This is a genomic window from Pseudomonas sp. R25(2017), assembly GCF_002112565.1.
GTDB classification, from domain to species: Bacteria; Pseudomonadota; Gammaproteobacteria; order Pseudomonadales; family Pseudomonadaceae; genus Aquipseudomonas; species Aquipseudomonas ekonensis.
This window is the reverse complement of the sequence record NZ_NEHZ01000008.1, coordinates 1-56,445: the sequence shown is the minus strand read 5'-3', so window position 1 is coordinate 56,445 and position 56,445 is coordinate 1. Positions and strand designations below refer to the sequence as shown.

At 65.2% G+C, this 56,445-nt stretch carries 53 protein-coding genes and 1 pseudogene; 17 read left to right on the top strand and 37 right to left on the bottom strand.

All coding sequences use genetic code 11. The features are described from left to right. Window positions 1–6 precede the first annotated feature (6 nt). Window positions 7–795, top strand: a complete 789-nt coding sequence (locus tag CAG31_RS12175; RefSeq protein WP_085581312.1) for an OmpA family protein — start codon at window positions 7–9, stop codon at window positions 793–795. A 143-nt stretch (window positions 796–938) separates the two neighbouring features. Here the strand turns inward: CAG31_RS12175 and CAG31_RS12170 are convergent, their stop codons facing one another. The 14 genes and pseudogenes from CAG31_RS12170 to CAG31_RS12105 all read right to left on the bottom strand — a co-directional run bounded on the left by CAG31_RS12170 (window position 939) and on the right by CAG31_RS12105 (window position 16,947). Further along, window positions 939–1,268, bottom strand: coding sequence for a hypothetical protein (locus tag CAG31_RS12170; protein WP_085581310.1), 330 nt, complete (start codon window positions 1,266–1,268; stop codon window positions 939–941). Beyond that, complete coding sequence (locus CAG31_RS12165; RefSeq protein ID WP_085581308.1) at window positions 1,265–2,179, bottom strand: alpha/beta hydrolase; 915 nt, start codon at window positions 2,177–2,179, stop codon at window positions 1,265–1,267. Before CAG31_RS12165 ends, CAG31_RS12170 begins: the two co-directional genes overlap by 4 nt. A 176-nt stretch (window positions 2,180–2,355) precedes the next feature. Beyond that, window positions 2,356–3,633, bottom strand: a complete 1,278-nt coding sequence (locus CAG31_RS12160; RefSeq protein WP_085581306.1) for a flavohemoglobin expression-modulating QEGLA motif protein — start codon at window positions 3,631–3,633, stop codon at window positions 2,356–2,358. Window positions 3,634–3,757: 124 nt separating this feature from the next. Next, window positions 3,758–4,462, bottom strand: coding sequence for a TetR/AcrR family transcriptional regulator (locus tag CAG31_RS12155; protein ID WP_085581304.1), 705 nt, complete (start codon window positions 4,460–4,462; stop codon window positions 3,758–3,760). 118 nt (window positions 4,463–4,580) lie between these two features. Further along, window positions 4,581–6,083 carry a lysine--tRNA ligase gene (gene lysS, locus CAG31_RS12150; protein WP_085581302.1) on the bottom strand — a complete coding sequence of 501 codons (1,503 nt, stop codon included), beginning with the start codon at window positions 6,081–6,083 and terminating at the stop codon, window positions 4,581–4,583. A gap of 118 nt (window positions 6,084–6,201) precedes the next feature. Continuing rightward, window positions 6,202–7,297, bottom strand: a protein-coding gene (prfB, locus tag CAG31_RS12145) for a peptide chain release factor 2 (protein ID WP_139831342.1) whose coding sequence is annotated in 2 segments (ribosomal slippage) — window positions 6,202–7,224 and window positions 7,226–7,297 — 1,095 coding nt in all. Because the reading frame shifts where the segments join, the coding sequence is not laid out codon by codon here. A gap of 240 nt (window positions 7,298–7,537) precedes the next feature. Further along, window positions 7,538–8,567, bottom strand: a pseudogene (locus CAG31_RS12140) (diguanylate cyclase domain-containing protein); the annotation flags it as partial. Window positions 8,568–8,615: 48 nt separating this feature from the next. Then, window positions 8,616–9,626 carry a chemotaxis response regulator protein-glutamate methylesterase gene (locus CAG31_RS12135; RefSeq protein ID WP_085581298.1) on the bottom strand — a complete coding sequence of 337 codons (1,011 nt, stop codon included), beginning with the start codon at window positions 9,624–9,626 and terminating at the stop codon, window positions 8,616–8,618. Then, the gene (locus CAG31_RS12130; RefSeq protein ID WP_085581296.1) at window positions 9,623–11,926 is read right to left on the bottom strand and encodes a hybrid sensor histidine kinase/response regulator; all 2,304 of its coding nucleotides are present in this window, start codon (window positions 11,924–11,926) and stop codon (window positions 9,623–9,625) included. The genes CAG31_RS12135 and CAG31_RS12130 overlap by 4 nt, the downstream gene beginning before the upstream one ends. Continuing rightward, window positions 11,923–12,606, bottom strand: a complete 684-nt coding sequence (locus tag CAG31_RS12125; RefSeq protein ID WP_085581294.1) for a chemotaxis protein CheW — start codon at window positions 12,604–12,606, stop codon at window positions 11,923–11,925. Before CAG31_RS12125 ends, CAG31_RS12130 begins: the two co-directional genes overlap by 4 nt. Further along, a complete protein-coding gene (locus CAG31_RS12120; RefSeq protein WP_085581292.1) occupies window positions 12,603–13,886 on the bottom strand; it encodes a CheR family methyltransferase in 1,284 nt (427 codons plus the stop codon). The genes CAG31_RS12125 and CAG31_RS12120 overlap by 4 nt, the downstream gene beginning before the upstream one ends. Then, window positions 13,883–14,419 carry a chemotaxis protein CheW gene (locus tag CAG31_RS12115; protein WP_085581290.1) on the bottom strand — a complete coding sequence of 179 codons (537 nt, stop codon included), beginning with the start codon at window positions 14,417–14,419 and terminating at the stop codon, window positions 13,883–13,885. Before CAG31_RS12115 ends, CAG31_RS12120 begins: the two co-directional genes overlap by 4 nt. After that, on the bottom strand, window positions 14,419–16,041 hold the full coding sequence (locus CAG31_RS12110; RefSeq protein WP_085581288.1) for a methyl-accepting chemotaxis protein: 1,623 nt from the start codon (window positions 16,039–16,041) through the stop codon (window positions 14,419–14,421). Before CAG31_RS12110 ends, CAG31_RS12115 begins: the two co-directional genes overlap by 1 nt. A 222-nt stretch (window positions 16,042–16,263) precedes the next feature. After that, window positions 16,264–16,947 carry a tellurite resistance TerB family protein gene (locus CAG31_RS12105; RefSeq protein ID WP_085581286.1) on the bottom strand — a complete coding sequence of 228 codons (684 nt, stop codon included), beginning with the start codon at window positions 16,945–16,947 and terminating at the stop codon, window positions 16,264–16,266. Between the two features lie 176 nt (window positions 16,948–17,123). Here CAG31_RS12105 and CAG31_RS12100 point away from each other — a divergent pair, with 176 nt between their 5' ends. The 8 genes from CAG31_RS12100 (at window position 17,124) to CAG31_RS12065 (ending at window position 27,088) form a co-directional block, all read left to right on the top strand. Next, window positions 17,124–18,038, top strand: a complete 915-nt coding sequence (locus CAG31_RS12100; protein ID WP_085581284.1) for a LysR family transcriptional regulator — start codon at window positions 17,124–17,126, stop codon at window positions 18,036–18,038. 100 nt (window positions 18,039–18,138) lie between these two features. Then, on the top strand, window positions 18,139–19,626 hold the full coding sequence (locus CAG31_RS12095) for a gamma-aminobutyraldehyde dehydrogenase (protein ID WP_085581282.1): 1,488 nt from the start codon (window positions 18,139–18,141) through the stop codon (window positions 19,624–19,626). Between the two features lie 82 nt (window positions 19,627–19,708). Then, a complete protein-coding gene (gene ydcS, locus CAG31_RS12090) occupies window positions 19,709–20,860 on the top strand; it encodes a putative ABC transporter substrate-binding protein YdcS (RefSeq protein WP_085581280.1) in 1,152 nt (383 codons plus the stop codon). 147 nt (window positions 20,861–21,007) lie between these two features. Next, on the top strand, window positions 21,008–22,045 hold the full coding sequence (locus CAG31_RS12085) for an ABC transporter ATP-binding protein (RefSeq protein ID WP_085581278.1): 1,038 nt from the start codon (window positions 21,008–21,010) through the stop codon (window positions 22,043–22,045). Window position 22,046: 1 nt separating this feature from the next. Beyond that, window positions 22,047–22,982, top strand: coding sequence for an ABC transporter permease (locus CAG31_RS12080; protein WP_085581277.1), 936 nt, complete (start codon window positions 22,047–22,049; stop codon window positions 22,980–22,982). Further along, a complete protein-coding gene (locus tag CAG31_RS12075) occupies window positions 22,972–23,781 on the top strand; it encodes an ABC transporter permease (RefSeq protein WP_085581276.1) in 810 nt (269 codons plus the stop codon). Before CAG31_RS12080 ends, CAG31_RS12075 begins: the two co-directional genes overlap by 11 nt. A gap of 79 nt (window positions 23,782–23,860) precedes the next feature. Beyond that, window positions 23,861–25,285 carry a gamma-aminobutyraldehyde dehydrogenase gene (locus CAG31_RS12070; RefSeq protein ID WP_085581753.1) on the top strand — a complete coding sequence of 475 codons (1,425 nt, stop codon included), beginning with the start codon at window positions 23,861–23,863 and terminating at the stop codon, window positions 25,283–25,285. A 318-nt stretch (window positions 25,286–25,603) separates the two neighbouring features. Next, window positions 25,604–27,088: an APC family permease gene (locus CAG31_RS12065; protein WP_085581275.1), complete on the top strand. Its 1,485-nt coding sequence runs from the start codon at window positions 25,604–25,606 to the stop codon at window positions 27,086–27,088. Between the two features lie 67 nt (window positions 27,089–27,155). Here CAG31_RS12065 and CAG31_RS12060 read toward each other — a convergent pair whose 3' ends face one another. Next, a complete protein-coding gene (locus CAG31_RS12060) occupies window positions 27,156–27,338 on the bottom strand; it encodes a hypothetical protein (RefSeq protein WP_085581272.1) in 183 nt (60 codons plus the stop codon). Window positions 27,339–27,745: 407 nt separating this feature from the next. Between CAG31_RS12060 and CAG31_RS12055 the strand changes: the two genes are divergently transcribed. Then, a complete protein-coding gene (locus tag CAG31_RS12055) occupies window positions 27,746–29,377 on the top strand; it encodes a glucan biosynthesis protein D (protein WP_085581270.1) in 1,632 nt (543 codons plus the stop codon). A 153-nt stretch (window positions 29,378–29,530) separates the two neighbouring features. On the opposite strand, the gene CAG31_RS12050 is transcribed toward CAG31_RS12055, so the two are convergent. The 4 genes from CAG31_RS12050 to CAG31_RS12035 form a co-directional block, all read right to left on the bottom strand. Continuing rightward, entirely contained in the window at window positions 29,531–30,064 is a 534-nt protein-coding gene (locus CAG31_RS12050) for a GNAT family N-acetyltransferase (protein ID WP_085581268.1), read from the bottom strand. Window positions 30,065–30,157: 93 nt separating this feature from the next. Further along, window positions 30,158–31,264, bottom strand: coding sequence for an NADH:flavin oxidoreductase/NADH oxidase (locus CAG31_RS12045; RefSeq protein WP_085581266.1), 1,107 nt, complete (start codon window positions 31,262–31,264; stop codon window positions 30,158–30,160). Window positions 31,265–31,527: 263 nt separating this feature from the next. Further along, window positions 31,528–33,237 carry a single-stranded-DNA-specific exonuclease RecJ gene (gene recJ, locus CAG31_RS12040; RefSeq protein ID WP_085581264.1) on the bottom strand — a complete coding sequence of 570 codons (1,710 nt, stop codon included), beginning with the start codon at window positions 33,235–33,237 and terminating at the stop codon, window positions 31,528–31,530. Between the two features lie 53 nt (window positions 33,238–33,290). Then, window positions 33,291–33,833 (bottom strand): YaeQ family protein, encoded by a 543-nt coding sequence (locus tag CAG31_RS12035; RefSeq protein ID WP_085581262.1) that lies wholly within the window; start codon window positions 33,831–33,833, stop codon window positions 33,291–33,293. Window positions 33,834–33,979: 146 nt separating this feature from the next. Between CAG31_RS12035 and CAG31_RS12030 the strand changes: the two genes are divergently transcribed. Together CAG31_RS12030 and CAG31_RS12025 are read left to right on the top strand one after the other, a co-directional pair. Continuing rightward, window positions 33,980–35,179 carry a CaiB/BaiF CoA-transferase family protein gene (locus tag CAG31_RS12030; protein WP_085581260.1) on the top strand — a complete coding sequence of 400 codons (1,200 nt, stop codon included), beginning with the start codon at window positions 33,980–33,982 and terminating at the stop codon, window positions 35,177–35,179. A gap of 13 nt (window positions 35,180–35,192) precedes the next feature. Beyond that, the gene (locus tag CAG31_RS12025) at window positions 35,193–36,086 is read left to right on the top strand and encodes a TIGR02285 family protein (protein WP_085581258.1); all 894 of its coding nucleotides are present in this window, start codon (window positions 35,193–35,195) and stop codon (window positions 36,084–36,086) included. Between the two features lie 174 nt (window positions 36,087–36,260). On the opposite strand, the gene CAG31_RS12020 is transcribed toward CAG31_RS12025, so the two are convergent. The 13 genes from CAG31_RS12020 to ffh form a co-directional block, all read right to left on the bottom strand. Beyond that, complete coding sequence (locus CAG31_RS12020) at window positions 36,261–36,542, bottom strand: DUF3509 domain-containing protein (RefSeq protein ID WP_085581256.1); 282 nt, start codon at window positions 36,540–36,542, stop codon at window positions 36,261–36,263. A gap of 163 nt (window positions 36,543–36,705) precedes the next feature. Beyond that, the gene (locus tag CAG31_RS12015; protein ID WP_085581254.1) at window positions 36,706–37,113 is read right to left on the bottom strand and encodes a response regulator; all 408 of its coding nucleotides are present in this window, start codon (window positions 37,111–37,113) and stop codon (window positions 36,706–36,708) included. Between the two features lie 119 nt (window positions 37,114–37,232). Beyond that, entirely contained in the window at window positions 37,233–38,600 is a 1,368-nt protein-coding gene (locus CAG31_RS12010; protein ID WP_085581252.1) for a transporter substrate-binding domain-containing protein, read from the bottom strand. A 122-nt stretch (window positions 38,601–38,722) separates the two neighbouring features. Beyond that, window positions 38,723–40,132 (bottom strand): threonine synthase, encoded by a 1,410-nt coding sequence (gene thrC, locus CAG31_RS12005; protein ID WP_085581249.1) that lies wholly within the window; start codon window positions 40,130–40,132, stop codon window positions 38,723–38,725. Window positions 40,133–40,237: 105 nt separating this feature from the next. Further along, window positions 40,238–41,542: a homoserine dehydrogenase gene (locus CAG31_RS12000; RefSeq protein ID WP_085581247.1), complete on the bottom strand. Its 1,305-nt coding sequence runs from the start codon at window positions 41,540–41,542 to the stop codon at window positions 40,238–40,240. 132 nt (window positions 41,543–41,674) lie between these two features. After that, window positions 41,675–42,406, bottom strand: a complete 732-nt coding sequence (dsbC, locus tag CAG31_RS11995; RefSeq protein WP_085581245.1) for a bifunctional protein-disulfide isomerase/oxidoreductase DsbC — start codon at window positions 42,404–42,406, stop codon at window positions 41,675–41,677. Between the two features lie 280 nt (window positions 42,407–42,686). Further along, window positions 42,687–43,583: a site-specific tyrosine recombinase XerD gene (xerD, locus tag CAG31_RS11990; protein WP_085581243.1), complete on the bottom strand. Its 897-nt coding sequence runs from the start codon at window positions 43,581–43,583 to the stop codon at window positions 42,687–42,689. Between the two features lie 121 nt (window positions 43,584–43,704). Further along, a complete protein-coding gene (locus CAG31_RS11985) occupies window positions 43,705–44,118 on the bottom strand; it encodes an acyl-CoA thioesterase (RefSeq protein ID WP_085581241.1) in 414 nt (137 codons plus the stop codon). Window positions 44,119–44,208: 90 nt separating this feature from the next. After that, window positions 44,209–44,559, bottom strand: a complete 351-nt coding sequence (gene rplS / locus CAG31_RS11980) for a 50S ribosomal protein L19 (protein ID WP_063322826.1) — start codon at window positions 44,557–44,559, stop codon at window positions 44,209–44,211. A 45-nt stretch (window positions 44,560–44,604) separates the two neighbouring features. Then, complete coding sequence (gene trmD, locus CAG31_RS11975) at window positions 44,605–45,357, bottom strand: tRNA (guanosine(37)-N1)-methyltransferase TrmD (protein ID WP_085581239.1); 753 nt, start codon at window positions 45,355–45,357, stop codon at window positions 44,605–44,607. 3 nt (window positions 45,358–45,360) lie between these two features. Next, entirely contained in the window at window positions 45,361–45,897 is a 537-nt protein-coding gene (rimM, locus tag CAG31_RS11970; RefSeq protein ID WP_085581237.1) for a ribosome maturation factor RimM, read from the bottom strand. Window positions 45,898–45,902: 5 nt separating this feature from the next. Then, window positions 45,903–46,154, bottom strand: coding sequence for a 30S ribosomal protein S16 (gene rpsP / locus CAG31_RS11965; protein WP_085581235.1), 252 nt, complete (start codon window positions 46,152–46,154; stop codon window positions 45,903–45,905). Window positions 46,155–46,404: 250 nt separating this feature from the next. Beyond that, complete coding sequence (gene ffh / locus CAG31_RS11960) at window positions 46,405–47,781, bottom strand: signal recognition particle protein (protein WP_085581233.1); 1,377 nt, start codon at window positions 47,779–47,781, stop codon at window positions 46,405–46,407. 211 nt (window positions 47,782–47,992) lie between these two features. Here ffh and CAG31_RS11955 point away from each other — a divergent pair, with 211 nt between their 5' ends. From CAG31_RS11955 to CAG31_RS11945, 3 genes are all read left to right on the top strand, one after another. Continuing rightward, window positions 47,993–48,805: an inner membrane protein YpjD gene (locus tag CAG31_RS11955; protein WP_085581231.1), complete on the top strand. Its 813-nt coding sequence runs from the start codon at window positions 47,993–47,995 to the stop codon at window positions 48,803–48,805. Between the two features lie 12 nt (window positions 48,806–48,817). Then, window positions 48,818–50,050 carry a transporter associated domain-containing protein gene (locus CAG31_RS11950; RefSeq protein WP_085581229.1) on the top strand — a complete coding sequence of 411 codons (1,233 nt, stop codon included), beginning with the start codon at window positions 48,818–48,820 and terminating at the stop codon, window positions 50,048–50,050. Between the two features lie 265 nt (window positions 50,051–50,315). Beyond that, window positions 50,316–51,632 (top strand): MFS transporter, encoded by a 1,317-nt coding sequence (locus CAG31_RS11945; protein WP_085581227.1) that lies wholly within the window; start codon window positions 50,316–50,318, stop codon window positions 51,630–51,632. 118 nt (window positions 51,633–51,750) lie between these two features. Here CAG31_RS11945 and purT read toward each other — a convergent pair whose 3' ends face one another. The 5 genes from purT to CAG31_RS11920 form a co-directional block, all read right to left on the bottom strand. Further along, the gene (gene purT, locus CAG31_RS11940; RefSeq protein ID WP_085581225.1) at window positions 51,751–52,932 is read right to left on the bottom strand and encodes a formate-dependent phosphoribosylglycinamide formyltransferase; all 1,182 of its coding nucleotides are present in this window, start codon (window positions 52,930–52,932) and stop codon (window positions 51,751–51,753) included. A gap of 100 nt (window positions 52,933–53,032) precedes the next feature. Continuing rightward, window positions 53,033–53,500: a VUT family protein gene (locus CAG31_RS11935; RefSeq protein WP_085581223.1), complete on the bottom strand. Its 468-nt coding sequence runs from the start codon at window positions 53,498–53,500 to the stop codon at window positions 53,033–53,035. Between the two features lie 148 nt (window positions 53,501–53,648). After that, window positions 53,649–53,864, bottom strand: a complete 216-nt coding sequence (locus tag CAG31_RS11930) for a DUF1289 domain-containing protein (RefSeq protein WP_085581221.1) — start codon at window positions 53,862–53,864, stop codon at window positions 53,649–53,651. Beyond that, a complete protein-coding gene (locus CAG31_RS11925) occupies window positions 53,861–54,385 on the bottom strand; it encodes a gamma carbonic anhydrase family protein (RefSeq protein WP_085581751.1) in 525 nt (174 codons plus the stop codon). Before CAG31_RS11925 ends, CAG31_RS11930 begins: the two co-directional genes overlap by 4 nt. Before the next feature lie 46 nt (window positions 54,386–54,431). Continuing rightward, entirely contained in the window at window positions 54,432–55,031 is a 600-nt protein-coding gene (locus CAG31_RS11920) for a CoA pyrophosphatase (RefSeq protein WP_085581219.1), read from the bottom strand. Window positions 55,032–55,178: 147 nt separating this feature from the next. Between CAG31_RS11920 and CAG31_RS11915 the strand changes: the two genes are divergently transcribed. Continuing rightward, window positions 55,179–55,730 carry an NUDIX hydrolase gene (locus tag CAG31_RS11915; RefSeq protein ID WP_085581217.1) on the top strand — a complete coding sequence of 184 codons (552 nt, stop codon included), beginning with the start codon at window positions 55,179–55,181 and terminating at the stop codon, window positions 55,728–55,730. A 102-nt stretch (window positions 55,731–55,832) separates the two neighbouring features. Further along, complete coding sequence (locus tag CAG31_RS11910; RefSeq protein WP_085581215.1) at window positions 55,833–56,348, top strand: murein L,D-transpeptidase family protein; 516 nt, start codon at window positions 55,833–55,835, stop codon at window positions 56,346–56,348. The last annotated feature ends 97 nt before the right edge of the window (window positions 56,349–56,445 follow it).

The window sequence follows — 56,445 nt, the reverse complement described above, 5'->3', positions numbered from 1 at the left end:
ACGAACATGCGTAATCAACTGATGATCCCTGCTCTGCTGGCCGCAAGCGTTGCCCTGGCGGCGTGCTCCACCCCGCCGAACCCGAACCTGGAACAGGCGCGCACCAACTACGCAGGCCTGCAGGCCAACCCGCAGGCCAGCAAGGTCGCCGCCCTGGAGACCAAAGAGGCCAGCGACTACCTGGACAAGGCCGACAAGGCCTACCTGGACAAGCAAGACGCGGCCAAGGTCGACCAACTGGCCTACCTCACCAACCAGCGCGTGGAAGTGGCCAAGCAGACCATCGCCCTGCGCACCGCCGAAGCCAACCTGAAGAACGCCGCGGCCCAGCGCGCCCAGGCCCGCCTGGACGCCCGCGACCAGCAGATCAAACAGCTTCAGGACAGCCTCAACGCCAAACAGACCGACCGCGGCACCCTGGTGACCTTCGGCGACGTGCTGTTCGCCACCAACAAGGCCGAGCTCAAGTCCAGCGGCCTGATGAACATCAACAAGCTGGCGCAGTTCCTCCAGGAGAACCCCGACCGCAAGGTGATCGTCGAGGGCTACACCGACAGCACCGGCACCGCGGGCTACAACCAGTCGCTGTCCGAACGCCGGGCGACCTCGGTGCAGGTGGCGCTGATCAAGATGGGCGTCGATCCGTCGCGCATCGTTACCCAGGGCTACGGCAAGGAATACCCGGTGGCGGACAACGGCAGCGTCTCGGGCCGGGCGATGAACCGTCGGGTGGAAGTGACCATCTCCAACGACAACCAGCCGGTGCTGCCGCGTTCGGCGGTGAGCGCGAACTAAGCGTCGCACGCTGATGCGAAAAGCCCCGCCTGAGCGATCAGGCGGGGCTTTTCGTTTCCCGGTTCCCTGTGGCGAGGGAGCTCGCTCCCGCTGGACCTCCTTTAACGGGAGCAAGCTCCCTCGCCACAAAGACTGTGAGACGTTTATTGCTGCAGTTGCTGCGGAGTTTCCTGGCCCATGCAGCGCACCGCTTTCTTCTTGTCGTTGACCAGCACGCCGGTCAGGCCTTTCTGTTCGGTGTCGAACAGCACCAGCACGCCGTCGATGCATTGCGCCACTTGCGGCGCTGGCTCCAGCGACACCCGGTAATCCTCGCCGGGGATGGTCTTGAGCATGGTGAAGTCGTTGAGCAGCAGCGCATCCTCGGGTTTGGCGAAGTGCAGGTAGCCGTAGTACCACAGGGCACCGACGGTGCCGAGGATGCTGCAGATGCCGGTGATGATCAGCGGGATGGCGTTACGTTCTTCACTCATTGCGGACTCTCTGGGGGTTCGTCTTCGGTTTTCGGGGGCGGCGGATAGTTGGGGATCTCGCCGAGGCGGCGCAGGCCGTTGAAGTGTTCGGGGTCGTCCAGGTAACGCAGCATCACCTGCCGCCACACCGGGTCGCCGAAGGTCTGCACGTGGCCGCCGCGGGTCAGCTGCAGCACACGGGGCGGCGGCGCAGCTTGATACAGACGGATGCCGTTGGAAAGGGGCACGAGGGGATCGTCGATGCTGTGGTAGATCAGCTTCGGCACGCCGTCGAGCTTCTCCATCGAACGGATGGCGCTGTCGCCGTCCGGCACCAGCCACGACAGCGGCACCTGGAACGGCCAGGTCATCCACGAGGTGCTCAGCGCATACTGGCCGACGCTGCGGTAGCTGGCGGGCACGCCGTCGAGCACCAGGGCCTTGAGCTGCTTTTGGCGTTCCGGATGCCGCACGAGCCAGTGCACCGCCATCGCGCCGCCCAGGCTCTGGCCCAGCACGACCAGCGGCTTGCCCTTGACCTCGGGCGCGCGATCCAGCCAGGCGAAGGCGGCGTCGATGTCCTGGTAGATCGCCGGCAGCGACGGCTCGCCTTCGGACAGGCCATAGCCGCGGTAGTCCACCAGCAGCACCTGATAGCCGCTCTTCGGCAGCCACCAACTGCCGCCCAGGTGCATCGGCAGGTTGCCGCCGTTGCCGTGCAGGTGCAGCACCGTGCCCTTGACCTCGACCCCGGCCTTGGCCGGCAGCCACCAGGCGTGCAGGCGCAGGCCGTCGGCGGTGGTCAGGGTCACGTCGCGGTAGTCGAGCCCGGCCTTCTGCGGGGTGAACAACTGGCCGCGCTCGGGGTAGAACAGCAGCGAACTGCACCCGCCGAGGGTCAGGAGCAGGCAGACGATGCCGAGGATTCTCATCCGGTGAAACCTCGCGAAGGAAATTGGCGAACGATTCAGAGAAGAACAAATAACCCTGTGGGAGCTGGCTTGCCAGCGATGGCGGTGGGTCAGCCAACATCAATAATGACTGACAGAATGCAATCGCTGCGGTGCGGCGATCCGACAAGCCAGCTCCCACAGGTATTGTGTTTGCCCTATAGGATGTTGGAGTAGTCCGCCTCGATCCGGTCCAGGCTCAAATGGTTGAGGAAGTTGGAGAAGCACATCCACGCCGACAGCGCGTTCAGGTCACGGAACTGCTCCGGCAGGTACTTGGGCGGCACCACCAGGCCTTCGTCCACCAGTTGGCGCAGGGTGCGCATGTCCTCCAGCGTGGTCTTGCCGCAGAACAGCAGCGGGATCTGCTCGAGCTTACCCTTGCGCACGGCCAACTGAATGTAGTTGTAAACCATGATGAAGCCCTTGAGGTAGGACAAGTCTTTGGTGAATGGCAGACCGGTCGGCACCGAACCCCGGAAGACCCGGCTCGCGTTGCCGTAGCTTTCCGCCATCTCGAAGCCCTGCTCGCGGAAGAACTCGAAGACCTGAAGAAAGTCCGCGCCCTCCTCCACCATGTGGATGGCGCGGGTGCGGTTGGTGAGCTTGCGCAGGCGGCTGGGGTAGGAGGCGAAGGTGATGATTTCCATCAGGATCGCCAGGCCTTCCTGGGTCACCGTCGACGAAGGCGGGCCCTTGGCCAGGAAGGTGCAGATCGGCTGGTTCAGGCCGTTGAGCGTGGTGCCGACGTGCACCAGGCCTTCATGCACTTCCAGGGCCCGGACGTCGCGGCCGTTGAACATCGCGTCGGTGCGGATCTTGATGTAGTCGGCCCCCGCCGCCGCGTCGGCGACGATGCCGTCGGACTCGAACACCCGGATGGTTTCCTCGGCTTCGCCGAACACTTTGTTCAGGCGCGTCTGCAGCAGGTGCACGGCGTCTTTGGCGGTGAGGGTCTTGGGCTCGTCCTTCAGGTCGCCGCGGCCGTCGATGTTGTTCAGGTAGTCGGACATCATCAGGCCGAGGTCGGCCAGGGTCGGATCGCCGGCATGGAACGCATCGGACGCGGCGCCGTACAGTTCCTGGGAAATCAGGCCGAAGTCCTCGGTGCCGCGCGCTTCGAGCATGCGCACCACCATGCGGTACTCCTTGCACATGCGGCGCATGATCTGCCCCACCGGGCTGAATTGGCCGAGCTGGCGGGTGATGTCGCGCTCGATGTTCTGGAACTCGAGCTTGACCTTGCTCGAATCGAAGGTCAGCGGCCGGTTGAGGTAGTAGTCCCGGTCCACTGCCGGCAGTTCCTTGCCCTTGGCCTTGAGGAAACCCTTGCGCACGTTCTCGTCCCACTTGACCGCGTCGAGGACGCGGATCGGTGTCTGCGCCAGCACAATGCGATCGGACAGCGTGCGTATCGTCTGCTGGTAATCGTCCACCCGAAACTCCTGTAAAAAACGTCTGTGGGAGCGGGCTTGCCCGCGAACGCGTCGCTGCATTCAACATCGCTGCTGCCTGTCGCACCGTCATCGCGGGCAGGCTCGCTCCTACAAGGGGATTGCGTCACACCGACGCCAGCACCAGATGCATGTACCGCGTCAGGATGCCGAGCATGTCCTCTTCGGCCAATGGCTCGACACCGTTGAGCAGGCCCTGATATTCCATCCGTCCGATAATCGCCGTCAACACTTTGGCATCCTGCTGCGGTTCCCGGGAACCCAGCACCTGGAACAGCTGACAGGTGCCCTGCAGCAGGATCTGCTGGTGGGAACGCACCAGTTCCGCCAGGCGCGGGTTGAGCAGCGCCTCCTGGCGGAACGCCTGCTCGGCCATCAGGTGTTCGCGGCGGTTGACCAGTTGCCGGTGCACATAGTCGGCCATCAGCCGGGCGATGTCGTCGGCCAGTTGCGAGCGCGACTCGGGGCTGCCGTCGCCGCTGACCACCATCTCGCGCAGCAGGCCTTCGTTGTTGATCCACAGCTTGGCCATGTAGGCCGCGCTGCGCTCGACGTATTGGGCGAAGGTATCGGTGAGCAGGTCATCGATGTCCTTGAAGTAATAGGTGGTGGCCGACAGCGGCACGCCGGCCTCGGCCGCCACCGCACGGTGGCGCACGGCACGCACGCCGTCGCGCACGACGATGCGCATCGCCGCGTCGAGAATGTCCTGCCGGCGCTGCTCGCTGCCCTGTCGGCTGGCCTTGCGACCCTGGTACTGAACACTTTCAGCGACCGCAACGGCGATTCCCGCTGCACCCTCTTGAGCCATTGCACCGATCACGGCAGGTATTCCTCTGTTGTTCTTTTCAAAAGTAACCATTTGATACGTTTGTACCAGACAGGCAATAAAAAACCGCCTGTTCGAGGCGGTTTTTTAAGTGAAACGTTTACGCTTGCGGCCGCATGTGCGGGAACAGGATCACGTCGCGGATCGACGGCGAGTTGGTCAGCAGCATCACCAGACGGTCGATGCCGATGCCTTCACCGGCCGTCGGCGGCATGCCGTACTCCAGCGCGCGGACGAAGTCGGCGTCGTAGTGCATGGCCTCGTCGTCGCCGGCGTCCTTGTCGGCCACCTGGGCCATGAAGCGCTCGGCCTGGTCTTCCGCGTCGTTGAGCTCGGAATAGGCGTTGGCGATCTCACGGCCGCCGATGAACAGCTCGAAGCGGTCGGTGACGTTCGGGTTCTCGTCGTTGCGGCGCGCCAGCGGCGACACTTCGAACGGGTACTGGGTGATGAAGTGCGGCTGCTCCAGCTTGTGCTCGACCAGCTCTTCGAAAATCATCACCTGCAGCTTGCCCAGGCCTTCGAAGCCCAGCACCTTGGCGCCGGCCTTCTTGGCGATGTCACGGGCCTTGTCGATGTCGTTCAGGTCATCGGCGGTCAGCTCGGGGTTGTACTTGAGGATCGAGTCGAACACCGACAGGCGGGCGAACGGCTCGCCGAAGTGGAACACCTTGTCGCCGTACGGCACGTCGGTGCTGCCCAGAACCAGCTGCGCCAGCTCGCGGAACAGTTCTTCGGTCAGGTCCATGTTGTCTTCGTAGTCGGCGTAGGCCTGGTAGAACTCCAACATGGTGAATTCAGGGTTGTGACGGGTCGAGACGCCTTCGTTGCGGAAGTTGCGGTTGATCTCGAACACCTTCTCGAAACCGCCGACCACCAGGCGCTTGAGGTACAGCTCTGGCGCGATGCGCAGGAACATTTCCATGTCCAGCGCGTTGTGGTGGGTTTCGAACGGCTTGGCCGCGGCGCCGCCCGGGATGGTCTGCAGCATCGGCGTCTCGACTTCGAGGAAGTCGCGCTTCATCAGGAAGCTGCGGATGTGGGCGATGACCTGCGAACGCACGCGGAAGGTCTGGCGCACGTCTTCGTTGACGATCAGGTCGACGTAGCGCTGACGGTAGCGCTGCTCGGTGTCGGTCAGGCCGTGGTGCTTGTCCGGCAGCGGGCGCAGGGACTTGGTCAGCAGGCGCACATCGGTCATCTCGACGTACAGGTCGCCCTTGCCGGAACGGGCCAGGGTGCCTTCGGCGGCGATGATGTCGCCCATGTCCCAGGTCTTAACCGCCGCCAGGGTGTCTTCCGACAGGGTCTTGCGGTTGACGTAGACCTGGATGCGGCCGGTCATGTCCTGGATCACCATGAACGAGCCACGGTTGAGCATGATGCGACCGGCGACCTTGACCGGGATTGCAGCCTCTGCCAGCTCTTCCTTGGTCTTGTCCGCGTACTGTTTCTGCAAGGCATCGCAGTAGTTCTCGCGGCGGAAGTCGTTCGGGAAGGCGTTGCCCTTGGCGCGCTCGGCGGCAAGCTTTTCCTTGCGCAGGGCGATCAGGGAGTTCTCTTCCTGTTGCAGGGCTTGCGAATCGGGTTGTTGGTCGCTCATGTCTTCAAATTTTCCATCACAGGTTCGTTGCCCCCGGGCCTTGCGGACCGGGGATCGCCAGCAGGGCTGGCTTCCACAGGGATCGGACAGAAATCAGCCGAACCCCGTGTTACGTCTCTTACAGCCCGGACTTCAGGCTCGCTTCCAGGTATTCGTCGATGTCGCCGTCGAGCACCTTGTCGCAGTCGCTGCGTTCGATGTTGGTGCGCAGATCCTTGATCCGCGAAGCATCGAGCACGTACGAACGGATCTGGTGACCCCAGCCGATGTCGGACTTGCTGTCTTCCAGGGCCTGGGAAGCGGCGTTGCGCTTCTGCATTTCCTGCTCGTACAACTTGGCCCGCAGCATTTTCATGGCGGTGTCCTTGTTGGCGTGCTGGGAACGTTCGTTCTGGCAGCTGACCACGGTGTTGGTCGGCACGTGGGTGATCCGCACCGCCGAGTCGGTGGTGTTCACGTGCTGGCCGCCGGCGCCGGAGGAGCGGTAGGTGTCGATCCGCAGGTCGGCCGGGTTGATCTCGATCTCCACCTTGTCGTCGATCTCGGGCGAGACGAACACGGCCGAGAACGAGGTGTGGCGACGGTTGCCGGAGTCGAACGGGCTCTTGCGCACCAGACGGTGCACGCCGATCTCGGTGCGCAGCCAGCCGAAGGCGTATTCGCCCTTGATGTGCACGGTGGCGCCCTTGATCCCGGCGACTTCGCCGGCGGACAGTTCCATGATGGTCGCGTCGAAGCCGCGCTTGTCGGCCCAGCGCAGGTACATGCGCAGCAGGATGTTGGCCCAGTCCTGGGCCTCGGTGCCGCCGGAACCGGCCTGGATGTCCAGGTAGGCGTTGTTCATGTCCATTTCGCCGCTGAACATGCGGCGGAATTCCAGCTTGGCCAGGGAGTCTTCGAGGCGGGCCAGTTCAGTGACCACGTCACCTACGGCGCCTTCGTCGTTCTCTTCGACGGCCATGTCCAGCAGGTCGCGGCAATCGGCCAGGCCGCCGGACAGTCCGTCCAGGGTCTCGACGATCTGCGCCAGGGCGGCGCGCTCGCGGCCCAGCTCCTGGGCGTATTCGGGTTTGTTCCAGACGCTCGGATCTTCAAGCTCGCGGTTGACCTCGGTCAGACGCTCATGCTTTTGATCGTAGTCAAAGATACCCCCGAATGGTTTCGGAGCGCTCGGACAGGTCCTTGATAGTGTTCAGGATCGGGTTGATTTCCATGACAGGCAGCACTCGTTGGCGAACTTTTGAAAGCCGGCGAGTATAACGTAATCGGGCTGGCGCGGCAGCCCGTCCGGCGGCTGTAACCTCAATTCGCTTGACAGCGGCCTGCGCAGCCCGAAAGCGGTGTGCAGTCGCCAACGCAACGACCCATGCGCCGCCATCGCGAGCAGGCTCGGTCCCACAGTGTTGCGCAGTGACCGCAGACTCCGCTTCCGGCCGAAATGCCTGTGGGAGCCAGCCTGCTGGCGATGCGGGCTGGCGGGGGTTACTCGATCCCCACCTGGTTGCGCCCGTTGTTCTTGGCCTGGTAAAGGCCCCGGTCCGCCGCCGAGATCAGCAGGCGGCAGTCGCTGCCCGCCTCCGGCACCATCGTCGCCAGGCCGATGCTGATGGTCAGGCTCGACCCTTCGGTCGGTGCGATGTGCGGGATCTTCAGGGCCGCGACGGTCTGGCGCAGCTTCTCCGCCACCAGCCGCGCACCGCCCGGCGAGGTGTTGGGCAGCACCAGGGCGAACTCCTCGCCGCCGTAGCGCGCCGGCAGGTCCGACGGCCGCGCGCTGGCCTCGCGGATCGCCGTGGCCACCTTGCGCAGGGCTTCGTCGCCTTCGACGTGGCCGAAGGTGTCGTTGTAGGACTTGAAGTAATCGACGTCGATCATCAGCAGCGACAACTGGCTCTGGTCGCGCAGGCAGCGGCGCCATTCCAGTTCCAGGTACTCGTCGAAGTGCCGACGGTTGGACAGCCCGGTCAGGCCGTCGGAGTTCATCAGCCGCTGCAGCACCAGGTTGGTGTCGAGCAACTGCTGCTGGCTGACCCGCAGGGCGCGGTAGGCCGCGTCGCGCTGCAGCAGGGTCATGTAGGAGCGCGAGTGGTAGCGGATGCGCGCCACCAGCTCGATGTTGTCCGGCAGCTTCACCAGATAGTCGTTGGCCCCGGCCGAGAACGCCGCGCTCTTGATCAGCGGGTCTTCCTTGGTCGACAGGACGATGATCGGGATGTCCTTGGTCGCCGGGTGGTTGCGGTATTCGCGCACCAGGCTCAGGCCGTCGAGGCCGGGCATCACCAGGTCCTGGAGGATCACCGTCGGCTTGATCCGCACCGCATGGGCCACCGCCTGGTGCGGGTCGGAGCAGAAGTGGAAGTCGATGTTCTCTTCATTCGACAGCCCGCGGCGCACGGCTTCGCCGATCATCGCCTGATCGTCCACCAACAACACCATGGCGGCGTTTTCGTCGGTCTTGATGTCATCGATCTGTAAGTCATTCATGGGCGGTCACCTGAATACTGCGGGAGCCGGGATTGCTGAAACATGGATTCATTTGGGGAAAACCTCCAGCAACCGTGGCGCTATCTTTTCCAGCGGACGGATTTCCACGGCCGCGTCGATCGCCGCCGCGGCCTTGGGCATGCCGTACACCGCACTGCTTTGCTGATCCTGGGCGATGGTCAAATAACCCTGCTGACGCATGAGCTTAAGCCCTTGGGCCCCGTCGCGTCCCATTCCGGTCAATAAAACCCCGATGGCGTCACCGTTCCAGAAGTTGGCCACGCTCTCGAAGAACACATCGATGGAGGGCCGGTAGATCTCGTTGACCGGCTCTGCGGTGTAGGCCAGCGTGCCGTTCTTGAGCAGGCGGATATGGTGATTGGTGCCCGCCAGCAGCACCGCGCCGGCCTGCGGCGGCTCGCCCTCGCGGGCCAGGCGCACGTCCAGGCCGCTGGCGCTCGCCAGCCATTCGGCCATGCCGGCGGCGAACACCTGGTCGACATGCTGCACCAGCACGATGGCGGCGGAGAAGTTGCGCGGCAGGCCCTTGAGCAGGACCTCCAGCGCCGCCGGCCCGCCGGCGGACGAGCCGATGGCCACCAGCCGCTTGCACGACGCCGAGCTGCGCTGGGGCGGCTGCGCCGGGCGGGAACGGGTGGTTCGCTCGCCGATCAGCCAGCCGATGTTGAGGATCTTGCGCAGCAGCGGCGCCGCCGCTTCCTGGGCGTTGCCGGCGCCCAGGGCCGGGGTGTCGACCACATCCAGCGCGCCGTGGCCCATGGCCTCGAACACCCTATGCACGTTCTGCTGCCGGTCGACCGTGACGATGACGATGGCGCACGGGGTTTCGGCCATGATCCGCCGGGTGGCCTCGACGCCGTCCATCACCGGCATGATCAGGTCCATCAGGATCAGGTCCGGGGTGTTCTCCGCGCACAGCCGCACCGCCTCGGCGCCGTTGCCGGCGACCCACACCACCTGGTGCGCCGGCTCGAACGCCAGCGCCCGGCGCAGTGCCTCCACCGCCAGGGGCATGTCGTTGACGATTGCGATCCTCATGCCCGCGCCCCTCCGATGAGTTCGACCACTGCATCGAGCAGGGCGTCGTCATGAAAACTGGCCTTGGCCAGATAATAGTCGGCCCCGGCGTCCAGCCCGCGGCGCCGGTCCTCTTCGCGGTCTTTGTAGGACACCACCATCACCGGCAACGACTGCAGGCGGTTGTCGCGCCGCAGCAGGGTGACCAGTTCGATGCCGTCCATGCGCGGCATGTCGATGTCGGTGATCAGCAGGTCGAAGTCTTCGGAGCGCAGGGCGTTCCAGCCGTCCATGCCGTCGACCGCCACCGCCACGTCGTAGCCGCGGTTGAGCAGCAGCTTGCGCTGCAGTTCGCGCACCGTCAGCGAGTCGTCGACCACCAGGATACGCTTGCGCGCCGCTTCCGCCGCCTGGCCGCCGTGGCGGGCGATGCGCTCCAGGCGCCCGGTGTTGAGCAGCTTGTCCACCGACCGCAGCATGTCCTCGACATCGACGATCAACACCACCGAACCGTCGTCGAGCAACGCCCCGGACGAGATGTCCTGCACCTTGCCCAGACGTTCGTCCAGCGGCAGCACCACCAGCGTGCGCTCGCCGATGAAGCGCTCCACCGCGACGCCGTAGATGGTGTCGCGCTCGCGGATCACCACCACCTTGAGGGTGTCGCCGCTGTTCTGGCTGGCCGGACGCTGCAGCAACTGGCTGGCGGCGACCAGGCCGACATGGCGGCCTTCGTGCCAGAAGTGCTGGCGGCCCTCGACCTGCACGATGTCTTCCGGCGCCAGGTCGCACATGCGCTCGATGTGCGCCAACGGAAAGGCGTAGGCCTCATCGCCGACCTCCACCACCAGGCTGCGCACCACCGACAGGGTCAGCGGCACCTCCAGATGGAAACGGCTGCCCTCGCCCGCCACCTGCTCCAGCACCACCGCGCCGCGCAACTGGCGCACCATGTGCTGCACCGCGTCGAGGCCGACGCCGCGGCCGGAGACCTCGGTGACGGTGTCCCGCAGGCTGAACCCCGGCAGGAACAGGAACGTCAGCAGCTCTTCTTCGCTCAACTGGGCGGCGGTCTCGGCCGGCGACAGCTGACGCTCGACGATGCTGCGGCGCACCTTGTCCAGATCCACGCCGTTGCCGTCGTCGCTCAGCTCCAGCACCAGCAGCCCGGCCTGGTGAGAGGCGCGCAGACGGATCAGGCCCTCTTCCGGCTTGCCCGCCAACAGGCGCTGCGCCGGGGTCTCGATGCCGTGGTCGACGGCGTTGCGCAGCAGGTGGGTCAGCGGCGCTTCGAGCTTCTCCAGCACGTCGCGGTCGACCTGGGTCTTCTCGCCCTCGACCTCCAGCCGCACTTGCTTGCCGAGGCTGCGGCCCAGGTCCCGCACCATCCGCACCTGACCGGACAGCACGTCGGCGAACGGCCGCATGCGGCAGGCCAGCGCCGTGTCGTACAAGACCTGGGCGCGCTGGCTGGCCTGCCAGGCGAACTCGTCGAGCTCGGCGTTTTTCTCCGCCAGCAACTGCTGCGATTCGGCCAGCAGGCGCCGCGCATCTTCCAGCGCTTCCTGGGCCTCCAGGCTCAGCGCATGTTCCTTGAGGTGCACGTTGAGGCTTTCCAACGCCCGCAGGCCGTTGTTCTGCATGCGTTTGAGGCGCTGCATGGTGGCCAGGTGCGGTTTCAGCCGCTGGGTCTCCACCAGGGACTTGCTCGACAGGTCCAGCAGGCTGTTCAGGCGTTCGGCGGTGACCCGCAGCACCCGCTCGCCGCCTTCGGCCGTGCGCTTGCCCTTGCGCGGGGCCGGGATCGGGGCCGACTCGGGCTCCACCGGCTCGGGCTGGGGCTCCGGAACCGGTGCAGAGATCACCGGCGCCACGGGCGGCTCAAGCAGCAGTTCGGCCATGGGCGGCGGGGTTGAAACCACCGGCGCGCCCGCCGGGTCGATCAGGCGCCCCATCAACGCCACGTAGGCGTCGATGTCGGCGGGCTGCGGGGCGTTGGTCGGGTGGGCGATGCGCATCAGCAGGTCGGTGCCCTGCAACAGCGCGTCGATGTGTTCCGGGCGCAGGAACAGCCGCCCTTCCTGGGCGCTGACCAGGCAGTCCTCCATCACATGGGCGACGCTGACGCCGCTGTCGATGCCGACGATCCGCGCCGCGCCCTTGAGCGAGTGGGCCGCGCGCATGCACGACTCCAGCTGGTCGGCCTGGGTCGGATTGCGCTCCAGCGCCAGCAGCCCGGCGCTGAGCACCTGGGTCTGGGCCTCGGCTTCTAGGCTGAACAGCTCCAGCAGGGAGGCGTCGCGCATTTGCTCGGGGGTCATGTGAGGCTCCGGGTCACGGCGGACAGCAGCTGTTCTTCATCCAGCCAACGCAGGCTGCGGCCCTTGAAGGGCAGCACGCCCCGGGTGTACTTGGCGCCGGCCTGGGCGCCGGAGCGGGAAGCGGCCTCGAGCAGGCGTTCGTCGATGGCATGGATGCCGTCCACTTCGTCCACCGGCACCACCACAGGTCCCCCTTGGGCGGCGATGATCAGCATGCGCGGCATGACCCGTGCGCCGGTGGCCGGAGCGGCGCCGGCCTCGAGGTCGAGCAGCTCCACCAGCGACAGGCACGCCACCAGCGCCCCGCGCACGTTGGCCACCCCGAGCAAGGCCCGGGAGCGCTGGTGCGGCAGGGAATGGATCGCCTGCAGCGGCGCCACCTCCACCAGGCTGCGGGTGGCCAGGCCCAGCCATTCTTCGCCGAGGCGGAACATCAGCAGCGAACGGGTCTTGAGTTCGGATTCGACGGTGGTCGCCACCGGGTCGCGTTCGTCCTGCTGCAGCGCATAGCGGTCGAGCAGGCGCGTGGCGGCGGCGGAATACACCGAGCAGTTGCGGCAATGGATGTGTTCGTCCAGCAGCGGGCAGGACTTGTCGCCATGGATGCCGATGCGGTTCCAGCAATCGTCGATGGCCCGGGCGTCTTCATGGGTGACGTTCAAGGTGTCGGACGGGATCATCGTTTACGCTCACTGTCGGCGGAGCCGGCGCTGCGGGCCGCGCGCTCCTGCAATCGTCTGGCGCCTGCGCCGTCGCCCTGGGCCTGCAACAGGGCGGCCAGGTGCATCAGGGCTTCAGGGTGCTGCGGTTCGAGGTACAGCGCCTTGCGGTAATGGCCCTGGGCTTCGAGGGCGTTGCCGGCGACGTCGCTGAGCAGGCCGAGCCAGTAGAACACTTGGGCCACCGGCTCGTGGGTGCGCAGGTAGCGCTCGCACGCGGCGCGGGCCTCGGCGCTCTTGCCTTCGTTGGCCAGGCCGGCGATGTCCGCCAGCAAGGCCGACGCATCGGAAGGCACACCCTTGCCGGCCACCGGCAACGGCGTCACCGGGGCGAACGGCCGCGGGCGCGCCGGCGCGGCAGGGGCGCTGCGGATCGGCTGGCGCACCGGCAAAGGCACAGGCAACGGGTGCGCGAACGTGGCCGGCAAGGGTTCGGGCTGCGGATCGTCCTGACGGCTGAAGGCGAACGACTGCGGGATGCCGATCGAACGCATGCCCAACCGGCCCAGCAGGCTGCCCTCGGCCGGGCCGATGAACAGCACGCCGTCGACGTGGGTCAGGCGCTTGAGCACTTCGAACACCAGCCGCTGGGTCGGTTGGTCGAAGTAGATCAGCAGGTTGCGGCAGAACACGAAATCGAACGGCGGCTCGCCGGCCAGCAACGTCGGGTCGAGCACGTTGCCCGTCTGCCAGCGCACCTGTTCGCGCACCAGGTCATTGACCCGGTAACCCTCATGCTCCGGGCAGAAATGGCGGTCGCGGAACGCCAGGTCCTGGCCGCGGAAGGAGTTCTTGCCGTACAGCGCCCGCCGGGCCTTTTCCACCGACATCGGGCTGACGTCCATGCCGTCGACCTTGAACTGATGGGGCTTGAGCCCCGCGTCGAGCAAGGCCATGGCGATCGAATAGGGTTCCTCCCCCGTCGAACAGGGCAGGCTGAGGATGCGCAGCGCACGCATGCCGTTGAGGTCGGCCAGGCGCTTGCGCGCCAGCTTGCCCAAGGTGGCGAAGGATTCCGGGTAACGGAAGAACCACGTCTCGGGCACGATCACCGCTTCGATCAGCGCCTGCTGCTCGTCCCGCGAACCTTGCAGGGTCTGCCAGTACTCCTCGGCGGTTGCCGACTGCGACAGGGTGATGCGCTGGCGCACGGCCCGCTCGATGATGGCCGGCCCCACCGACGCCACGTCCAGGCCGATGCGTTCCTTGAGGAAGCCTAAGAACCGTTGGTCGCCGCTCATGGGGCCTCCTCGAGCCGCGCCGGATCCAGCGGCGGCGTCGGAAACAGCAGCCCACGGACGCTGTCGTCCAGCAGGTCGGCCACCCGCACCCATTGCACCAAACCCTGGGCATCCTCACGCACCGGGCCCAGGTAGGGCGCTTGGCGGTTGTCGAGGCCGTATGGCTGGAACTCGTCCGCGTTGCAGCGCAGGGTGTCGGTGGCCTGCTCCAGGATCAGCCCGAGCTTGCGCGCCGGCTGATTTTCGTCAGGGCGGTAATGCACCAGCACCAGCCGTGTGCTGGTGCGGGCCTCGGCGCTGCGACCGAACGTGAGGGCGCTGAGGTCGATCACCGGCACCACCACGCCGCGGTAGGCGAACACCCCGGCCACCCACTGCGGCGCCCGGGCGATCGGCTTCAGCGGCAGGCGCGGCAGCACCTCCGCCACTTCGGTGGCGCGCAAGGCGTAGCGTTCCTCGCCGATGCGGAACAGCAGGAACAGCGCCTGCCTCGCCGCCGGCGCGACGCTGCGTTTGGCGGTGACTTCGCTCATCAGACTTTGAATCGCGAGACGCCGCCGCGCAGGCCTACGGCCACCTGGCTCAGTTCGTCGATGGCGAAACTGGCCTGGCGCAACGACTCGACGGTCTGGCTGCTGGCGTCACCCAACTGCACCAGCGCGTGGTTGATCTGTTCGGCACCGGTGGCCTGGGCCTGCATGCCTTCGTTGACCATCAGCACCCGCGGCGCCAGCGCCTGCACCTGATGGATGATCTGCGACAGCTGCTCGCCGACCTGCTGCACCTCGGCCATGCCCCGGCGCACTTCCTCAGAGAACTTGTCCATGCCCATCACCCCGGCGGACACCGCCGACTGGATCTCGCGCACCATCTGTTCGATGTCGTAGGTGGCGACGGCGGTCTGGTCGGCCAGGCGCCGCACTTCGGTGGCGACCACCGAGAAGCCGCGGCCGTATTCGCCGGCCTTCTCGGCCTCGATGGCCGCGTTGAGGGACAGCAGGTTGGTCTGGTCGGCGACCTTGACGATGGTCACCACCACCTGGTTGATGTTGCCGGCCTTCTCGTTGAGGATCGCAAGCTTGGCGTTGACCAGGTCCGCGGCGCCCATCACCGAATGCATGGTGTCTTCCATGCGCGCCAGGCCCTGCTGGCCGGAGCCGGCCAGCACCGACGCCTGATCGGCGGCGGTGGAGACCTCGGTCATGGTGCGCACCAGGTCGCGCGAGGTGGCGGCGATCTCCCGCGAGGTCGCGCCGATCTCGGTGGTGGTGGCGGCGGTTTCGGTGGCGGTGGCCTGCTGCTGCTTGGAGGTGGCCGCGATCTCGGTCACCGAAGTGGTGACCTGCACCGACGAGCGCTGGGCCTGGGACACCAGCGCGGTGAGCTCGGTCATCATGTCGTTGAAGCCGGTCTCCACCGCGCCGAACTCGTCCTTGCGGTCCAGGTTCAGGCGGGTGCTCAGATCGCCTGTGCGCATGACCTCGAGGATGTCCACGATGCGGCTCATCGGCGCCATGATCGCGCGCATCAGCAACAGGCCGCACAGGCCGGCGGCCAGCACCGCCACCAGCAGCGACACGAACATGCTGACCTTGGCCGCCGCCACCGCGTCGTCGATGTTGTTCATGGCCTGGTCGGCGACTTTCTTGTTCTCGCCGATGATGTCGTTGAGCTTCATGCGCCCGCCGACCCACGCCGGGGTCAGTTTCTCGTTGAACAGCTTGACCGCCTCGGCCTCGAGGTTGCGCTTGTGCAGATCCAGCACGGCGTCCTGGATCTTCATGTAGTTGTCGTGGTCCTTCTCGAAGGCGGTGAACTCGATCCGGTCTTCGTCGGTGGTCACGGTGTTGCGGTAGTTGGTCATCTGCTCCTGCAGGCGGGCTTCGAACGTCTTGTAGTCCGCCGCGTCTTCGGCGCTGACGCCTTCGCCTTCCTTGAGGCCCAGCAGTTCCTGGGTCTGCAGGTAACTGTCGACCCAGGCGCCGCGGATCATCGAGCTGTAGTAGACGCCGGGAATCGCGTCGTCGCGCACGCTGTTTTCGCTGGCCTCGATCTTCAGCAGGCGCGAGTACGAGACGACCACCATGAGCAGCATGATGGCGATAATCACCGCAAAGCTCGCCAAAATGCGTTGGCGCAACGTCCAGTTCTTCACAGTGATTCCTCGTGCCTAGGTCGAAATGCGGGGGAGTATAGCTGAGGGCGGTGTTTCATTTATAAGACGCTTTGCCACGCTCAGGCCTGCCGACGCTGAATCGGTACAGGCATTGGGACGGACTTTCCGGCAAGCGGGGGCAGGCGCACCAGTGGCGGAGTGGCAAAAAGGGGCGATGGATCGGCCATCGCCCCTAGGTTCGCGGTGGCCGGCCCGAAATTCCTACAGCGGGATCTGGCGAACCTGCCTCTCCAGTTCCAGCTTCAACCCCGGCTCCAGCCCCAACTGCCGTGCGAGTTCGTCCAGGTACGCCTTCTCCATGAAGTTCTCCTCGTCCACCATCATCACGCTGGCGATGTACATCTCCGCCGCCATCTCCGGCGTGCCGGCGGCGCGGGCGATGTCGGCGGGGTCGAGGGGTTTGTTGAGTTCGGCGTGCAGCCAGTGGTGCAGGGCCTGGTCGTTGTCGAGCTTGGCGAATTCGCCTTCGATCAACTGACGCTCGCGCTCATCGACATGCCCGTCGGCCTTGGCGGCGGCGACCAGCGCCTTGAGGATGGCCTGGCTGTGTTGCTCGGCCTGGGCCGGCGGCAGGCGGTCGAGGGTCTGCGGTTCGGTTTCCGGCGCCCGGCCCTGCTGGGCATTCCAGTTGCCGTAGGCCTTGTAGGCAATCACGCCGAGCGCGGCGAGGCCGCCGTAGAGCGCGACCTTGCCGCCGACCTTGCGCGCCTTCTTGCTCCCCAGCAAAAGGCCCATGGCGCCGGCGGCCAGTGCCCCGCCGCCCGCGCCGGACAGCAGGCCGCCGAGTCCGCCGGCCGCCGCTTTGCCCTGCCCTGCGCCGGCCTTGTCCTGCAGCAGCGCCTGACCGGACTTGAGCAGTTGATCGAGCAATCCACGGGTGTTCATGTTCCGCCTCCAAAACAGGGACTTTCCAGATCGGTGAGGCCTTGAGCCTAGTTCGAAAGTGCCCGGCACCGGCCCCCGAGTGTGCTTCCGGATGTTGCGTGCCGGGCAGTCTCCCTTCGCGAAAACCGATATACACTCGGAACCATCGATAAAAACAGCCCACCGGGTACGCCGCCATGATGACCCTGCGTCAGATCCGCCATTTCATCGCCGTGGCCGAGACCGGCTCGATCTCCGCCGCCGCCCAGACCGCGTTCATTTCCCAGTCGACCCTGACCCTGGCCATCCAGCAACTGGAGGAAGAGATCGGCGTCAGCCTGTTCAACCGCCACGCCAAGGGCATGACCCTGACCCACCAGGGCCACCAGTTCCTGCGTCAGGCGCACCTGATCCTGGCCACCGTGGACAACGCCAAGCGCAGCCTGCAGCAGAGCACCGACCAGGTCGCCGGGCAACTGACCGTCGGCGTGACCAGCCTGGTGGCCGGCTACTACCTGGCGGATCTGCTCACCCGCTTCCAGCGCGCCTACCCCAATGTCGAGATCCGGGTAATGGAGGACGAGCGGCCGTACATCGAGCATTTGCTGGTCAGCGGCGAAATCGACGTGGGCGTGCTGATCCTGTCCAACCTGGAAGACCGCCACGCCTTGCAGACCGAGGTGCTGACCCACTCGCCCCACCGTCTCTGGCTGCCGGCCCAGCACCCGTTGCTGGAGCACGACAGCATCAACTTGGCCGACGTGGCCGGCGAACCGCTGATCCAGCTGAACGTCGACGAGATGGACCGCAGCGCCCAGCGCCTGTGGCGCGGCGCCGGGCTGCAGCCCAAGGTCACCCTCAGGACCGCCTCGACCGAGGCAGTGCGCAGCCTGGTGGCGGCGGGGCTCGGCGTGTCGATCCAGCCCGACATGACCTACCGCCCGTGGTCGCTGGAGGGCGACATCATCGAAGCGCGCCCCATCGCCGACCTCAGCCAGACCCTCGACGTCGGTCTGGCCTGGCGCCGCGGCACCGCCCGGCCGGCGCTGGTCGACCCGTTCCTCACCGTGGCCCGCGAGCAGCCCCACGGCGGGCGCAAGCCATCTATTTAATCGAATGCCACCTTCAGTATTTAGAATTTGTCGACCCCGGAGCCGCGCACTAGTCTTGCTTCATCCATAAGACGTTCGGCTCCCGGTCACAGGGAGTGCCATGAACCCACAAGAAAAGAGATCACGGAAAATGGCTGGCGCGCAGACCCCGATGTGTACCGCGTTGCTGATCGACGGCGAACTGGTCGCAGGCCAGGGTTTCGTCGAACCGATCCTCAACCCGGCCACCGGCGAAGTCCTGACCCAGATCGCCGAGGCCAGCACCGAGCAGGTCGAGGCCGCCATCCTCGCCGCCCACCGTGCCTTCGGCGAATGGTCGCGCACCACCCCGCAGCAACGCTCCGGCCTGCTGCTGGCCATCGCCGACGCCGTCGAAAGGCACGCCGACCACCTCGCCCGCCTCGAAGCCCTCAACTGCGGCAAGCCGCTGCACCTGGCCCGCCAGGACGACTTGAGCGCCACCGTCGATGTGTTCCGCTTCTTCGCCGGCGCCGTGCGCTGCCAGACCGGCCAGCTCAGCGGCGAGTACATGCCCGGCTACACCAGCATGGTGCGCCGCGACCCGCTCGGCGTGGTGGCATCGATTGCGCCGTGGAACTACCCGATCATGATGGCCGCGTGGAAGATCGCCCCGGCCCTGGCCGCCGGCAACACGCTGGTGTTCAAGCCGTCGGAGCATACGCCGCTGTCGATCCTGGCGCTGGCGCCGGCCTTGGCCGAGATCCTGCCGCGCGGGGTGATCAACATCATCTGCGGCGGCGGCGAAGGGGTCGGCAGCCATCTGGTCGGCCACCCGAAAGTGCGCATGGTGTCGCTGACCGGCGACATCGTCACCGGGCAGAAAATCCTTCAGGCCGTCGCCAAGACCCTCAAACGCACGCACCTTGAATTGGGCGGCAAGGCACCGGTGATCGTCTGCGACGACGCCGACCTCAAGGCCGTGGTCGAAGGCGTGCGCACCTACGGCTACTACAACGCCGGCCAGGACTGCACCGCCGCCTGCCGGATCTACGCCCAGGCCGGCATCCACGACAAGCTGGTGGCCGAACTCGGCGCCGCCGTCGGCAACCTGCGCTTCGCCGGCAAGCGCGACGCCGACAACGAGATCGGCCCGCTGATCAGCACCCGCCAGCGCGACCGGGTGGCCAGCTTCGTCGAACGCGCCCTCGGCCAGCCGCACATCGAGCGGGTGACCGGCGCGGCGGTGCATTCCGGGCCCGGCTTCTTCTATCAGCCGACCTTGCTGGCCGGCTGCCGGCAGAGCGACGAGATCGTCCAGCGCGAAGTGTTCGGCCCGGTGGTGACCGTGACCCGCTTCGACGAATTGGCGCAGGCGGTGGACTGGGCCAACGACTCCGAATACGGCCTGGCCTCGTCGGTGTGGACGCAGAACCTGGACAAGGCCATGCAGGTCGCCGCCCGGCTGCAATACGGCTGCACCTGGATCAACAGCCATTTCATGCTGGTCAGCGAAATGCCCCACGGCGGCCTGAAACGCTCCGGCTACGGCAAAGACTTATCCAGCGACTCGCTGCAGGACTACAGCGTGGTGCGGCACATCATGGCCCGTCACGGACAGCATCTCTGACTACGCTAATAACAAGCCGATCACGGCATGCGTCACCGCGTTCACCACTGCCCCGACCATAATTTGAAGAAGAGGGTTCACCATGTTCGTGCACAAGACCGCACTGCTCAGTGCAATCACCACGGCCCTGCTGGCCAGTGCCGGCGTCCAGGCCGCCGAGCCGCTGAAGGCCGTCGGCGCCGGCGAAGGCCAGCTCGACATCGTCGCCTGGCCGGGCTACATCGAGCGCGGCGAAAGCGACAAGGCCTACGACTGGGTGACCGGCTTCGAGAAGGAAACCGGCTGCAAGGTCAACGTGAAGACCGCCGCCACCTCCGACGAGATGGTCAGCCTGATGGCCAAGGGCGGCTACGACCTGGTGACCGCGTCCGGCGACGCCTCCCTGCGGCTGATCGTCGGCAAGCGTGTGCAGCCGATCAACACCGCTCTGATCCCGAACTGGAAGAACCTCGACCCGCGCCTCAAGGATGCGCCCTGGTACGTGGTCGGCCAGCAGACCTACGGCACCCCGTACCAGTGGGGCCCGAACGTGCTGATGTACAACACCAACGTGTTCAAGACCGCACCGACCAGCTGGAACGTGGTGTTCGCCGAACAGAACCTGCCCGACGGCAAACCGAACAAGGGCCGCGTGCAGGCCTACGACGGCCCGATCTACATCGCCGACGCGGCGCTGTACCTCAAGACCGCCAAGCCTGAGCTGGGCATCAAGGATCCGTACCAGCTCACCGAAGAGCAGTACAAGGCCGTGCTTGAACTGCTGCGCGCCCAGCAGAAGCTGATCCACCGCTACTGGCACGACGCGACCGTGCAGATGAGCGACTTCAAGAACGAAGGCGTGGCGGCGTCCAGTTCCTGGCCGTACCAGGTCAACGGGCTGACGACCGACAAGCAGCCGATCGCCTCGACCATCCCGAAAGAAGGCGCCACCGGGTGGGCCGACACCACCATGCTGCACAGCGAGGCCAAGCACCCCAACTGCGCCTACAAGTGGATGGACTGGTCGCTGCAACCGAAGGTCCAGGGCGACGTGGCCGCCTGGTTCGGCTCGCTGCCGGCGGTGCCGGCGGCGTGCAAGGAAAGCGAACTGCTCGGCGCCGAAGGCTGCAAGACCAACGGCTTCGACCAGTTCGACAAGATCGCCTTCTGGAAGACCCCGCAGGCCGAGGGCGGCAAGTTCGTGCCGTACAGCCGCTGGACCCAGGACTACATCGCGATCATGGGCGGCCGCTGAGCCCCGTCGCAGGCAGGCTCGCGCCTACACCCAGCCGCATCCCCCTGTAGGGGGCGGGCCTGCCCGCGATGCCCTTCAAGATTCAGACTCTTCAGAAGTCCAGGCAGGGCCGCTGCAACGGCCCTCGCCTTCCCGGAGTACCGCACCATGACGCTTGCAGTCCAGTTCACCAACGTTTCCCGCACCTTCGGCGACGTGAAGGCCGTTGACCGGGTCTCCATCGATATCCAGGACGGCGAGTTCTTTTCCATGCTCGGCCCTTCAGGCTCGGGCAAGACCACCTGCCTGCGCCTGATCGCCGGGTTCGAGCAGCCGAGCGCCGGCTCGATCCGCATCCACGGCGCCGAAGCCGCCGGGCTGCCGCCGTACCAGCGCGACGTCAACACCGTGTTCCAGGATTACGCGCTGTTTCCGCACATGAACGTGCGGGACAACGTCGCCTACGGCCTGAAGGTCAAGGGCGTGAGCAAGGCCGAACGCCACCAGCGCGCCGAAGAGGCCCTGGAGATGGTCGCCCTCGGCGGCTACGGCGAGCGCAAGCCGGTGCAGTTGTCCGGCGGCCAGCGCCAGCGCGTCGCCCTCGCCCGCGCCCTGGTCAACCGCCCCCGGGTGCTGCTGCTCGACGAGCCCTTGGGCGCCCTCGACCTCAAGCTGCGCGAGCAGATGCAGAGCGAGCTGAAAAAGCTGCAGCGCCAGCTCGGCATCACCTTCATCTTCGTCACCCACGACCAGACCGAAGCGCTGTCGATGTCCGACCGCGTGGCGGTGTTCAACAAGGGCCGGATCGAACAGGTCGACACACCACGCAACCTGTACATGAAACCGACCACCACCTTCGTCGCCGAATTCGTCGGCACCTCCAACGTGATCCGCGGCGACCTGGCCCGCCAGCTCAGCGGCCATCCGCAGCCGTTCTCGATCCGCCCGGAGCACGTGCGCTTCGCCGAAGGACCGCTGGCCGGCCACGAGATCGAAGTCAGCGGCCTGCTCCACGACATCCAGTACCAGGGCAGCGCCACCCGCTATGAACTGAAACTGGACAACGGCCAGACCCTGAGCGTCAGCCAGGCCAACAGCCAGTGGACCGACACGGGCGCGCAGCACCGCACCGGCCAGCGCATCAGCGCACGGTGGGCGCGGGAAGCGATGATCCCGCTGCACGACACCGTCGCGGGCGGGGTGTGAGATGAACACCATGGTTCTCCCCCAGACGGCGCCGTTGCGCAGGGTATCCAACCTGCTGTACCGCAAGCCCAACCTGTACCTGTCGCTGCTGCTGGTGCCGCCGCTGCTGTGGTTCGGCGCGATCTACCTCGGCTCGCTGCTGGTGCTGCTGTGGCAGGGTTTCTACACCTTCGACGACTTCACCATGGCGGTCACCCCCGACCTGACCCTGGCCAACTTCGCGGCGCTGTTCCAGCCGTCGAACTTCGACATCATCCTGCGCACCCTGAGCATGGCGATCGCCGTGTCGGTGGCCAGTGCGGTCGTGGCGTTCCCGATCGCCTACTACATGGCGCGCTATACCACCGGCAAGACCAAGGCGTTCTTCTACATCGCGGTGATGATGCCGATGTGGGCCAGCTACATCGTCAAGGCCTACGCCTGGACGCTGCTGCTGGCCAAGGGCGGCGTGGCGCAATGGTTCGTCCAGCACTTGGGGCTGGAACCGCTGCTGCAGGTGATCCTCGGCATTCCCGGCGTGGGCGGCAGCACGCTGTCCACCTCGCACCTGGGCCGCTTCATGGTGTTCGTCTACATCTGGCTGCCGTTCATGATCCTGCCGATCCAGGCCTCGCTGGAACGCCTGCCGCCGTCGCTGCTGCAAGCCTCTGCCGACCTCGGCGCCAAGCCGCGCCAGACCTTCATGCAGGTGATCCTGCCGCTGTCGGTGCCGGGCATCGCGGCCGGCTCGATCTTCACGTTTTCCCTGACCCTGGGCGACTTCATCGTGCCGCAGCTGGTGGGCCCGCCGGGCTACTTCGTCGGCAGCATGGTCTACGCCCAGCAAGGCGCCATCGGCAACATGCCCATGGCCGCAGCGTTCACCCTGGTGCCGATCGTGCTGATCGCAGTCTACCTGTCCATCGTCAAACGCCTGGGGGCCTTCGATGCACTCTGAAAAAGCGTCCCTGGGCTTGCGCGCAGCCGCCTGGGGCGGGTTGGCGTTCCTGCACTTCCCGATCCTGATCATCTTTCTCTACGCCTTCAACACCGAAGACGCGGCGTTCAGCTTTCCGCCCAAGGGCTTCACCCTGCACTGGTTCAGCGTGGCCTTCGGGCGGCCCGACGTGCTGGAGGCGATCAAGCTGTCGCTGCAGATCGCGGCCATCGCCACGCTGATCGCGCTGGTGCTCGGCACCCTGGCGTCGGCGGCACTGTACCGCCGGGACTTCTTCGGCAAGCAGGGCATTTCGCTGATGCTGATCCTGCCGATCGCGCTGCCGGGGATCATCACCGGGATCGCGCTGCTGGCAACCTTCAAGACGCTGGGGATCGAGCCTGGGATGTTCACCATCGTCACCGGCCACGCGACCTTCTGCGTGGTGATCGTCTACAACAACGTCATCGCCCGCCTGCGCCGCACGTCCCACAGCCTGATCGAGGCGTCGATGGACCTGGGCGCCGACGGCTGGCAGACCTTCCGCTACATCATCCTGCCCAACCTGGGCTCGGCCCTGCTCGCCGGCGGCATGCTGGCGTTCGCCCTGTCGTTCGACGAAATCATCGTCACCACCTTCACCGCAGGCCACGAACGCACCCTGCCGCTGTGGCTGCTCAACCAGCTCAGCCGCCCGCGGGACGTGCCGGTGACCAACGTCGTGGCGATGCTGGTGATGCTGGTGACCATGCTGCCGATCCTGGGGGCCTACTACCTGACCCGGGGCGGCGAGAGCGTGGCGGGCAGCGGCGGCAAATGAGCACGTGACAGACACATCCCTTCCACAAGGAATCCTTCGGATTCAGCAGAACGACAAAGGTGCTAGAGAGGACATGACCATGCAAACGCAACTCCTGATCAACGGCCAACTCGTCACCGGTGAAGGCCCGGCGCAACCGGTGCTCAACCCCGCCCTCGGCGAGGTGCTGGCGGAGATCAACGAAGCCACCGAGGCCCAGGTCGATGCCGCCGTGCGCGCCGCCGACGCCGCCTTCGCCGCGTGGTCGCAGACCACCCCGAAAGACCGTTCGCTGCTGCTGCTCAAACTGGCCGACGCCATCGAAGCCCACGGCGAGGAACTGGCGAAACTGGAATCGGACAACTGCGGCAAGCCCTACAGCGCCGCCCTCAACGACGAGATCCCGGCGATCGCCGACGTGTTCCGCTTCTTCGCCGGCGCCAGCCGTTGCCTGAGCGGCTCGGCCGGCGGCGAATACCTGCCCGGCCACACCTCGATGATCCGCCGCGACCCGGTGGGCGTGATCGCCTCCATCGCGCCGTGGAACTACCCGCTGATGATGGTCGCCTGGAAGATCGCCCCGGCCCTCGCCGCCGGCAACACCGTGGTGCTCAAGCCGTCGGAGCAGACCCCGCTGACCGCGCTGCGCCTGGCCCAGCTGGCGTCGGACATCTTCCCGGCCGGCGTGCTCAACCTGGTGTTCGGCCGCGGCCCGAGCGTCGGCCAGCCGCTGGTCACCCACCCGAAAGTGCGCATGGTGTCGCTGACCGGCTCCATCGCCACCGGCGCCCACATCATCAGCGACACCGCCGAGAGCGTTAAACGCATGCACATGGAGCTGGGCGGCAAGGCCCCGGTGATCATCTTCGACGACGCCGACATCGACGCCGCCGTCGAGGGCATCCGCACCTTCGGCTTCTACAACGCCGGCCAGGACTGCACCGCCGCATGCCGCATCTACGCGCAGCAAGGCATCTACGACAAGTTCGTCGAGAAGCTCGGCGCCGCGGTCAGCACTATCAAGCATGGCTTGCAGAGCGATCCGTCCACCGAGCTGGGCCCGCTGATCACCGCCCAGCACCGCGACCGCGTGGCCGGGTTCGTCGAGCGCGCGGTGGCTCAGCCGCACATCCGGCTGGTCACCGGCGGCAAGAAGGTCGAGGGCAACGGCTTCTTCTTCGAGCCGACCGTGCTGGCCGACGTGCAGCAGGACGACGAAATCGTGCGCCGCGAAGTGTTCGGGCCGGTGGTGTCGGTGACTAAGTTCACCGACGAGGCCCAGGCGCTGGAGTGGGCCAACGATTCGGACTACGGCCTGGCGTCCTCGGTGTGGACGGCGGACGTCGGCCGCGCCCATCGCCTGTCGGCGCGACTGCAGTACGGCTGCACCTGGGTCAACACCCACTTCATGCTCGTCAGCGAAATGCCCCATGGCGGTCAGAAACTGTCCGGGTACGGCAAGGACATGTCCATGTACGGGCTGGAGGACTACACCACCGTGCGGCATGTGATGTTCAAGCACTGACACGCCGGTCGATTCGTCGCAGCGCTGCTCCCATCGTTGAAATGCAGTCCCTTGAGCAAGCCACTGCCCTGCGGCGCCAGGGATGACGCCATCGCCAGCAGGCTAGCGCCCACAGGGATCTTGGTTGAATGCTGCTTTTGCAGTCACTGCCGAACAATGTGGAGCCAGCCTGCTGGCGATGACGGCGCCACGGTTTCAACGCACCACCTGACTTCACCGCAACACCCAAAACAATAACCACCGATCCGGGCGGCGCCTGCACGGCCCCGCCACGGCTTCGGCCATCCGGAATCTGCCGATCCTGCGGAGCGAACACCCATGAGCGCGTCACCCGATCTCTCCACCGCCATCGCCGACAGCGATGCCGAACAGCTGCGTCAGCTGGGCTACACCTCCAATTTCAAACGCAGCATGAGCCTGTGGGAAAACTTCGCCCTGGGCTTCACCTACCTGTCGCCGGTCGTCGGCGTGTACACCTTGTTCGGCCTGTGCCTGGCGGCCGGCGGGCCGCCGATGTTCTGGGCCTACCTGCTGGTGGGCTGCGGCCAGTTGCTGGTGTGCCTGATCTTCGGCGAGGTGGTCTCGCAGTTCCCGATCTCCGGCGGCGTCTACCCGTGGGCCCGGCGCCTGGTGGGCAAGAAATGGGCGTGGATGGTCGGCTGGATCTACTCCATCGCCCTGTGCGTGACCATCGCGGCGGTGGCGGTGGGCGCCGGCCCTTACCTGGCGGCCATGATGGGCTTCGAGCCGAGCAACAACACCAACATCGTGATCGCCCTGGCGCTGACGCTGTTCGCCACGCTGGTCAACCTCAGCGGCACCAAGGCCCTGGCGCGCATCGCCATGTTCGGCTTCCTCTGTGAACTGGTCGGCGCGGTGATCGTCGGCGTGTACCTGCTGATCTTCGAACGCCACCAGCCGCTCGGCGTGCTGTTCGACACGTTCGCCATCAGCGTCGACGGCTCCTACCTGCCGGCCTTCCTCACCGCCTCGCTGGCGGGGATGTTCCTCTACTACGGCTTCGAGGCCTGCGGCGACGTCGCCGAAGAGACGCCGAACCCGAGCAAGCGGATCCCGGTGGCCATGCGCATGACCATCTACATCGGCGGCATCGCGGCGATGTTCGCCTGCCTTGCGCTGATCCTCGCCGTGCCGGACATGCAGGCGGTGATCAACGGCACCGACAAGGACCCGGTCACCACCATCCTCAACAACGCCTTCGGCCCGGTGGGCTCGAAAGTGGTGATGGGCGTGGTGATGATTTCCTTCATCTCCTGCGTCATCAGCCTGCAAGCGGCGGCGAGCCGTCTGCTGTATTCCTACGCCCGTGACGAGATGGTGATCGGCAGCCGACTGCTGAAACGGATTTCTCCCACGACCCAGGTTCCGGTGGCGGCGCTGTTCGTGTCCGGCGTCCTGCCCGGCCTGATCATCGCCTTGGGCTTCTTCCTGCAAGACGCCGTGGCCACCATCGTCAGCTTCGCCGCCATCGGCATCTACCTGGCGTTCCAGATGATCGTGCTGGCGGCGCTGTACGCGCGGACCAAAGGCTGGAAGCCGAGCGGCAAGTTCACCCTCGGCGCCTGGGGCTGGCCGGTGAACATCGGCGCGCTGGTGTACGGCGTCGGCGCCATCGTCAACATGGCCTGGCCGCGCACGCCGGACGCGGCGTGGTACATCAACTACGCGATGGTGCTCAGCACCGCCATCGTGGTGGGGTTGGGCCTGCTGTACATGTGGATCGGCAAGCCGTACGACCACGGCAAGGCACCGGCCGGGGATGCGTGGAAGGTGGGGCGCTGAAAACATCGGCGTTTGCCGTTGGATGCCTGTGGCGAGGGAGCGTGCTCCCTCGCCACAATTTCCTGTTTCAAAACCGCGAAACGCTGCGCATCGCGTCCACCAAGTAGCGCATTGCGATCCGGTCGCTTTCCGACAGCTCGCGGTAGCGCTCCACCAGTTTCAGTTCCTCGGAGCTGAGCCTGCGCCTTCGCCGGCTGCCCAGGCAGGGAAAGATGCCCAACATTTCGGTGATGCCTTGTGCTTTTGCCATGGACGATGTCCTTCTCCAATACGTCAAAGAATTTCCTGAAAACCGCATCGCCCTGCTCCCTTCAGGAGCGATCTGAGCCCCCGCCGGCCCGACGGATCGTGGCCGGCCATGCCCCTAGGATAGAAATTTAATCGGCGCTGGAAAGCGGTTTTTAGAGTAATTAATCGAAAAAAGCAGAAATGCCCTCTAAATCAGAAAACCCTGTCGGATAAATTAACCGTAACGTCTTGTTTCATTGAGACGCTAGCGCCGTGCTATCAACGAATTTTGCAATTCAAGCGAACGGTTTAAGCTAGCGCGCATCTGTTTATAGTCCGCAGCGTTTGGCCGAAGGCTTGTCCGAACCCTCATCTCTGATCCAGCACGTGCCAGGAAAGGCGCGGGATTGCCCACGACAGGTTGTACTTATGCACCGCAGGAATTTGCTCAAAGCGTCCATGGCCATTGCGGCCTACACCGGCCTTTCCGCCAGCGGCCTGTTGGCTGCCCGCGCCTGGGCCGCCAGCGGCAGCGGCGCCGCCGACGGCGAGGCCCAGGCCTTCGATTTCGAGACGCTCAAACGTCAGGCCAAGCAACTGGCCAGCAGCGCCTACCAGGACACCAAGCAAGTGCTGCCGCCGACCCTGGCGACCATGACCCCGCAGAACTTCAACGCCATCCGCTACGACGGCGAGCATTCTTTGTGGAAGGACAACAAGGGCCAGCTCGACGTGCAGTTCTTCCACGTCGGCATGGGTTTCCGTCAACCGGTGCGCATGTACAGCGTCGACACCAAGACTCGCATGGCCCGCGAGGTGCACTTCCGGCCGTCGCTGTTCAACTACGAGAACACCTCGGTCGACACCCAGCAGCTCAAGGGCGACCTGGGCTTCGCCGGCTTCAAGCTGTTCAAGGCGCCGGAGCTGGACCGCCACGACGTGGTGTCGTTCCTCGGCGCCAGCTACTTCCGCGCGGTGGACGCCACCGGCCAATACGGCCTGTCGGCCCGAGGCCTGGCCATCGACACCTACGCCAAGAAGCGCGAAGAATTCCCTGACTTCACCAAATTCTGGTTCGAGACCCCTGACCAGAACGCCACCCGTTTCGTGGTCTACGCCCTGCTCGATTCGCCGAGCGCCACCGGCGCCTACCGCTTCGACATCGATTGCCAGGCCGAGCGCGTGGTGATGGAGGTCGACGCCCACGTCAACGCCCGCACCGCCATCGACCAACTGGGCATTGCGCCGATGACCAGCATGTTCAGCTGCGGCACCCACGAGCGGCGCATGTGCGACACCATCCACCCGCAGATCCACGACTCGGATCGCCTGGCCATGTGGCGCGGCAACGGCGAATGGATCTGCCGTCCGCTGAACAACCCGGCGACCCTGCAGTTCAACGCGTTCTCCGACAAGGATCCGAAAGGCTTCGGCCTGGTGCAGACCGACCACGAGTTCGCCAACTACCAGGACACCGTGGACTGGTACAGCCGTCGCCCGAGCCTGTGGGTCGAGCCGACGACCCCTTGGGGCGAAGGCTCGGTCGATCTGCTGGAGATCCCGACCACCGGCGAGACCATGGACAACATCGTGGCCTTCTGGACACCGAAGAAACCGGTGGCCGCCGGCGACTCGCTGAACTACGGCTACAAACTCTACTGGAGCGCCCTGCCGCCGGTCGGCACGCCGCTGGCGCGGGTGCACGCCACCCGTTCCGGCATGGGCGGCTTCACCGAGGGCTGGGCCCCGGGCGAGCATTACCCTGAGGTCTGGGCCCGCCGCTTCGCCGTGGACTTCACCGGCGGCGGCCTGGAGCGCCTGCCACAGGGCACCGGGATCGAACCGGTGGTGACCTGCTCCAACGGCAAGGTGCAGGACTTCAGCGTGCTGGCGCTGGACGACATCAAGGGCTACCGGATCCTGTTCGACTGGTACCCGACCAACGACAGCGTGGATCCGGTGGAACTGCGCCTGTTCATCCGCACCAACGACCGCACGCTGAGCGAGACCTGGCTGTACCAGTACTTCCCGCCGGCGCCGGACAAGCGCAAGTACACCTGAGGCTTTGCGGCGCCCTGACGGGCGCCATCGCCAGCAGGCTGGCTCCCACAGGGTTTGCGGTGACCGCAGATTCGGTATTCACCCCGGTTCCTTGTGGGAGCCAGCCTGCTGGCGAAGAGGCCTTTGCGTCCGACATCATCGCCGGCAGCCGACTCAGTCCAGCGGGCGATACAGGTGAATGTCCAGCGGCTCAAGCTCGAACAGTTCAGGATCCGGCCGCTTCACCAGCCGACACCCCTGGCGCAGATAGAACTCCACGGTATTGCGCGACTCGGTGGCCGACACGTACAGCGCCTGCGCCCCCGTTTCCCGCCCTTGCCCGCAAGCCAGGGCAAACAGCCGCGACCCCAGCCCGCGCCCCCGCCAACCATGGCTGATGTGCAGGAACTTCAACTGGCGCATGCGCAAGTCCCCGTTGCGGATGACCCGGTTATCCACAACCACCGCCGCCACCAGCACCTGCCCGTCGAACACCCCGTAGAACCAGCCGCCGCGCCTGAAGCATTCCGTCAGCGTCACGGCATCGCGCTGCGCCTCGCCCTCCGGCCAGCCGCGCATGTCGTAGTGCACCGGGTACAGCACCAGTTCGCCGTTCTCCAGGCGATAGCACTGTTCGATCAGTTCGGTGCGGTCGATCAGCGCCAGCAGCGGCAGATCGTCTTCGGTCAAGGCGCGTTCGTTCAGCATGCGGGGCTCAATCCTTTGTGTTCACGTTTCGGCAGGCCAGAAAAAACCCGCCGTACCTGCGGCGGGTCTTTATAGGCCGGAGCGAACCGGCGATCAATCCCGCAGGTCAGACTCGTGGATCGGCTGGTCGCGGTGCGTCGCGCGCTGGTACTGCGCCGGCCAGGTCGCCTTGCGCCCGCCCAGGTCGTCGTCGGCGTGCAGCGGCCAGTACGGGTCGCGCAGCAATTCGCGGGCGAGGAAGATGATGTCGGCCTGACAGGTGCGCAGGATGTGCTCGGCCTGGGCCGGTTCGGTGATCATGCCCACGGTGCCTGTGGATATCCCCGACTCCTTGCGCACCCGTTCGGCAAACCGGGTCTGGTAGCCGGGCCCCACGGGGATCTCGGCGTTCGCGGCGGTGCCGCCCGACGACACATCGACCAGATCGGCGCCCAGGGCCTTGAGGCGCCGCGCCAGCTCCACGGTTTCGTCCGGGTTCCAGCCGTCCTCCACCCAATCGGTGGCCGACACCCGGACGAACACCGGCAACTCTTCCGGCCACACCGCGCGCACCGCCTCGGTGACTTGCAGCACCAGGCGGATACGGTTCTCGAACGAGCCACCGTACTGATCCCGGCGCTGGTTGCTCAACGGCGACAGGAACTGATGCAACAGATAGCCGTGGGCGGCATGCACTTCGGCCACCTTGAACCCCGCCGCCAACGCTCGTTTGGCCGCCGCGACGAAGGCCTGGACGACCTCGGCGATCTGCCCTTCATCGAGCTGCCGGGGCTGGGTGTGCTGCGGGTCGAACGCGATCGGCGACGGCCCCACCGGCGTCCAGCCGCCGTCCGCCGGCTTGACGCTGCCGTGCTTGCCCAGCCACGGGCGGAAGGTGCTGGCCTTGCGCCCGGCATGGGCCAGCTGAATGCCGGCCACGGCGCCCTGGGCGGTGATGAACCGGGTGATGCGTTGCAGGGGTTCGATCTGCTCGTCGTTCCACAGGCCGAGGTCCTGCGCGGTGATCCGGCCGTCGGCGGTGACGGCCGTGGCTTCGGTGAACACCAGGCCGGCGCCGCCCACCGCACGGCTGCCGAGGTGCACCAGGTGCCAGTCGTTGGCCAGGCCGTCGACGCTGGAGTACTGGCACATCGGCGACACGGCGATGCGGTTGGGCAAGGTCAGTTGGCGAAGGGTAAAGGGCTCAAGCAGCAGACTCATGGGGCACCTCTCAATTCAGTGGGCAGGCTCCAGGGTTCTGTTTGAAAAGTCGACGAGTGACAGGAAAGGATGCAGCACCCGCCCCCGCGGGCAAAAAACTCGACAAGACGTCACAAGGCCAATCAAGCAGTGTTTAGAGCCTAGACGACATCCGGGGAGGATGGCGGAGTTGCGAGCGATTCGGTGCCGCCCCGCCCGGCCGCCGCTCCCACAACCCTGTGCACGGCACGGTTGCTGTGGGAGCCAGCCTGCTGGCGCTGGGCTTATCGCGGTTCGATGTGGGCGATCATCAGTTGCACGGTCTCATTGCCGCGGAACTCGTTGAGGTCGAGCTTGTAGGCCAGCTCCACCCACTTGATGGTCGGGTTCGGCCAGATGTCGCGGTCGATGCCGAACGCGATGCCGTCCAGCTTCACCGAACCGCATTCGCTCTTGAGCACCACCTTGAGGTGCCGCTCGCCGACCACCCGCTGCTCGACCAACTGGAACACGCCATGGAACAGCGGCTCCGGGAAGTGCTGCCCCCAGGGGCCGGCATGGCGCAAGGCGCGGGCCAGCTCCAGGTGGAACTCCTCCACCGCCAGCGTGCCGTCCGACAGCAGGCGCCCGGTGAGGTCCTCTTCACGGAGCTGTCGGCGCACCTCCGCGTCGAACGCTTCGGCGAACAGCGGAAAGTGCTCCTGCGGCAAGGTCAGGCCCGCCGCCATCGCGTGGCCGCCGTACTTGGTGATCAAGTGCGGATGCTGCGCCGCCACCACGCTCAGGGCATCGCGGATGTGAAAGCCCTGCACCGAACGGCCCGAGCCCTTGAGCAGACCGTCGCCGGCATCGGCGAAGGCGATGGTCGGGCGGTGATAGCGCTCCTTCATCCGCGAGGCGAGGATGCCGATCACCCCTTGGTGCCATTCCGGGTCGAACAGGCACAGGCCGAACGGCATCGACTCCACCGGCAGGTCCTTGAGCTGGGCCATGGCTTCGCGCTGCATGCCCTGCTCGATGGACTTGCGATCCTGGTTCATGCCGTCCAACTGCGCGGCCATTTCCCGGGCCAGCGCGGCGTCCTGGGTCAGCAGGCACTCGATGCCCAGGCTCATGTCGTCCAGTCGGCCGGCCGCGTTGAGGCGCGGGCCGACGATGAAGCCAAGATCCGTGGAGGTGATGCGCGACGCATCGCGCTTGGCCACTTCCAGGATCGCCTTGATCCCCGGCCGCGCGCGCCCGACGCGGATCCGCTCCAGCCCCTGGTGCACCAGGATCCGGTTGTTGGCGTCCAGCGGCACCACGTCGGCGACGCTGCCCAGCGCCACCAGATCCAGCAGTTCGCCGATGTTCGGCTGCGGCTGGCTGTCGTAGCGGCCGAGGCTGCGCAGGCGTGCGCGCAAGGCCATCAGCACATAGAAAATCACCCCGACCCCGGCCAGCGCCTTGCTCGGGAATTCGCAGCCGGGCTGGTTCGGGTTGACCAGCGCGTCGGCCTGCGGCAGCTCGTCACCGGGCAAGTGGTGATCGGTGATCAGCACCTTGAACCCGGCCCGCTTCGCCGCCGCCACGCCGTCGACGCTGGAGATGCCGTTGTCCACCGTGATCAGCAGGTGCGGCTCGCGGGTCTTGGCCACCTCGACGATTTCCGGGGTCAGGCCGTAGCCGTAGTCGAAACGGTTCGGCACCAGGTAATCCACATGGGCCGCCCCCAACAGACGAAGGCCCAGCACGCCCACGGTGCTGGCGGTCGCGCCGTCGGCGTCGAAGTCGCCGACGATCAGGATCCGCTGCCGAAGGTCCAGCGCCGTCACCAGCAGATCCACCGCCGCATCGATGCCCTTGAGCTGCTGGAACGGAATCAGCCGCGCCAGGCTCTTGTCCAGTTCCGACTCGGACTGCACGCCCCGCGCCGCGTACAGACGGGTCAGCAGCGGCGGCAGATCACCGAGAAAAGGCAGGGTTTCAGGCAACGGGCGAGGTTCGATACGCATGGGGTGACAGCTGTTTCTCTTGAATGTGTGGGAAATTGCGAAGCGGTAAGGCCTCAGCCGCGGTCGCCGAGCAGCCAGGTCAGCTGGACTTCGTGCTGACCGCGGTCGTCGGTCACGAACACCGTGCCCTCGCTGATCATCACGTCCCACTTGATCGCACGCGGCATGTCGGTGGCCAGGGCTTCCAGCGCCTCCTGCGGCACGGCGGCGATGTTGACGTTCTTCAGCGTCTTGACCGCCGGCACCACCTTGCCTTCCCACACGCGCAGGCTGCCGTAGGCCAGCAGGCTGGTGCGTTCGGTGCGGCGCGAGCACCAGGTCAGGCGCTCGGCGTCTGGCTGGCCGACTTCGATCCAGTGCAGGATGCGGTCGTCCAGGCTCTTTTCCCACAGCGCAGCTTCATCCACGTCCGACAGACCACGGCCGAACGACAGGTTCTCGTTGTACCAGAGGGCGTAGGCCAACAGCCGAACGGCCATGCGTTCCTCGGTTTCCGAAGGGTGACGGGCGATGGTCTGCTTCACGCTCTCGTAGACGTTGCGGTCGAGGTCGGTGAGGTTCAGTTCGAATTTGTAGGTGGTGGACGGCTGGGCCATGGACGGGCTTCTTGAGACGTGGAAAGTCGGCCAGTCTAACCGATGCCGCAGGCAATCCACGAATTGATGGCGATCAACCTTGCGCGTCTGACGGCCGGCTATGTTAAAACGCTGTATCCGCCACGCCTTGTCCTACAGGATTCAGCATGCCGTTCTCCAGCAAACCGCTCAGCGGTCTGAAAGTCATCGAGTTGGGTACATTGATTGCCGGCCCCTTTGCCTCGCGCATCTGCGGCGAGTTCGGCGCCGACGTGATCAAGGTCGAATCGCCGGACGGCGGCGATCCGCTGCGCAAGTGGCGCAAGCTGTATGAAGGCACGTCGCTGTGGTGGTTCGTCCAGGCGCGCAACAAGCAGTCCCTGACCCTGAACCTCAAGCACCCGGACGGCCTGGCGATCCTCAAGCAGCTGCTGGGCGAGGCGGACATCCTGATCGAGAACTTCCGTCCCGGTGTGCTGGAAAAACTCGGCCTGGGCTGGGACACCCTGCACGCGCTCAACCCCAAACTGGTGATGGTGCGTCTGTCCGGCTTCGGCCAGACCGGCCCCATGAAGGATCAGCCGGGGTTCGGCGCGGTGGGCGAGTCCATGGGCGGCCTGCGCTACATCACAGGTTTCGAGGACCGGCCGCCGGTGCGCACCGGCATCTCCATCGGCGACTCGATCGCGGCCTTGTGGGGCGTGATCGGCGCCCTGATGGCCCTGCGTCACCGCGAGGTCAACGGCGGCCTCGGCCAGGTGGTCGATGTGGCGCTGTACGAGGCGATCTTCGCCATGATGGAAAGCATGGTGCCGGAATTCGACGTGTTCGGCTTCATCCGCGAGCGCACCGGCAACATCATGCCCGGCATCACCCCCTCCTCGATCCACACCAGCGCCGACGGCAAGCATGTGCAGATCGGCGCCAACGGCGATGCGATCTTCAAGCGCTTCATGCAGATCATCGGCCGCGACGACCTGGCCGACGACCCGACGCTGGCCAGCAACGACGGCCGCGACAGCCGCCGCGACGAGCTGTACGGCGTGATCGACCGCTGGGTCAATTCACTGCCGCTGGCCCTGGTGCTGGAGAAGCTGAACGAGGCCGAGGTTCCCGCCAGCCGCATCTTCAGCGCCGAAGACATGTTCAGCGATCCGCAGTACCTGGCCCGGGAAATGTTCCTGCAGGCCCGCCTGCCGGACGGCAAGCCTTTCAAGATGCCGGGCATCGTGCCGAAACTGTCTGAAACGCCCGGCACCGCCGAATGGGTCGGGCCGCAGTTGGGTGAACACAACGCACAGGTGCTCAAGGGTCTTGGCTACGACGACGAACGGATCGCCCGGCTGCGCGAAGACGGAGCCATTTAAGCTGAAGCCCCGGATGAACCGAACGCACAACCGCGCCCGCCACTGGTGGACGTGGCGGTTGTTCGGCCTGCTTTTCCTGCTGGCGCTCCCGGCGTGGGCCCAGGCCAAACCCACGTTGATCTGGCTGTTGCGCGACCTGCCGCCGCTGACCATCTTCGAAGGCCCGAAGAAGGGCCAGGGCGTGATCGATCAATTGATGCCGATGCTGATCGCCGGCATGCCGCAGTACGAACACACGCTGATGCGGGTCAACCGCGCCCGCGGCCTGCAGATGCTGCATGAGCACCCCTTCGCGTGCGACCCCTCGATGCTCTGGAACAAGGAGCGGGCACAGTGGATCGCCTTCTCCATACCGGCCGTCCGGGCGGTCAGCAACGGTCTGGTGGTTCGGCGCCGGGACCGCGAGGTGCTGACGCCGTTCCTGGCCGACGGCGCAGTCGACCTGACGGCACTGCTGGCCAGCGGCGAGAGGAAGGTCGGCGTGGTGGCCGAGCGCAGCTATGGCGATTACCTCGACACCCTGCTGCGGCAGGCTCCGGCCAATGCCCTGACCCCGCATTACGGCAACGATGCCGTGAGCAGCCTGCTGTCCATGCAGCGCCTGGGCCGGTTGCAGGTGGTACTGGGCTACTGGCCGGAAATCCGCTACCAGGCCCGCCAGGCCGACATCGACGAAGACGAACTGCTGTTCTTTCCGATCCTCGGCGCGGACAAGTACCTGTCGAGCCACGTCGGTTGCACCGACACCACCCAGGGCCGGCAGGCGATCGCCGAGATCGACCAGTTGCTGCGAACCCTCCCCCATGAGCACCTGAACCGGTTGTACGCCGACTGGCTGGATCCTGACAGGCGCGAAGACTACCTGGAGCAGGCACGGCTGTTCTTCCGGCAGCAGTCGGCACCCTGAACGGCGGGCAAAAAGAAACCCCGAGAAGTGGGGAGCCATCTCGGGGTCAAACGTGGCCTTCAACAAAGCCTCGTGACAGCAGGCGACAAGCACCGGAGCACAATGCTTGATCCTGCTGACATGGGGTCTGACTGACAGGAACGCAGGAAGGTTCCCACAAAATTGCCTAGGCGCTCAGATCGCCGGAGGACGAACCTCGCCAGCATTGCGCAAGGCTGCGATGACGCAGGGCTCCAGCCGCCCTTCGGCGATCAGCAGGTCGCGGTGCAGGCCGTCGACGACGTCCGTGAGCTGGCGCCTGTCGCCCAACTGAGCCCGGTTGAATCCGCGCTTCAGCACGACGGTGCCCTCGGGGTTCTGCAGCGTCACCTGGCAATCGCCGTTCTGACCGCTCGGCGTTACCGTCACCTGATAGGGGCTCAGCGCCTCGCCCAGCAAAAGACTGATACTTTCCATATGGATCTCCACTCGTTCGTCCGGCAGCGAAGTGCCTTGGGCGTGTACACCGTGAATGACCCGCGATCCGGGAAGAAAGTTCTGCCGGCAGAACCTCCGGACCTGCGCATCGTCAATGCATCAGAGCATGCGCGGCGAAGATGACAGGAACATAACCGCCCGCTCAGGCGCTCGCCGATTGCCTTGCCGTTTGGAGGTAACGGTCCAGCAGCCCCCGCATCAGCACCGCCGACACCGGCGACTGCAACCGCCCCAACAAGACGAGTTCGTGGGCCTTGAACAGCGCGTCGAGGTCCGCCGACAGGCTCGGCGCGACATTGCCCAGCTGTATCAGCCCCCGCGCCCGCTTCTCGACCGCGAGGTGGCGGATCAGCGCCAGGCCGTCGCCGCCCTTGAGCTGCGGATCGCAGATGGCGATGTCGACCGGGCCCCGACACTTGAGCGAACGGAGCGCCGAGGCGAGCGACGGTGCCGTCAGCACATCGTAGATGCCGACGGCGTTGAGCATCTGGTGCAGGGCCATCAACCGGAAAGGATTGTGTTCGAGTATCAGGATCTTGAGTGCGCGCATGGACGACCTCCGGGCAACAATCGCGGACTCTCACCGCATGTGCCGTCCACTCTAGGGCAGCCTCCCTTCAGACGCCCATCAGAAAAGTGGTCGCGTTTTATAGGACGTTTCCTAGTTTTTCACGGGCATCCCGACCCGCCCTCCGCCTTGCGCTGGTTGATGTCTGTCCAGCCGCCCACAAGGCCTCGCAACTGGCCATCGACGCCGTAGAACGGCACAGTCCATTGATAGATGTCCCTCAGACCGCCCTTGAACAGCAGCCGGCGCTTGCTGAAGCGGGTCTTGCGCGACCCCATCTGCGCCATGAATTCGTCATGCAGCATCCGGGCGGTGGATTCCGGCAAGGTGTCCACGTCGATCAGCCGGCGCCCCTGCACCCGGTCGAATCGGGTCGACAGGCTCTCCTCGTAGCTCTTGTTGCACATGACCAGGCGCCCTTCCGGATCCCGCACGAACACCGGATCGGGCATGGCATCGATCAAGGCCCGCTGAAAGGCCAATTGGTCGCCCAGATGCCGCTCGACGTCCCGGCGCTGCCGGATCACAGCGCTCAGCCGGCGGTTCCAGACCATCGACAGCACGCCGAAAACGCCTACGAAGAACATGAGCCAGCATCCCCACCAACTGAGCGGATAGCAGAAGCCGGACTTGGGCGGCGGCGCGATTCCGCCCAGCCACCTCAGGCGGATGGCCCGCAGCTCTTGGGCGGGAAAGGCCTCCAGGGCCTTGTTGAGAATACCGCGCAGCTCGGGCTGGCCTTTGCGCAACGCCAAGTGATCCGCCTCCCAGCGTCCCTCGACGACGCCGCCCACCTTGAGCAGCCCCGACGGGTACAGTTGGGCGCCGATCTCGTTCTCGATGGTGGCATGCGCCTCTCCGCTCTCCACCAGCGCCCTGGCTTCAGCGTAGGTCTTGACCGAGCGTACCCGGATGGCCGGATACTCCCGGCGGATCGCCTCCTCCAGGGCATGCCGGGCGGGCAACACCAGCACCCGGCCGGCCAACTGCTCCAGCGATGTGAGCAGCGGCGCGCCGGCCTTTCCGACAAATACCCAGCCCGCCCCGCCGAAGGCGTGGCTGAAATCCAGGAACGCCTTGCGCTCGTCGTTCATCGCCAGTGTCGTGCTGATGTCCGCCGCGCCGCTTTTCAGCCGCTCCAGCATCTGCTCGGTGGAAAACGATTCGCGATGGACGAACACCAGTCCGGTCATCGCGCCGATGCGCTGGAGCACATCGTTGTTCAAGCCGCTCCAGTGACCGTGCTCGTCCTGGAACAGGTACAGCGGGTACTGCACCGACGCGACCGCCACTTCGGGATGATCGCGGATCCACTGGCGCTCGGCGGGATCCAGTTCAAGGGCGGCGGGCGGCGGAGCATCCCCCTCGTGCATGGCCAGCTGCGCCGCCTTCCCTTCCTGGCACCCGGCCAGCAGCGCCATCAGGCACAGGCTGCCGAGCGCCGACATCATTTTTCTGTAGAACAGCATTGCCACTTCCTTCGTGATCGACTCACCCGTCCTTTGCTGGGGCGAAAACCCGGGCAGTGTGGCACGCAGGAATGAAAAAGCCCGTCATCGGACGGGCTTCAAAATGTGACAGCTTTTCGGGCCTACAGCGGCTTGCCGCGGTTGCCATGCTGGCTGACAAAGGCCTGCACGGATTTCAGCTCGTTCGGCAGGACGGTGCAGCGCTCTTCTCTTTCAAACAAATCAGAAAGATGTGCAGGCAGTTCGAGAGCTTTTCCTACACCGGCTTTTTCCACCGCATCCGGGAACTTCACCGGGTGCGCCGTGCCCAGGATCACCATCGGAATGTCCAGGCTGCGGCGGCATTCCCGCGCGGCCTTGACGCCGATGGCGGTGTGCGGATCCAGCACTTCGCCGGTCTGCTCGAACACTTGCGCGATGGTCTCGCAGGTCTGCGCATCGTCCACCGCCAGCGAATCGAACAGTTTGCGCGCCTCGGTCCAGCGTTCCTGTTCAACGCTGAAACCACCGCCCTGCTTGAACGCATCCATCAGGCCGGCGATCGCGGCGCCGTTGCGACCGTGCAGGTCGAACAGCAGGCGTTCGAAGTTCGACGACACCATGATGTCCATCGACGGCGACAGCGTGGCGTGCAGGGTTTCCTTGACGTACTGGTTGCCGCTCATGAAGCGGTGCAGGATGTCGTTGCGGTTGGTGGCGACGATCAGCTGGTTGATCGGCAGGCCCATGTTGCGCGCCAGGTAACCGGCGAAGATGTCGCCGAAGTTGCCGGTCGGCACCGAGAACGACACCGAACGCGCCGGTCCGCCCAACTGCAGGGCCGCGTGGAAGTAGTAGACGATCTGGGCCATGATCCGCGCCCAGTTGATCGAGTTCACCGCCACCAGGCGCGTGCCCTTGAGGAAGCCCTGGTCGGCGAAGCTGGCCTTGACCATCTCCTGGCAGTCGTCGAAGTTGCCTTCGATGGCGATGTTGTGGATGTTGTCGCCCAGGATCGTGGTCATCTGCCGGCGCTGCACTTCGGACACGCGGTTGTGCGGGTGCAGGATGAAGATGTCGACGTTCTCGCAGCGCTTGCAGCCTTCGATGGCGGCCGAACCAGTGTCGCCGGAGGTGGCGCCGACGATCACCACGCGCTCGCCGCGCTTTTGCAGCACGTGATCGAGCAGGCGGCCGAGCAGTTGCAGGGCGAAGTCCTTGAAGGCCAGGGTCGGGCCGTGGAACAGCTCCATCACCCACTCGTTGCCGTTCAGCTGACGCAGCGGCGCGACGGCGCTGTGGGCGAACGCACCGTAGGTCTCTTCGAGGATCTTCTTGAAATCGGCGTCGGCGATGCTGCCGGTGACGAACGGCCGCATGACGCGGAAAGCCAGCTCGTGGTACGGCAGGCCGGCCCAGGAAGCGATTTCCTCCTGGGTGAAGCGTGGCAGGTTTTCCGGGACGTACAGGCCGCCGTCGGTGGCGAGGCCGGCCAGCAGGACGTCTTCGAAATTCAGGGCCGGTGCCTGGCCGCGGGTACTTATATAACGCATGTTTTCAAACCTTCGGTTTGAGCCGCGAGTTTCAAGCTGCAAGCAACAAGGAAAAGCCGAACTGCCTTTGACTTGCCGCTTGCGACTTGCCGCTTGCCGCTGCTGTTAATTCAGGGATTCGACACGGATCCGCACGACCGGACCGACCACGCCCGCCAGGGCTTCGAGGGCGGCGATCGCATCGTTGATGCGCTGCTCCAGCACGCGGTGGGTCAGCAGGATCATCGGCACCAGGCCATCGTGTTCCTCGGCCTCTTTCTGCATGATCGACTCGATGTTGATGCCGCGCTCCGACAGGATGCTCGCCACCTGGGCCAGCACGCCCGGATGGTCCTTGGCCTGGATGCGCAGGTAGTACGCACTTTCGCAGGCTTCGATCGGCAGGATCGGATGGGCCGACAGCGAGTCCGGCTGGAAGGCCAGGTGCGGCACGCGGTTTTCCGGGTCGGAGGTCATGGCGCGAACCACGTCCACCAAATCGGCGATCACCGACGAAGCGGTCGGCTCCATGCCGGCGCCGGCGCCGTAGAACAGGGTCGAGCCGGCGGCGTCGCCGTTGACCATCACCGCGTTCATCACGCCGTTGACGTTGGCGATCAGGCGGTCGGCCGGAATCAGCGTCGGGTGGACGCGCAATTCGATGCCGGCCGCGGTGCTGCGCGCCACGCCCAGGTGCTTGATGCGGTAGCCCAGCGCTTCGGCGTAGTTCACATCGGCGGTGGTCAGCTTGGTGATGCCCTCGGTGTACGCCTTGTCGAACTGCAGCGGAACGCCGAACGCGATGGACGCCAGGATCGTCAGCTTGTGCGCTGCGTCGATGCCTTCGACGTCGAAGGTCGGATCGGCTTCGGCGTAGCCCAGCGCCTGGGCCTCGGCCAACACGTCTTCAAAGGTGCGGCCCTTCTCGCGCATTTCGGTGAGGATGAAGTTGCCGGTGCCGTTGATGATCCCGGCGACCCAGTTGATACGGTTGGCGGACAGGCCTTCACGGATCGCCTTGATCACCGGAATGCCACCGGCTACCGCCGCTTCAAATGCCACGATCACGCCTTTCTCGCGTGCCTTGGCGAAAATTTCATTACCGTGAACGGCAATCAGAGCCTTGTTCGCGGTGACCACATGCTTGCCATTCTCGATGGCCTTGAGTACCAGCTCGCGGGCAACGGTGTAGCCGCCCATCAGCTCTATGACGATGTCGATCTCAGGGTTCGTGGCCACTTCGAAGACATCGTTGGTAATCGCAATACCGGTCGTCTGGAACTGAGGCTTTGGCGTGCGCATGGCAATTTGTGCCACTTCGATCCCACGCCCGGCACGACGAGCGATTTCCTCGGCGTTGCGCTGAAGTACGTTGAAGGTTCCGCCACCGACGGTCCCTAACCCACAGATGCCTACTTTGACCGGTTTCACTGTGAACTCCCCATGAAACGGCCGACGCGAGGCCGGCCGTGAAAACAACCGCGCAATCGCGGCTCTCTGTTGACGGCCCGGCCATGTCGCCGCCGGGCCACGCTCGTCACGGCGAACCGTGACGATGCGGACTTATTTCGCGCCCAGCGCCAGTTTGGCGACTTGCGGCGCAGGCTGGTAGCCCGGAATGACCTGTCCGTCGGCCAATACGATGGCCGGTGTGCCGTTCACGCCGATCGACTGACCGAGGGCGAACTGCTTGGAGACCGGGTTATCGCACTTGGCGGCCTTGATCTCCTTGCCGTCGACCATCTTGTCCATGGCCGACTTCTTGTCCTTGGAGCACCACACCGCCTGCAGCTGCTCATCGCCCGGCGAGCCCAGGCCCTGGCGCGGGAACGCCACGTAGCGCACTTCGATGCCGCGCTTGTTCAGCTCCGGCACTTCGGCGTGCAGCTTGTGGCAGTACGGGCAGGTGGTGTCGGTGAACACGGTGATGTGCGACTTGGTCTCGCCCACGGCCGGGTAGACCACGGTTTCGGCCACAGGGATCGCGTTGATCAGCTTGGAGATGCCCAGGCGCTCGGTCTTCTCGGTCAGGTTGACCGGCTTGCCGTCCTTGAGCTGGAACATGTAGCCCTGGACGATGTACTGGCCGTCGGCGCTGGCGTACAGCACGCGGCTGCCCTTGAGCTTGACCTCGTACAGGCCGGGCAGCGGGCTGGCGCTGATGGTGTCGACCGGCACGTCGAGCTGGAGGTTTTCCAGGCTTTGGCGAATGGCTTTCTCCGCCGCATCGTCGGCGACGGCAAAGGTGCTGGCCAACGCGAGGGCGGCGGCCGCGAAAATCTGGGTCAGACGCATGGGAACTCCTGAAGGCGGACAGATGGAACGGCCAGAACGCCCGTGCCGCGGCACCGGGTCATAACCGTTCATCGTACAAACCGCCAAAGCCTAACACATAAGGCCTCCGTGGCCGAATGCGCCTGTCGCAAGACGTCGGCCCGACCCGAAACCTGTGGCTTGGACAGCGACGGTGTCGACTGCACCGACGCCTTCGCGGGCAAGCCCGCTCCCACAGTGTCTGCGGCGCGCGCGCTGTGGGAGCCAGCCTGCTGGCGATGACGACCGCAGAAGGCCCCGGTCAACCCCGCGGGTGGTGCTTGGCGTGCAGGTCTTGCAGCCGCGCGCGGGCGACGTGGGTGTAGATCTGGGTCGTGGACAGGTCGCTGTGGCCGAGCAGCATCTGCACCACCCGCAGGTCCGCGCCGTGGTTGAGCAGATGGGTGGCGAAGGCGTGGCGCAGAGTGTGCGGCGACAGCGACTTGCCGATCCCGGCGACCTGGGCCTGGTGCTTGATCCGGTGCCAGAAGGTCTGGCGCGTCATCTGTTCGCCGCGCTGACTGGGGAACAGCACGTCGCTGGGGCGCCCGCCGAGCAAGTCGTTGCGGCCGTCGCGCAAGTAGCGCTCGACCCAGACGATGGCCTCCTCGCCCATCGGCACCAGACGCTCCTTGCTGCCCTTGCCCATCACCCGCAGCACACCCTGGCGCAGGTTGACCTGTTCCAGCGTCAGGCTGACCAGCTCGGTCACCCGCAAACCGCAGGCGTAGAGCACCTCCAGCATGGCGCGGTCGCGCTGGCCGATGGGTTCGCTCAAGTCCGGAGCGGCCAGCAGCGCCTCGACGTCGGCCTCCGACAGCGACTTGGGCAACGGCCTGCCCAATTGCGGCATGTCGACCCGCAGGGTCGGATCCACCGCGATCAGTTTCTCCCGCAGCAGATAACGGTAGAACCCCCGCACGCCGGAGAGAAAGCGCGCGGTGGAGCGAGGCTTGTAGTTCTGCTCCAGGCGCCAGGCCAGGTGATCGAGGATCAGCTCGCGACCGGCGTCGATCAGCTCCAGGCGCTGCTCCTGCAACCAACCGTTGAACAGCGCCAAATCGCTGCGGTACGCATCGCGGGTGTTGTCGGACAGGCCTTTTTCCAGCCACAGGGCGTCGAGGAACTGGTCAATCAGCGGATGGTCGATGGCTGGCATGGTGCGCGCAAATAAAGAGTGGTCGTCAAAAATGGCCGCTAGTCTTTCATAGCCCGCCCCTTCAAGGAACCGTCAAGCCCATGAACGGGCAGCGAAACGGGCAACCGCCGAGCCAGTCGGCTCAGTCGGCAAACCCCGGCAGCACCGGCACCGGCCGCTTGTCGTCATCGATGGCGACAAAACTGAATTGGCCATGGATCGCCTTCTCCCGGCTGTCGCAGCTCATGCTTTCGACAAACACCTCCACCTCGACCTTGAGGCTGGTGTTGCCGACCTTGACCACACGACCCACCAGCTCGACGATGGAGCCGGCCGGGATGGCATGATTGAAGTCGATGCGGTCGGTGGACACGGTCACCAGCGGCAGGCGGCAGAACCGGGTGGCGGCGATGAACGACACCTCGTCCATCCAGGCCAAGGCGGTGCCGCCGAACAGGGTGTTGTGGTGGTTGGTGGTCGGCGGGAAGACCGCCTTGGTCACGCGGGTCACGGAAAGCTCTGTGCGGCGTTCGATTTCTTGCTGGCGGGAAGTCATGGGTACGGCCTGGGATTGCGGGGTTGTGGATAAACGACAGGCAACAAAAAAGCAGCCCGTAGGCTGCTTTTTTCTGCATCGGAGACTGGATTAAGCCAGTTTTTCCTTGATGCGGGCTGCTTTACCCGACAGGTCGCGCAGGTAGTACAGCTTGGCTTTACGTACGTCACCGCGACGCTTGACAGCCATGCTGTCGATCTGCGGGGAGTAGGTCTGGAAAGTACGCTCTACGCCAACACCGTTGGAGATTTTGCGAACGGTGAACGCACTGTTCACGCCGCGGTTACGCTTGGCGATGACAACGCCTTCGAACGCCTGCAGACGGGAACGGTCGCCTTCCTTCACTTTAACCTGAACGACAACGGTGTCGCCCGGTGCAAAGGTAGGGATCTCTTTGGTCATCTGCTCTGCTTCGAGTGCAAGGATGATTTTGTTGGTCATGCTGTGCTCCTAAGGTAAATCGTCGGATCTACCATCGATACGTTGTTAACTATCGTCCCGCTCGCGGATGTATTCCTCGAGCAGCTTCTTCTCTTCTCCAGAAAGCGAGCGGCTTTCCAGAAGATCGGCGCGTCGTTCATAGGTCCGACCAAGGGACTGCTGCAAACGCCAACGCCGGATGTGCGCGTGATTGCCACTCAGCAACACGTCGGGAACACGCTGATCCGCATACACCTCCGGTCGGGTGTAGTGCGGGCAATCCAGCAGACCATCCGCAAAGGAATCCTCCTCGGCGGAATCCGCATGCCCTAAAGCTCCGGGCAGCAGTCGTGTAACCGCGTCGATCAGCACCATGGCCGGCAGCTCGCCGCCAGACAGTACATAGTCACCGATCGACCACTCTTCATCGACATGAGCTTCAATGAAACGCTCGTCGATGCCTTCGTAACGGCCGGCAATCAGGATCAATGCATCCTCTTTCGCCAGCTCGCGAACCGCCGGCTGAGTCAGCTGACGGCCTTGCGGAGACAGGTAGATCACCTTCGCCGCTTCCCCTGCCGCTGCCTTGGCCTGAACCAGGGCGTCTTCCAGGGGCTTGATCTTCATCACCATGCCCGGACCACCGCCAAACGGGCGATCGTCCACAGTGTGATGCCGATCCGTCGTGTAATCCCGCGGATTCCAGCAGGTCAGCTGCAACAGCTCCTGCTTGACCGCACGACTGGTGATGCCGTACTCACTGATGGCCGAGAACATCTCGGGGAACAACGTGATGACTTCTACGCGCAGGCTCGCCATCGCTTAGAAATCCGCGTCCCATTCCACCCTCATCACGCCTGCCTCAAGGTCGATGGCCAGCACGCATTGCTCCGTATAGGGCAACAACCGCTCGCGATCATCCAGGCTGCCTGCGCAGGGCTTGACCACCATTACATCGTTCGCGCCGGTCTCCAACAGGTGATCAACCTTGCCGAACAGCTGTTCGTCCTGGTTGATGACCTTCAGACCCACCAACTGGTACCAGTAGTACTCGTCGGCAGTCAGGTCGGGCAAAAGGCTTCGCGGGATGCAAATCTCGTAACCGCTCAGAAGACGGGCTTCATCACGATCGTCGAGGCCTTTGAGCTTGGCGACCAGATCCTTTTGAGTGGAACGGCCACTGACCAGCTCGACCTGTTTGACCACGCCTTCGCGCCGAAGCGTCCAGTTGCGGTAACCCAACAGGTTTTCAATCGGATCGGTAAAGGAAAAGACCTTCACCTCGCCGCGAACGCCGTGAACCGAAAAAATCTTGCCGACGACGATCAGGTCGTCCGCTTTTTCTGGCGTCGCGTTCATATTGCTCAGGCTGCAGCCTTGGCTTTTTCCTTCAGCAACTGAGCAACGCGCTCAGATGGCTGTGCGCCAACGCTCAGCCAGTAGTTCAGGCGTTCTTCGTTTACGGACAGACGAACTTCCTGACCACGGGCAACAGGGTTGAAGAAACCAACCTGCTCTTTGTGGGAACCGTCGCGCGGGTTGCGGCTGTCGGTTACGGTCAGGTGGTAAAACGGGCGCTTTTTGGAGCCGCCAAGGGCAAGACGGATTGTTAGCATGTGAACATCGTTCCTGTAGTCGGTGCTGCAAATCTAAATGCACAGCGGGCATGGGTGCCCGAAAGGCCGCATATTCTAAGGAATATCCGGACTTTTGCAAATGACTTTTTCCGGCGCCTGTGGCATGCCGTGCAGATTTGCGGTAGAGCCGTCGTTGAAAACGGCCGGTCGGCTCCCGCCGTATGCGGGTTTGCCGTGGATCCCGCGTCCTTGCGGGTTCAGCGCCGGTACGACGACCGGCGCGGATTCTTCAGAGCTTGGGCATGCCGCCGCCGGGCATCATGCCGCCCAGGCCGCGCATCATTTTCGCCATCCCGCCCTTGGCGGAGAACTTCTTCATCATCTTCTGCATCTGCTTGTGCTGCTTGATCAAGCGGCCGATGTCCTGCACCTGGGTGCCGGAACCCAAGGCGATCCGGCGCTTGCGCGAGCCGCTGATCAGCTCGGGGTCGCGACGCTCGGCCGGGGTCATGGAGTTGATGATGGCCTCCATCTGCTTGAACTGCTTCTCCGCCGCGTTCTGGGCGTTGCCCATCTGCGACAGGTTCACGCCGCCGATGTTCGGCAGCTTGTCCATGAGCCCGCCGAGGCCGCCCATGTTCTTCATCTGTTGCAGCTGGTCGCGGAAGTCTTCGAGGTCGAAGCCCTTGCCCTTCTTCAGCTTCTTGGCCAGCTTGTCGGCCTTTTCCTTGTCGAGGGTCTGCTCGGCCTGCTCGATCAGGCTGAGCACGTCGCCCATGCCGAGGATCCGCGAGGCGATCCGCTCAGGATGGAACGGCTCGAGCGCTTCGCTCTTCTCGCCCATGCCGATGAACTTGATCGGCTTGCCGGTGATCGAGCGCACCGACAGCGCGGCGCCGCCACGGGCGTCACCGTCAACCTTGGTCAGGATCACGCCGGTCAGCGGCAGCGCATCGCCGAAGGCCTTGGCCGTGTTGGCGGCGTCCTGGCCGGTCATGGCGTCGACCACGAACAGGGTCTCCACCGGCTTGACCGAGGCGTGCAGCGCCTTGATCTCGACCATCATCTCTTCGTCGATGTGCAGGCGGCCGGCGGTGTCGACGATGACCACGTCGATGTACTTGAGCTTCGCTTCCTTAATAGCCGCCTGGGCGATGTCGACCGGCTTCTGGCTCAGGTCGGACGGGAAGAACGTCACGCCGATGTCGTTGGCCAGGGTTTCCAGCTGCTTGATCGCGGCCGGGCGGTAGACGTCCGCCGACACGACCATCACCGACTTCTTCTTGCGCTCCTTGAGGAAGCGCGCCAGCTTGCCGGCGGTCGTGGTCTTGCCGGCGCCCTGCAGGCCGGCCATCAGCACCACGGCCGGCGGCACTGCGCTCAGGTTCAGGTCTTCGTTGGCCGCGCCCATCAGGCTTTCGAGCTCGGCCTGGACGATCTTCACGAACGCCTGGCCCGGCGTCAGGCTGCGCGACACCTCGGTGCCGACGGCGCGCTCCTTGACCGAATTGACGAAGTCCTTGACCACCGGCAGGGCGACGTCGGCTTCGAGCAACGCCATGCGCACTTCGCGCAGGGTGTCTTTGATGTTGTCCTCGGTCAGCTTCGCCTTGCCGGTGACATGGCGCAGCGTCTGCGAGAGACGGTCGGTTAGGTTTTCAAACATTGCGCGATCCTTTCAGGCCCTGTGTAGACCGGGATAATGGCGGCCCGAACCGGAATCAAACAGGTGGCCGGCGAGCCTGCGGCGTGGGCAGGCGGCGGATTATAGCGAAGACTGCGGCCGGCGGACACCTCGCCGTCGGGTCATGCGGTCTTTCGTGCCGTGGCCGATCTATGCCACACTCAGCGCCTTTCGGGCTTGCCTAACAGGACTTATGCTCCCCTTGTCACCCAGTTTGCTGACTACCCTCGCCGCCGCCCTTCTGTACGCCGCTGCGACCCTTTATCAGGGCACCCGCCTGGCCACCGGCGCCAAGGCCGACAAGCGCCGGCTGGTCACGCTCGGCGTGCTGGCCGTGCTGGCCCACGGCGCCAGCCTGCTCGCCCACCTGCTGACCCCGGTCGGCCTGGCCCTGGACTTCTTCAGCGCCTCGAGCCTGATCGCCGCCGCCGTCATCGCCCTGACCCTGCTGGCCTGCTCGCGGATCCCGGTGGAGAACCTGCTGGTGCTGCTGTTCCCCCTCGGCGCCGTCACGGTGCTGCTGGCCCAGTTCGCCCCGACCGGCACGGTGCAGGTGATCGACGAAGAGCCGGGCATCCTGGCCCACATCCTGCTGTCGATCCTCGCCTATGGCATGTTCACCATCGCGGTGTTCCAGGCCTTGCTGCTGCTGGTGCAGGACCATCAGCTCAAGCACAAGCACCCGTCCGGGCTGATCCGCAACTTCCCGCCGCTGCAGACCATGGAAAGCCTGCTGTTCGGCTTCCTGTGGGCCGGTTGGACGCTGCTGTCGCTGTCGCTGATCTCCGGCTGGCTGTTCGTCGAGAACCTGTTCGCCCAGCACCTGGTGCACAAGACTCTGCTGGCTTGCCTGGCCTGGATCGTGTTCAGCGTGCTGCTGTGGGGCCGCAACCGCCTGGGCTGGCGCGGCCACAAGGCGATCCGCTGGACCCTGGCCGGTTTCTGCCTGCTGATGCTTGCGTACTTCGGCAGCAAACTGGTCCGCGAATACATCCTGCACATCTGACGGGCGACATAAATGGACGGTTTGCCCATAGGGCCTATGATCGCGGCGTTCATCCTGCTGATTCTGTGGTCGGGCCTGTTCACCGCCGTCGAAACCGCACAGCAGCACCTGCTGGCGCAGCGCACCGCGTCCCGCGCCAGCGACAAGCCGCTGGCCAGACTCGCATTTCCGCTCGACAGCCTGATCTTCTGCAACACCCTGTGCCGAACCCTGGCCGTGGTGCTGGCGACGCTGCTGGCGATCTTTCTCTGCGCAGAGAACGGCCCCTGGGCGGCGAGCCTCGGCGCCGTCGCGGCGCTGCTGATCTTCGCCGACCACTTCCCGCGCACCCTTGCCCGCCGCTACCCCGACGCCGTGCTGTCGTTCGGCAACGCGCTGCTGCCGGTGCCGCTGAAGATCGTCTACCCACTCGCCTGGCTGTTCGCCGCCGCCAGCCGGTTGCTGATGCGGCCGCTGGAACGCAAGGCCCAGGTCGTGCAGCAGAGCGAGGACGACACCCCGGCGGACCGCGAGGCCACAGACCACCCCGCCGGCCGGCCCCACCCGGTCGCGGGCATCCACGCGCTGGACAACATCACCGTCAATGACATCCTGGTGCCCCGCAGTGACGTCGACGGCATCAACCTCGACGACTCGATCGAGGAGATCACCGAGCAACTGCGCCACAACAAACGCACCCGCCTGCCGGTGTTCCACAGCGACATCAACCAGGTGGAAGCGGTGCTCAACACCCGGCAGATCCGCCACTTGCTGGACAACGGCCAACTGACCCGCGACGCCCTGCTGGCCGCCAGCTACGAGCCGTACTTCGTGCCGGAAAGCACCCCGCTGCAACTGCAGTTGCTGAACTTCCACAAGCAGCAGCGGCGCCTGGGCATGGTGGTGGACGAGTACGGCGAAGTGCTCGGCATCGTCACCCTGGAAGACATCCTGGAAGAGATCGTCGGCGAATTCGAAAGCGAGCACAGCCTCGACAACCCGCACATCCACCCCCAGGCCGACGGACGGATGGTGATCGACGGCGCCGCCTCGATCCGCGAACTGAACAAGTGCCTGGGCTGGCACCTGCCGAGCGACGGGCCGCGCACCCTCAACGGCCTGGTGACCGAAGCCCTGGAAAGCATCCCGGAAAGCGCGGTGTGCCTGAAGATCGGCCGCTACCGGCTGGAGATCCTCGAAACCGAGGAAAACCGGGTGAGCAAGGTGCTGATCTGGCACACCAGCTCGGCAACGGCGCCGGTCTGACCACCACAGGGGCCAGACGTCCTTCAGGATCTTGTCCTCTTGTTTGATCGTTAGCCGGCTTCCTATAATCGGGGCGCTTACCCAGCCCCGCCGAACCGCGCGCCTACCCGGCAACCGACAGGTTCCGGCCTGACCACCGGCAATGTCCGCACCACACCGACGACTGTTCCTACCTGAAACAGCGCTCGCGCCCCATCCCACATCCCTGGGTGTTCGACCATAATAATTCGCTCCAATGGAGCTCATGACTGTCAGGGATCACCGCATGACGACCCATACCGCTTACCGCGAAACCGACGCCGCCCAGCCGGCCAACTCAACCGCCCGCGTGGCCACGGCGAGCTTCATCGGCACCGCCATCGAGTTCTACGACTTCTATGTCTACGCCACCGCCGCCGCGCTGGTGATCGGACCGGTGTTCTTTCCGCAGACCTCCGGCACGGCGCAGATGCTGTCGGCCTTCCTCACCTTCGGTATCGCGTTCCTCGCTCGCCCCCTGGGCTCGGCGCTGTTCGGCCATTTCGGCGACCGCATCGGGCGCAAGTCGACGCTGGTGGCCTCGCTGCTGCTGATGGGCGTGTGCACCACCCTGATCGGCGTGCTGCCGGGCTACGACAGCATCGGGGCCTGGGCGCCGATCCTGCTCTGCGTGCTGCGTTTCGGCCAGGGGCTGGGATTGGGCGGCGAATGGGGCGGCGCGGCGCTGCTGGCCACCGAAAACGCGCCGAAGGGCAAACGGGCATGGTTCGGCATGTTTCCGCAGCTTGGCCCTTCCATCGGGTTTCTGGCGGCCAACGGCCTGTTCCTGGCGCTGGCCATGGGCCTGAGCGACGAACAGTTCCGCAGCTGGGGCTGGCGGATCCCGTTCTTGCTCAGCGCGGCGCTGGTGATGGTCGGCCTCTACGTGCGCCTCAGGCTCCATGAAACCCCGGTGTTCGCCAACGCCATCGCCCGCCAGGAGCGGGTCAAGGTGCCGCTGGTCGAGCTGTTCAGCCAATACTGGGCCCCGACCCTGCTGGGGGCGGCGGCCATGGTGGTGTGCTACGCGCTGTTCTACATCTCGACGGTGTTTTCCCTGAGCTACGGGGTATCCACCCTCGGCTACAGCCGCGAAACATTCCTCGGGCTGCTGTGCTTCGCGGTGCTGTTCATGGCGGCGGCGACACCGTTGTCGGCCTGGGCGAGCGACCGCTACGGGCGCAAACCGGTGCTGGTCGGCGGCGGGGTGCTGGCGATCCTGTCCGGCTTCCTGATGGAGCCGCTGCTGACCCAGGGCTCGACGGCGGGCGTGGCGCTGTTCCTGTGCATCGAGCTGTTCCTGATGGGCGTGACGTTCGCCCCGATGGGCGCGTTGCTGCCGGAGCTGTTTCCGACCCATGTGCGGTACACGGGGGCCTCGGCGGCGTACAACCTGGGCGGCATCGTCGGAGCCTCGGCGGCGCCCTTCTTTGCCCAGAAACTGGTGGCGATGGGGGGATTGGGTTACGTCGGCGGGTATGTGTCGGGGGCGGCGGTGCTGAGCTTGATCGCCGTGCTGTGCCTGAAGGAAACGCGCCACAACGACCTGAATCAGGTTGCCTGACAGAAGATCAAAAGCATCGCGGGCAAGCCCGCTCCCACAGTGCCGGTGTCGTACACAAAAGCTGTGAACACCGCTTGACCTGTGGGAGCGGGCTTGCCCGCGATAGGCGAGCCTCGGTTTACAGCTCGACCACAACAGCCTTGGACGCGCGGGTCGCCTTGGCGCGGGCCGCCTCGATCGACTCGTCACGGGCCAAGGCCACGCCCATGCGGCGCTGGCCGTTGACTTCCGGCTTGCCGAACAGGCGCAGCGCGGTGTCCGGCTCGTTCAGGGCGGCGCCGAGGTTGGCGAAGGCGGTCTGGGTCGACTGGCCTTCCACCAGGATCACCGCCGACGCCGACGGGCCGAACTGACGGATCAGCGGCACCGGCAGGCCGAGGATCGCCCGGGCGTGCAGGGCGAACTGGGACAGATCCTGGGAAATCAGCGTCACCAAACCGGTGTCGTGCGGACGAGGCGACACTTCGCTGAACCACACCTGATCACCCTTGATGAACAGCTCGACGCCGAACAGGCCGCGGCCGCCCAGGGCCTCGGTCACCGCCTTGGCCACACGCTCGGACTCCGCCAGCGCCACCGGGCTCATGGCCTGCGGCTGCCAGGACTCCTGGTAGTCGCCCTTCTCCTGACGGTGGCCGACCGGCGCGCAGAATGTGGTGCCGCCGACGTGGCGCACGGTCAGCAGGGTGATTTCGTAGTCGAAGTCGATGAAGCCCTCGATGATCACACGGCCCTTGCCGGCACGGCCGCCCTCTTGGGCGTAGTCCCAGGCCTTCTGCACGTCATCGGCGCTGCGCAGCAGGCTCTGGCCCTTGCCGGAAGAACTCATCACCGGTTTGACGACGCACGGGAAGCCCAGATCCTGTACCGCCTTGCTGTAGTCCTCGAAGGTATCGGCGAAATGGTACGGCGAGGTCGGTAGATCCAGCTCTTCGGCGGCCAGGCGACGGATGCCTTCGCGGTTCATCGTCAGTTGCGCCGCGCGGGCGGTCGGGATCACGGTGAAGCCTTCGGCTTCCAGTTCGACCAGGGTGGCGGTGGCGATGGCTTCGATTTCCGGCACGATGAAATGCGGCTTTTCGGCCTCGATCACCGCACGCAGGGCGGCGCCGTCGAGCATGTTGATCACGTGGCTGCGATGGGCGACCTGCATGGCCGGCGCATCGGCATAGCGGTCAACGGCAATCACCTCGACACCCAGGCGTTGCAGCTCGATCACCACCTCCTTGCCCAACTCACCACAGCCACACAGCAATACGCGGGTCGCGGTCGGCGACAATGGCGTTCCGATACGGGTCATCTCAGGTCCTCAAAGCAGCGGATCGTCGAGGGTCGCGGCCAAAGGCGCACTTCCCATGGGGAGAAAGCGCGGCATTTTACATGAACCGAAGGCTTTGGCTTCAGCCGGCGACAGCCTGTTTGCGCTCGCGCCAGGCCATGATCAGCCAGACCGCCGTGACGCCGGCGAACTTGGAGGCCAACGCGGTGATGATCACCGGCGGGGTCAGCGCGTCGATCATGCCGAAGAAGATGAACGTATCGAGGGGAATGCTCAGGGCCGAACTGATCCACAGGCGATCGCGCAGCGGGCGCTTGGTGATGCTGAATACCAGCCAGTCGATGCACTCGGACACCGCGAACGCCGTGGCGCTGGCCAGCGCGATGGACGGATCGGACGTGACATAGGACAGCACCAGCGCCGCCAGCATCGCCACGATCGCGCCGTGGCCGTAGCGGGTCTGCACCATGTCCCGCAGCACGAACACCAGCCCGCCCCAGGCCGACCAGATGATGTCCAGGTGCGGCGCGGTGGAGAACGCGAAGTTGATGAGCACGACGCTGCTGATGTAGGCGATGAGAAAGAGCATGGGGGGCGACCTGTCGGATTGGCGCACAGGGTACTTCAGGCCGGGCACCGGGCCAAGGGAGCGGGCGCCATCGCCAGCAGGCTGGCTCCCACACCAATGGGCAACACGGATCCACTATGGGAGCCAGCCTGCTGGCGATGGCCGCGCTTCAGTGTTCCGGTTTGCCGCCCAACATCCAGATCAACCCGCTGGCCTTCGCCCGCTCATGGCACAACCCGAGCACCACCCGCCGCTCGTCGTTGCTCATGCGGCTCCAGCGGGTGATTTCCTCCACCGTGCGCTGGCAGCCGGTGCAGATGTCGTCATCGTCCAGCGCGCAGATGCTCACGCAGGGCGACGCCACCGGACGTTCTGGGGTGGTCATTCTTCCTGCTCGGCCAGGTCGCGCGCATAACGCTGCGAGTTGTGCACATAGTGCGCGGCGCTGGCTTCGAGCATTTTCTTCTGCGGTTCGGTCAGCTCGCGCACGACCTTGCCCGGCGAGCCCATCACCAACGAACCGTCCGGGATCTCCTTGCCCTCGCCGATCAGCGAGTTGGCGCCGATGATGCAGTGCTTGCCGATCTTCGCGCCGTTGAGGATCACCGCGTTGATGCCGATCAGGCTGTAGTCGCCGACGGTGCAGCCATGGAGCATGGCGTTGTGGCCGATGGTCACGCCGGTGCCGACGGTCAGCGGGTAGCCCATGTCGGTGTGCATCACCGTGCCGTCCTGGACGTTGCTGTTCTTGCCGATCAGGATCAGTTCGTTGTCGCCGCGCAGCACGGCGTTGAACCAGACGTTGGCGCCCTCTTCCAGCTTGACCTTGCCCACCAGCACGGCATTGGGGGCGACCCAGCTCTGCGGATGGGTGTCGACGCGGGCGTCGCCCAGGCGGTATTTCATCGTGTTTTCCTCGGGGCTCACGGTGGCGGCCATTCGAACGATGGCTTCAGGTGTTGATAAAGCTTTTGGGCGGTCGGTGCAGGCTGATCTTGGCGTCATACAGCAGATTGATCAACTCGACGATCATGATCGCCGTCAGCCCCCAGATCTTGAACCCACCGTAACGGTAGCTCGGCACGTACCAACTGCGGCCCTGATAATCGATGCGGTGGGTGTGTTCGCGCGGGTCTTCGCGAAAGAACGCCAGCGGCACGCTGAACACGGCGGCGATCTCGGCGTCGTTGGCCTGATACTCGACGAAGTCGGGAATCACCCCGACGTACGGCGTGACCTTGATGCCGTGCAGGGAGATCAACGGGCTGAGCGGCCCGATCACTTCGACCAACCCCGGCGCCAGGCCGATTTCCTCTTCGGCCTCACGCAACGCCGTGAACACCAGGTCCGGATCCTCCGGGTCGCGCCGGCCGCCGGGGAAGGCGACCTCGCCGCCATGGGTCGAGAGCCCGCTGGCGCGCAGGGTGAGGACAAGTTCCGGTTCGTCGTTGCGCGTGATCGGCACCAGGACGGCGGCCTCGGGGAAACGCTTGTCGGTCTCCAGCGTGCGCGGCGTGTGATTGCTGACCCGGTGCAGCAGCTCATCCAGCATAAGTGTTCTCGATCTGTGCCTTACGCTGCATCATGCACCAATCGCCGCAGCCGCCCAACCCCTGGAACGGCGCCATGTCGCGAAACGGCAACTTGCCGTCTGCCACCGCCGCACGCCAAGATAGGCGCAGCCTTCAGGAACCCCAGCATGAAATTTTGCAGCCAGTGCGGCAACCCGGTGACCCAACGCATTCCCGAAGGCGATTCGCGCCTGCGGTTCGTCTGCGACAGCTGTCAGACCGTTCACTACCAGAACCCCAACATCGTCGCCGGCTGCGTGCCGACCTGGGGCACGAAAGTGCTGCTGTGCCGCCGCGCCATCGAGCCGCGCCTGGGCTACTGGACGCTGCCGGCCGGCTTCATGGAGAACGGCGAGACCCTCGAACAGGCCGCCATGCGCGAAACCGCCGAGGAAGCCTGCGCCCGCGTGCGCAACTTGAGCATCTACACCTTGATCGACGTGCCGCACATCAGCCAGGTGCACGTGTTCTTCCGCGCCGAACTGGCGGACCTGGACTTCGCCGCCGGCCCCGAGAGCCTGGAGGTGCAACTGTTCGACGAAGCGGACATTCCATGGGACGAGCTGGCTTTCCGCACCGTGGGCCGTACCTTAGAATGCTTCTTCGCCGACCGGCGCACCGAGGCCTACCCGGTACGCTCAGAGTCGATCCCGCCGCTCGTTCAGCCGGCCATCACTTGATTTGCGCGCACTCCGGCCGATAACCCGTGTACGCAGCCCGCGACGGCGACTGCACGGCATCTATAAATAAAGTATCTGCTTCATTTTTGGGGAATCGTTTCAATGCGCTGGTTGCTTGCCCTGTTCTGCCTGTCGTTCGTCACCGTCTCCCAGGCGTCATTCGTGACCACCGTGACACCGTCCAACACGCCGTTGATCGAAAAGGTGCTGGTGCTCAAATCGGCCCATCAACTGCAGCTGATCGCCGACGGCAAGCCACTCAAGAGCTACCGCATCTCCTTGGGCAAAGGCGCGAAAAAAGGCCCGAAGCTGATTGAAGGCGACAAACGCACGCCAGAAGGCTTCTATTGGATCGACTGGCGCAAGACCAGCGACAAATTCAACCTGTCGATGCACATCTCCTACCCGAACATCAGCGACTCGGCCCGCGCCCGCCGCGAAGGCGTCGAGCCCGGCGGGATGATCATGATCCACGGCACGCCGGACTCCGCCGAGAACCCGGAGAACCTGTTCCACACCCTCGACTGGACCGACGGCTGCATCGCCATGCGCAACGTCGACATGCGTGAGGTCTGGAACCTGGTGCCGGACGGCACGATGATCGAAATCCGCCCCTGACCTGCGGCGAGGGCGCTTGCTCCCTCGCCGCAGGCGCATGACCGCCGGTCGCAAACCCACCCGCCCCTGTCAGATCTGACAGTAGCCACCGCTCCCC

Bases quoted from the DNA above. Each gene is read 5' to 3' on its own strand.
- CAG31_RS12175 (WP_085581312.1), top strand. From the start codon at position 7: ATGCGTAATCAACTGATGATCCCTGCTCTGCTGGCCGCAAGCGTTGCC.
- CAG31_RS12170 (WP_085581310.1), bottom strand. From the start codon at position 1,268: ATGAGTGAAGAACGTAACGCCATCCCGCTGATCATCACCGGCATCTGC.
- CAG31_RS12165 (WP_085581308.1), bottom strand. From the start codon at position 2,179: ATGAGAATCCTCGGCATCGTCTGCCTGCTCCTGACCCTCGGCGGGTGC.
- CAG31_RS12155 (WP_085581304.1), bottom strand. From the start codon at position 4,462: ATGGCTCAAGAGGGTGCAGCGGGAATCGCCGTTGCGGTCGCTGAAAGT.
- lysS (WP_085581302.1), bottom strand. From the start codon at position 6,083: ATGAGCGACCAACAACCCGATTCGCAAGCCCTGCAACAGGAAGAGAAC.
- CAG31_RS12135 (WP_085581298.1), bottom strand. From the start codon at position 9,626: ATGAGGATCGCAATCGTCAACGACATGCCCCTGGCGGTGGAGGCACTG.
- CAG31_RS12130 (WP_085581296.1), bottom strand. From the start codon at position 11,926: ATGACCCCCGAGCAAATGCGCGACGCCTCCCTGCTGGAGCTGTTCAGC.
- CAG31_RS12125 (WP_085581294.1), bottom strand. From the start codon at position 12,606: ATGATCCCGTCCGACACCTTGAACGTCACCCATGAAGACGCCCGGGCC.
- CAG31_RS12120 (WP_085581292.1), bottom strand. From the start codon at position 13,886: ATGAGCGGCGACCAACGGTTCTTAGGCTTCCTCAAGGAACGCATCGGC.
- CAG31_RS12115 (WP_085581290.1), bottom strand. From the start codon at position 14,419: ATGAGCGAAGTCACCGCCAAACGCAGCGTCGCGCCGGCGGCGAGGCAG.
- CAG31_RS12105 (WP_085581286.1), bottom strand. From the start codon at position 16,947: ATGAACACCCGTGGATTGCTCGATCAACTGCTCAAGTCCGGTCAGGCG.
- CAG31_RS12100 (WP_085581284.1), top strand. From the start codon at position 17,124: ATGATGACCCTGCGTCAGATCCGCCATTTCATCGCCGTGGCCGAGACC.
- CAG31_RS12095 (WP_085581282.1), top strand. From the start codon at position 18,139: ATGAACCCACAAGAAAAGAGATCACGGAAAATGGCTGGCGCGCAGACC.
- ydcS (WP_085581280.1), top strand. From the start codon at position 19,709: ATGTTCGTGCACAAGACCGCACTGCTCAGTGCAATCACCACGGCCCTG.
- CAG31_RS12085 (WP_085581278.1), top strand. From the start codon at position 21,008: ATGACGCTTGCAGTCCAGTTCACCAACGTTTCCCGCACCTTCGGCGAC.
- CAG31_RS12080 (WP_085581277.1), top strand. From the start codon at position 22,047: ATGAACACCATGGTTCTCCCCCAGACGGCGCCGTTGCGCAGGGTATCC.
- CAG31_RS12075 (WP_085581276.1), top strand. From the start codon at position 22,972: ATGCACTCTGAAAAAGCGTCCCTGGGCTTGCGCGCAGCCGCCTGGGGC.
- CAG31_RS12070 (WP_085581753.1), top strand. From the start codon at position 23,861: ATGCAAACGCAACTCCTGATCAACGGCCAACTCGTCACCGGTGAAGGC.
- CAG31_RS12065 (WP_085581275.1), top strand. From the start codon at position 25,604: ATGAGCGCGTCACCCGATCTCTCCACCGCCATCGCCGACAGCGATGCC.
- CAG31_RS12060 (WP_085581272.1), bottom strand. From the start codon at position 27,338: ATGGCAAAAGCACAAGGCATCACCGAAATGTTGGGCATCTTTCCCTGC.
- CAG31_RS12055 (WP_085581270.1), top strand. From the start codon at position 27,746: ATGCACCGCAGGAATTTGCTCAAAGCGTCCATGGCCATTGCGGCCTAC.
- CAG31_RS12050 (WP_085581268.1), bottom strand. From the start codon at position 30,064: ATGCTGAACGAACGCGCCTTGACCGAAGACGATCTGCCGCTGCTGGCG.
- CAG31_RS12045 (WP_085581266.1), bottom strand. From the start codon at position 31,264: ATGAGTCTGCTGCTTGAGCCCTTTACCCTTCGCCAACTGACCTTGCCC.
- recJ (WP_085581264.1), bottom strand. From the start codon at position 33,237: ATGCGTATCGAACCTCGCCCGTTGCCTGAAACCCTGCCTTTTCTCGGT.
- CAG31_RS12035 (WP_085581262.1), bottom strand. From the start codon at position 33,833: ATGGCCCAGCCGTCCACCACCTACAAATTCGAACTGAACCTCACCGAC.
- CAG31_RS12030 (WP_085581260.1), top strand. From the start codon at position 33,980: ATGCCGTTCTCCAGCAAACCGCTCAGCGGTCTGAAAGTCATCGAGTTG.
- CAG31_RS12025 (WP_085581258.1), top strand. From the start codon at position 35,193: ATGAACCGAACGCACAACCGCGCCCGCCACTGGTGGACGTGGCGGTTG.
- CAG31_RS12020 (WP_085581256.1), bottom strand. From the start codon at position 36,542: ATGGAAAGTATCAGTCTTTTGCTGGGCGAGGCGCTGAGCCCCTATCAG.
- CAG31_RS12015 (WP_085581254.1), bottom strand. From the start codon at position 37,113: ATGCGCGCACTCAAGATCCTGATACTCGAACACAATCCTTTCCGGTTG.
- CAG31_RS12010 (WP_085581252.1), bottom strand. From the start codon at position 38,600: ATGCTGTTCTACAGAAAAATGATGTCGGCGCTCGGCAGCCTGTGCCTG.
- thrC (WP_085581249.1), bottom strand. From the start codon at position 40,132: ATGCGTTATATAAGTACCCGCGGCCAGGCACCGGCCCTGAATTTCGAA.
- dsbC (WP_085581245.1), bottom strand. From the start codon at position 42,406: ATGCGTCTGACCCAGATTTTCGCGGCCGCCGCCCTCGCGTTGGCCAGC.
- xerD (WP_085581243.1), bottom strand. From the start codon at position 43,583: ATGCCAGCCATCGACCATCCGCTGATTGACCAGTTCCTCGACGCCCTG.
- CAG31_RS11985 (WP_085581241.1), bottom strand. From the start codon at position 44,118: ATGACTTCCCGCCAGCAAGAAATCGAACGCCGCACAGAGCTTTCCGTG.
- rplS (WP_063322826.1), bottom strand. From the start codon at position 44,559: ATGACCAACAAAATCATCCTTGCACTCGAAGCAGAGCAGATGACCAAA.
- trmD (WP_085581239.1), bottom strand. From the start codon at position 45,357: ATGGCGAGCCTGCGCGTAGAAGTCATCACGTTGTTCCCCGAGATGTTC.
- rimM (WP_085581237.1), bottom strand. From the start codon at position 45,897: ATGAACGCGACGCCAGAAAAAGCGGACGACCTGATCGTCGTCGGCAAG.
- rpsP (WP_085581235.1), bottom strand. From the start codon at position 46,154: ATGCTAACAATCCGTCTTGCCCTTGGCGGCTCCAAAAAGCGCCCGTTT.
- ffh (WP_085581233.1), bottom strand. From the start codon at position 47,781: ATGTTTGAAAACCTAACCGACCGTCTCTCGCAGACGCTGCGCCATGTC.
- CAG31_RS11955 (WP_085581231.1), top strand. From the start codon at position 47,993: ATGCTCCCCTTGTCACCCAGTTTGCTGACTACCCTCGCCGCCGCCCTT.
- CAG31_RS11950 (WP_085581229.1), top strand. From the start codon at position 48,818: ATGGACGGTTTGCCCATAGGGCCTATGATCGCGGCGTTCATCCTGCTG.
- CAG31_RS11945 (WP_085581227.1), top strand. From the start codon at position 50,316: ATGACGACCCATACCGCTTACCGCGAAACCGACGCCGCCCAGCCGGCC.
- purT (WP_085581225.1), bottom strand. From the start codon at position 52,932: ATGACCCGTATCGGAACGCCATTGTCGCCGACCGCGACCCGCGTATTG.
- CAG31_RS11935 (WP_085581223.1), bottom strand. From the start codon at position 53,500: ATGCTCTTTCTCATCGCCTACATCAGCAGCGTCGTGCTCATCAACTTC.
- CAG31_RS11930 (WP_085581221.1), bottom strand. From the start codon at position 53,864: ATGACCACCCCAGAACGTCCGGTGGCGTCGCCCTGCGTGAGCATCTGC.
- CAG31_RS11925 (WP_085581751.1), bottom strand. From the start codon at position 54,385: ATGAAATACCGCCTGGGCGACGCCCGCGTCGACACCCATCCGCAGAGC.
- CAG31_RS11920 (WP_085581219.1), bottom strand. From the start codon at position 55,031: ATGCTGGATGAGCTGCTGCACCGGGTCAGCAATCACACGCCGCGCACG.
- CAG31_RS11915 (WP_085581217.1), top strand. From the start codon at position 55,179: ATGAAATTTTGCAGCCAGTGCGGCAACCCGGTGACCCAACGCATTCCC.
- CAG31_RS11910 (WP_085581215.1), top strand. From the start codon at position 55,833: ATGCGCTGGTTGCTTGCCCTGTTCTGCCTGTCGTTCGTCACCGTCTCC.